Source organism: Pontibacter indicus, assembly GCF_900156345.1.
Lineage (GTDB): Bacteria > Bacteroidota > Bacteroidia > Cytophagales > Hymenobacteraceae > Pontibacter > Pontibacter indicus.
The window spans coordinates 57,672-114,926 of the sequence record NZ_FTPP01000005.1 but is presented as its reverse complement, the minus strand read 5'-3'; the positions used below and the strand labels follow the sequence as shown (position 1 = coordinate 114,926).

Below are 57,255 nucleotides of genomic sequence, written 5' to 3'. Positions count from 1 at the left end.
CCGGCACTGTGAAGGGACTCTGGGGGGAGAGACTCGAGGGAGCTTTTCTGGTGATCACACCGGGTAAAAATGGCGTTTTCTCTGATAAACAAGGGCGCTTTTCGGTGCTGTTAGAGCCGGGGGAATATGAAATTGCCTGTCAGTACATAGGGATGGCGCCTCTCCGCGAAACAGTGACCCTGGTGGGAGACAAGGAGATTGAACTAACACTGACACGGGCCAATTTCAAGCTGAAAGAGGTGGAGATCACGAGCAGGCCGGTGACAGATGTTAACAGCACCCAGATGGGGAGTTCTTTTCTGGACCAGAAGATGCTGACACGCATGCCAAAGCTACTGGGAGAGGCGGATGTGTTGCGGAGTGTGTCGGCATTGCCCGGCGTGGTGAATGCGGGTGAGGGTACATCGGGCTTTTTTGTGCGGGGTGGCAGTGCTGACCAGAACCTGGTGCTGATGGATGATGCCCCTGTCTTCAACACTAACCATTTGTTCGGCTTCTATTCCGTTTACAATCCGGATATCCTTAAAAGCTACGAGCTGCACCGCAGCGGTATATCTGCCAGGTATGGAGGCAGGATTTCGTCTATTCTCGATGTAAGCCTCCGGGACGGAAACGAGGAGAAAATGAAGTATGAGATCGGCCTGTCCCCCATCTCAGGAAAGTTCAGCGTAGACGGGCCGCTATCTGATAAACTTACGTTCCTGGCCGCTTTCAGGGGAGCGTATCCGGGCTACATCATGAAGCTTTTTCCCAACCGGAACATCAAAAACAGCTCGGGGCATTTCTACGATGGCAACCTCAAATTCAAGTATAAGCTAAACGCAAAGAACACGGTCAGCTTCTCTGGCTACCACAGTGGGGACGGCTTCAAGTTTCCGAACGACACGACCTACCAATGGAATAACACGCTGGGAACGCTCAAGTGGAGCCATCTTTTCAACAACAACTTTTCAGGTATAGCCACCCTGGTTAAGAGCCATTATACTAACAAAGTGGAGGGCATTGCCATCGGGGAAGAGTTTGCGCTCAACTCAGGTATAGACCTCAATCAACTGAAGCTAGACTTTGGGTATTTCGGGTTTGACAATCACCAACTAGACTTTGGGGCCGAAGCGTCCGCATACCTTATTCAGCCGGGAGAGTTGGTGCCGTACGGCAGCTCGAGCCTCAACCCACGCCAATTGGAGAGCGACAAAGGGTACGAAACGTCCATCTACCTGAACGATGACGTAACGCTCACAGGCAGGCTGTCGATGTCGGTGGGGCTTCGTTACTCCCGGTTTGACAAGATTGGGCCTACCGATACTTATGTCTATGCGGAGGGGCGGCCCCGGAGTGATGTGAACATTGTCGATACGCTTTCCTATGGCACGGGAGAGGTGGTGCAAACCTACTCCGGGCTGGAACCGCGTGCGTCTTTCAAATATTCTCTGACTGACAACACCTCTTTGAAAGTGGGCTATAGCAGAACGAGGCAGTACATTCAGCTCATCTCCAACACGGCCGCTATCACACCGGTGGATGTCTGGAAACTCTCCAATAAACACATAGAGCCCCAGATCGCTGACCAGGTGGCCCTGGGCTATTTCTACACAGGTTCCGAGAGCTGGTACGATTTCAGTTGGGAGATCTATTACAAAAAGCTCTACAACCAGGTTGATTACAAAGATGGAGCAACGCTTTTGTTGAATCCCACGCTCGAATCTGATCTGCTGTTCGGCGAGGGAGAAGCGTACGGCTCTGAGTGGATGCTGAAAAAGAACCAGGGACGCCTGACCGGGTGGGTGAGCCTGACTTACTCACGGTCTTTCAGAACGATAGCGGGCAAAACCGAAGCAGAAACTATTAACGGGGGCAAAGCCTATCCATCCAATTACGACAAACCGATCAACCTGAATATTTTTACCGATTATCACCTTTGGCCTAAATGGAAGCTGACGGCAAACTTTACCTACACCACTGGCAGGCCAGTAACGGCGGCGGACTCCTGGTATTGGTACCAGGGGCAGATCTTTGCCAACTACTCTGGCCGGAACCAGGAGCGGATGCCCGACTACCACCGCCTGGATGTGGCGCTGAATCGGGAGATCATCAAAAAGGGCAGGGCTGAATACAGCGGCAGCTTCTCCATTTATAACCTCTATGGCAGAAAGAACGCCTACTCCATGCTGTACCAGCACTATTATGGAGAGGCACCAACGGCGTATAAACTGGCCGTGATCGGCACTCCTATACCTTCCATTAATTTAAATGTTAAATTCTAATGCGTATGCTACGAAGGTTGCTGCCATTTTTCCTGCTCCTCCTCATGGGCTGCATCGACCCGGTCGATACGGACCTGAACACCCAGCGAAAGCATTTGGTCGTGGAAGGATACTTTACAAATGAGGCCAAGCTGAATTACGTGCGATTGAGTTATTCGCAGCCGCATTCCTCCCCCTATAATGAATTTGAAGAAGAGGCGATTGTCACGGTAACAAGCGAAGAAGGCGAATGGCACGTGTTTTCATATGACAAGGCAGGGTATTATTACCCGCCTGCCACCGGAGAGGCGGTAGGCGTACCCGGGCATACCTATACGCTCAATGTTACGGTAGGAGACCAGCTGTACCAATCGGAGCCGGTGGTTATGAAAGCCCCTATAGCGATAGACTCGGTGCAGTTTGAGGTGTCGGAGCAGACGTTTGCTTTCCCGGGGGACCGTGAGAAAGTATTGCTGCCCGGGTATAGCGTGCTGGTAGACTATTCCGATCCGGCAGCAGAAAAGAACTTTTTACGTTGGTCATTTGCGACCCAATACGAAGTCAGAACACAGCCCCAGGATTACATTGATCCTTTCACCGGGCTTCCCGCCCCGAAGGATTGCTGCGTGCAATGCTTTTTGGAGGAGAAGCTGGAGCAACTCAAAGTGATAGACGACCGCCTGACCAACGGCAAACAGGTACTTCGCCAGAATGTACTCTTTATGCCTTTTGAGAAATACCTGGGCGTGAAGAATAAACTGACGCTGTACCAACACTCCATTACCGAAGACGCTTACAATTTCTTCCGCATTCTGGAGCAGCAGAAAGTGGCGACAGGCACCGTGTTCGACCCGCCGCCTGCTGAAGTTAAAGGGAACATCAACAGCGTGAATAATGCCAATGAACAGGTGATCGGCTTCTTCGACGTATCGGGGGTGAGTACAAAGCAGGTAACCATTTTGCGAAGCGACATCGATTATCCTTTCGCCCCGTTCCGCTACCCCGATGATTGCCGGGTGATGAAAAATACGACCATGGTTATACCTGAAGGCTGGTAGATGCCAGTATGCAGGTATAGGTCAGCCAAAAGCAAGCTTTGGTGAAGCGCGCCTTCAGGTAGTTTACTTATAGATCAGAAACACCGCCGGCTGTTTGTGGATGTCCGGTAGCTTGCCTTTCCATTCGGCGATGGTTTTGGTCTGGATAAACTCATGCTCGGGCGAGGTGATGTTAGCCGCAATACAGAGGCGGGTACTTCCGCTCAAGGTCTGTACCAGGTCCTCAAGGAGTTTGTTGTTGCGGTAGGGCGTCTCCATGAAAATCTGTGTCTGGTCCCGCTGCAGCATTTCTTTCTCCAGGTTGCGCAGCGCCTGCAGGCGTAGTCCCTTCTCGATGGGCAGGTATCCATGGAAGGCGAAGCGCTGGCCATTGAAGCCGCTGGCCATCAGGCTGAGCAGAATGGCCGAAGGTCCGGCAAAAGGCACCACGCGTATACCTTTCTGATGCGCATACTTGGCCACCTCGGCACCGGGGTCAGCTATGCCTGGGCAACCTGCTTCCGAGATAATACCCGCGTCTATACCTTGCTCCAGCAGTGGTTTCAAAGAGGCCTGTACCTGGGCAGGTGTCGCGTCTTTATCTACCTGCACGAAATGCAGCTGCTCAATAACCAGTTCCGGGCAGATGCTTTTGACAAAGCGCCGGGCCGTGCGCAGGTTCTCCACGATAAAGTAGGTGAGGCGACGCACCGTGTCCTTCACCTGAGGCGATATCACCTGATCAGCGGTGTCCTCGGCAAGGATGGTAGGTATCAGGTATAGCGTGCCGGTCTTCTTCATATGGGGTAAATTGCTTAATTGCTTAATTGTTGAATGGTTAAATGGTGGTGGAGTATACCTGTTGCGGCGGCTATACCTTAGATGAAAGCCGCAGCTTTGGACTGCGGCTTTGGGGTATCAGTGCGATGGGTTGCCCATCATACTTCTGTAGCTAGCCCAAACACTCGCAGGAGCTGTGCACACTGCAAGGTCAGGCCGGTTTTGCCCATCATCTTATCTTGAAAATGGAAAAGACTTAGTCGGTTTCCAGGAACCTGGCTACCAGGTCGTATACCTGGTCAGGCGCCTCGGCGTGCACCCAGTGGCCTGCATCCGGTATCGTCTCTACCTGCACCAGCGTGAACAAATGCTCGATGGAAGAATAAACATCTTCCGGCAGGATATACCTGGATCTGCCTCCTTTGATGAAGAGCGTGCTTTTCTTGAAAGGAATGTCAGAGGTAATGGCGGCCGCCACGTTTTCGTAATTCTGCTCAATAGTGTCCAGGTTCATGCGCCAACCGAAGGTATTGTCCTCCTTACGGTAGAGGTTCTTCATCAGGAACAGGCGTACACTCTCCTCCTTTATAGATTTTGCTAACTGTGCGTCCACATCGCCTCGGCTGGTCACTGTGCTCAGGTCTACCGACTGCAGGGCGTCGATGATCTCATCGTGGTGCGGCGGGTAGGCCTTGGGCGCAATGTCTACCACAATCAGCTTGGTGAGGCGGGTCGGGTATTTCAGGGCATAGTTCATGGCTACTTTTCCGCCCATCGAGTGGCCCATGATGGCCGGGGTGGGAATCTGCAGCTCATCCACCAGGCGCAGCACGTCTTCGGCCATTACATCGTAGTCGTGCTGGTCGCTGTGCGGGGAGCGCCCGTGGTTGCGCAGGTCTACCAGAAATACATTATAGTGCTCAGCCAGTCTTTTGGCCAGGGTCTGCCAGTTATCCAATGTGCCGAAGAGGCCGTGCAGAATCAGCAGCGGCTGCCCATGGCCCATTTCCTTGTAGTGTAGTTTCATGTTTATCAGTGTACAGGGTCAGTTATTAATAAGTTAATGTAGGCTTACGGAAGTCAGCCGTAATGGGTCGCTATACCACCTGGATCAGCCTCTCTTCGCTGCCTCGTTCCTTTAGCACGCCCAGCGGTTGAAGTTGCAGGCCATACCTCTCAAATACCTGCATCACCTCTTCGCGTCCGGCCGGATCAACGGCTACGAGCAGACCGCCGCTGGTCTGCGGGTCGCAGAGCAGGTGCTTCTGGTCCGGGGTGAGTTCTGCTATTTTGTGACCGTAGCTGTCGAAGTTGCGGTGCGTGCCGCCAGGAATAGCTTTCTGTGCCAGGTATTCCAAGGCTTCCGGTATAACCGGCACCTTGTCGAAGTGCACCTCTGCGCTCAGGCCGCTGCCTTCGCACATTTCGGAAAGGTGACCGAGCAGACCAAAACCCGTTACGTCGGTCATGGCTTTTACCTGCGGCAGCTGGCCCAGCTCAGCGCCGATCTTGTTGAGTTGCATCATCTGCTGCGGTGCCAGGTGCGCGTGCTCTAGCTTCAGGATGGCTTTTTTCTGAGCAGTGGTGAGAATGCCTACGCCCAGCGGCTTGGTCAGGTATAGCTCGCAGCCGACCGTAGCCGTGTCGTTACGCTTCAGGTTCGGGATGTCAAGCATGCCCGTTACGGCCAGTCCGAAGATCGGCTCCGGGCTGTCGATGCTATGACCGCCTGCCAACGGTATGCCTGCTTCGTGGCAGATGCTGCGGCTGCCCTCAATCACGCGCTTGGCTACCTCAGGGGCCAGCTTGTCCACAGGCCAGCCCAGCACAGCAATGGCCATGGTAGGTATACCGCCCATGGCGTACACGTCTGAGATGGCGTTGGCCGAGGCGATGCGCCCAAAGTCGTAGGCATCGTCTACGATCGGCATGAAGAAGTCGGTAGTGCTGATGACGGCGCGGCCATGGCCGATGTCGTACACGGCGGCATCGTCGCGGGAGCTGTTGCCTACCAGCAGGTTCTTGTTTTCGGGGTAGCTCACCTCCGTATGCAGGATCGCGTCAAGCACTTTAGGCGAAATCTTACAGCCGCAGCCGGCACCATGACTGTATTGGGTAAGCTTTATGTCTTGTTGGGTAGTCTCTTCCATGATCAGATCAGTTGATGCTGTTTTGCGAATTCAATTACCTGCAGTGCGTTTTCTGCAGGATCTATACCTTGCAGTTGAAGGGGCAGCACCTGCTGCTTTTTAGCCAAGTCGTAGGTATAGGCTTTGTCGTAGTAGGTGAGGGCAATATCGACCATCTTCTCCATGTCGCCAGTAGCGATCGCCTCGAGCGCTTCCTTGGTGGACAAGCCACCCAATCGCTTTTTAATTTTAAGGATGGCTGCCTCCAACAGGGCTGGGTCAGTGCGGCAGTATTCCTCGGCGAGTTTCCGGATGCGTAGTTGCTTCGGCACCTCGAGCACAATAGTTGGGGCCTGCTGCATCCGGTCATACAAAGTCTTCGGCACTTGCACCTTACCGATGCTGAGACTCTCGTCCTCGAGCCACAGCGGCTGTTGGGTATTCAGTTTTAGCAGAGCCATACCCAGCAGGTTCTCGAAATGCTCTGTGCTCGGCTGCGGCGCCATGCCTATACTTCCGAAGGCAGAGCCCTTGTGACTGGCTATACCTTCCAAATCAATTACCTGTTGCCCGTGTTGCTGCAGGCAGGGAAGCAGGTCAGTTTTGCCGCTGCCGGTATGGCCGCTGAGCACAAGAAGCGGCCGTTCCCGCTCTATCAGTTCGTGCATGTACTGGCGGTAGGCTTTGTAACCACCCTGCAGCAGGTATACCCGAAAGCCCGAGAAGTCGAGCAGCCAGGCCATGGCCCCGCTGCGCATGCCTCCGCGCCAGCAGTGCACGAGCAGTTCTTTCTGTGGCGCCAGCTTTTCGGCCTCCCGCACAAACCCCGACATCTTCGGCCCGAACAGGTCCAAGCCGATCAGCACCGCCGGGTCGTGCCCCTGCTGTTTGTAGGCCGTGCCAACTTTGGCCCGCTCCTCGTCTGAGAAAATGGGGAAACTGTGTGCCTGCGGAATGTGACCGATGGCAAATTCTTTGGGTGCGCGAGCGTCCAGCATCGGTAGCTGCTTCGCTTTCTCCAAAAACTCCGCTATGGGGATGCTGTTGACCACCGTTATTTGAGTTGGCGCAGGTATAACTGAATCGTGTTTTCCAATCCCAGGTATAGCGCGTCACAAATCAGCGCATGGCCGATGCTCACTTCTAGAAGGCCCGGCAGTGTGTCTTTCAAATACTTAAGGTTATCCAGGTCCAGGTCATGGCCAGCGTTGAGTCCGATACCCAGTTCCTGTGCTTTTTGGGCTGCCACCAGGTATGAGCGAATGGCTTCCTCGGGGTTGGTAGGGTAGCCTTTGGCGTATGCCTCAGTATAGAGCTCCACCCGGTCGGTGCCAACAAAAGAAGCTCCTTCGATCATTCTTACATCCGGATCCACGAAAATAGAGGTGCGTATACCTAGTTCCTTCAACTCGCCGATCACATCCGTCAGAAAGTCCTTGTGCGTGAGCGTGTCCCAGCCGGCGTTGGAGGTGATGGCGTCCGGAGCATCCGGCACCAGGGTAGCCTGTGCAGGGCGTACGTCCTTCACTATTTTGAGGAAATCGGGGGTAGGGTTACCTTCGATGTTGAACTCTGTGGTCACGACTTCCTTCAGGTCATACACATCGCGGTAGCGGATGTGGCGCTCGTCGGGACGAGGATGCACGGTTATACCTTCGGCTCCAAATCGCTCGCAGTCTTTGGCCGCCTGCACCACGTTGGGTCTGTCGCCCCCGCGGGCGTTCCGAAGCGTGGCTATTTTGTTTATATTTACACTGAGTTTGGTCATGGGTATTATTTTAAGGCCGCTAAGCCGATTGACATTCTATATGTACGGAAGGACTAAATTAGTGGAATTTTGAATAAGATGATAACCTATACCTTTTGCCGTAGTAGTGTATAAAGTACGAGGCGGGGCATGCGCCGTGAGCCGATAACCATAAACAAAATAAAACCATGAGTTTAAAACAACGCATAGAAGCCGACATCAAGCAGGCGATGCTGGCAAAAGACAAAGCCCGCCTGCAAGCATTGCGTAGCATCAAGTCGCTCATCATGCTGGCCGAGACCGAGAAGGGCGGGACAGAGGGCCTGAGCCCGGACATGGAGATGAAGCTGCTGACAAGAGCCGCTAAACAGCGCCGCGAGTCTGCCGAAATATACGCCAAACAGCAGCGCGCCGACCTGGAACAGGTAGAATTGGCAGAGCTTGCCGTGATCGAAGAATACCTGCCCGGGCAACTCGACGAGGGCGACCTGCGCATTCGTCTGCTGGAGATCATTCAGCGTGTCGGGGCAAGCGGCCCGTCGGATCTGGGCAAAGTGATGGGCGTTGCCTCCCGCGAGCTGGCTGGGCAAGCCGATGGACGTGCCATTTCCAGAGCCGTAAGCGATTTGCTGAATAATACAGATTTCTAAGATCGGTTTTTTGCAGTGCGCAGACTAGCGTGAATGCAGCAATTGCACTATATTTGAAGGCAGAGGCGACAGGTGTTCGCTTCTGCCTTTAATTTTCTATCCTGTGAGTACCTTCGACATTTTCCTGGCTATACCTATCGCAGTAGGTGCCTTTCTGGGTTTCCGCAAAGGACTGCTGCTTGAGCTGATTTCGCTGTTTGCGCTGGTGCTGGGCATTTTGCTTGGCCTCAAACTGCTAGATTCCGGCCTGCCCATCATGAAAGAGTACATTGGCGATGCCGGTGGACTGCTGCCTTTCGTCACGTTCCTGGTCATTTTCGTAGCCATTATCCTGGGCGTGCGCGTACTGGGCATCCTGCTCAAAAAAGTGATCGATTTCACGCCGTTCGGTATGTTTGATAATATACTGGGTGGTTTGCTAGGCGCCCTGAAATGGACCCTGGCCCTGAGCCTGTTGCTCTACGTGTCAGAAATGGCAGGTATAGCCATCACCCCCGAAACGGCTGCGGCTTCCACTGTATACCCATTTGTAGTCAAAACCACCCCCTACGCGCTCAGCGTGTTGAGCTATGTGATGCCCTTTGTGAAGTCGATGCTGCTGTCGCTGAAAGAGCATTTTTAATGTGCTAATGGGTTAATTTTTTAAAGTGCTAATTGTGATTTGAAAATGTAAGGATTTGAAGCTTTGAAGATGATGGAGGTTTATAAGAAGCATGAAAAGCAGAATCTAATGCATCAAACAACCTTTTGGCGACAGTTGCATGATTTGGATGTTCATGCCTAAGAATAATAAGCGCTAGTGAGCAAGGTCGGTAATCATACCATCAGAAGTATCGATTCTTCTATTGAGATCAATGGTAAGCCTGAAATAATTTGGGATAATATTACCAATGTTAAAATCGAACAATTCTCTGACCCTTACATCTTCAAATTATTAGACATTCCTAAGCCGTTAAGAGCTGAAGTGCTTTCAGAAGGGAAAGGAGGAAAGCGTATTGCCTATTTTGATACAGGTAAAAGGTTTATACAAGAGATCACCGTCTGGCAGCCTTTCGAGGAGTACTCCTTTTTATTTAATCCAGAAAAGGGCTTTCGGGTTGGTTATTTTTTTGAGCTTTCTGAAGGAGTCTTTAGAATTTTATCAGGTGCTTACTTTTTAACCTATAGCGGTAGCAAAACTACATTGCGGCTTAAGACCGAATACAGTATCGATAACAGGTTTTACCTTTTGTTCAGTCTCCCTGTAAATATTATTTTAAAGGCCTTTCAAAGGTATTTATTAAATTCAATCAAAAAGAATTCTGAATAAATGGGCTCTGTGAAATTTTCACAATCAATTACTATAAAGGCGGCAGCAGAAAAAGTGTTTGATTACACACAGGACTATAATAAAAGACTTGTATGGGACACCTTCTTAAAAAGAGCAGAGTTAGTTGAAGGAGCTATAAAAGCAGACAAGGGAATTAAAGCATACTGCGTAGCTCACAATGGGATAGGTATGGAGACAGAATATGTTTCTTTTTACAGACCTAAAGTAACAGCAGTAAAAATGACAAAAGGGCCATTTATGTTTAGTTCTTTCCTGGGCTCATGGACGTTTAAAGAAATTAGTAAGCACGAAACAGAGGTAGTATTTTTATATTCATTCACTCTAAGGTTCCCTTTTACCATTATAGGAAAACTTATCAAAAGGAATCTTCAAAGCAATGTAAGGCAGCGGCTTGTTGATTTAAAGAACTACCTTGAAAAAGAGGGTGCTTAGGTATAACCATAACTTCTGGTCGTATTAAGTTCTTATCTCATTTTACAAACCCTGTAGCCGATTGCTTCATCTCCAAATCTCTACATTTTCAAATCTCCACATCCACACCAGCACATTTGCACATTAAAAAATCAGCACATTTAAAAATGCTTCTACTGCTCGACAATTTCGACTCCTTTACCTACAACCTGGTCGACTACTTTGGTCAGCTGGGGGTGGAGGTACACGTGGTGCGCAATGAGGTGGGGCTGGAGGAGATCATGGCGCTTCCGATTACAGGCATCGTGTTATCGCCCGGGCCGGGAGAGCCGCAAAAGGCAGGCGTGATGATGGATGTGATCCGGCATTACCACGACAAGGTGCCAATGCTGGGCATCTGCCTGGGGCATCAGGCGCTCGGTCAGTTTTTTGGTGCCCGCCTCGCTAAAGGTATAAAGCCCATGCACGGCAAAATATCCGAGATCATTTGTGAGCCTGATCCGCTGTTTGCCGGGCTGCCCTCGAAAATGCCCGTTGTGCGCTACCATTCGCTGGTTCTCAACCAATGGCCCGACAGCATCGTGCCGCTTGCGTATACTGCCGAAGGCGAACTCATGGCCTTCAGGCACAGCACCCTGCCGCTGTATGCGCTGCAGTTTCACCCAGAGGCCGCGCTCACGACTTATGGGCTCGACATGCTGAAAAACTGGCTTGATTTTGCTAATATTGCAGGTCGGTAACAGCCGGATTTTTACAACACATTACTTTTAGGATTAACAGGAATGAATCTACAGGTTAAACACGAAGGCGAATTTCAGTACATTGAAGAGGGAGAAGGAGAAGTATTGCTGTTGCTGCACGGCTTATTCGGAGCCCTGAGTAACTGGAACGGCGTTGTGGACCATTTCTCTAAAAGCTACCGTGTGGTCATTCCGCTGATGCCTATTTACGAGATGGCGCTTCACAAGGCAGGCGTGCCGGGGCTCGTTTCTTTTATAGAGGATTTTGTTAAATTTAAGAAACTGAACGACCTGACGCTGCTTGGCAACTCCTTGGGCGGGCACGTGGCGCTGGTCTATACCTTAAAAAACGCCGCCAAAGTAAAACGCCTTGTGCTGACAGGAAGCTCCGGCCTTTTCGAAGACTCCATGGGCGGCTCGTTCCCGAAGCGTGGCAATTACGAATATGTGAAGGAGCGCACGGCCTATACCTTCTACGATCCGGCCACTGCTACCAAAGAACTGGTGGACGAAGTGTTCGACATCACGAATAGCAACGCCAAGTGTCTGCGCATCATAGCCATCGCCAAATCGGCGCAGCGGCACAACCTGGGCAAAGACCTGGAGAACATTCAGGTGCCTACGCTGTTAATATGGGGACTGAACGATACGATTACGCCGCCGCTGGTAGCACACGAGTTCAACCGGTTAATCCATAATTCCGAACTTTATTTCATCGACAAGTGCGGACACGCGCCCATGATGGAACATCCGGAGAGATTTAACAGTATCTTAGATAAATTTTTGGCCAAAACAGAAGCAGGGGAAACAGCCACATGATTGCAGAAGAACTCATCAACCAAATGATACCGCCGCTCAAGCTTTACGACACTGTGGAGAAGGCTTTGCGATGGATGGATGAGTTCCGCGTAAACGAACTGCCCGTGTCCCGCAACCGCAAGTACATGGGCCTGGCCACCGAAACCAACCTGATCGAACTGCCGGACCGAAGCCAGACCCTGGACCAGGTTACGCTGGAGTTTCAGGATGTTTTTGTGATGCACCACCAGCACTTTTACGATGTGATGGAGGCTGCCATCAAAAACAAAATTCAAGTGGTGCCCGTGCTCGACGAGGAGCAGGACTACATGGGCATCATCACCATCAACGACACACTGGCCGCCTTCGGGCAGATGTCGGCGCTACAGGGGCAGGGTAGCATCCTGGTGCTCACCATGCCGGAGCGTGACTACTCCCTTGGCCAGATCAGCCGCTTGATTGAGGAGGACAATGTCAAGATACTGAGCGCCTATGTGTCGCCGGACGAGGTGGACCCTTACAACATCAAGCTCACGCTAAAACTAAACACGTCCGATCTTACCCGTATCATCGCTACGCTGGAGCGTTTCGAGTATCGGGTGACGGCGCAGTTCCAGGATGGGGCCAAGTACGACGTGGGCCGCGACCGCCTGGACATGCTTTTCAAATACCTGGACATATAGCCCCGTCCGTGATTCTGCGCACTTTCCTGCTGCTGTGCTTGAGTTTGTTCTGCCATACCTTGGCGGCGCAGTCCTGCCAAACCGCGTCAGTCGTTATCGATAGCATTGGCTTCGAAGGTAATGAGGTCAGCAAAAGCCGGATGCTCCTCTTTGAACTCAACATTGCCCCCGGCGACACGCTGCTGACGGCTGATCTGGAAGAGAAGCTGGAGGAAAACCGGCGAAGGCTCTTCAACCTGCGGCTTTTTCACGAAGTCGGCTATACCTATACCTGCCGGGAGGGGCTGGTAAGTGTGACCTACACCATGCAGGAGCGCTGGTACTTATACCCTATACCTATCTTTGATTTAGCCGACCGTAATTTCAACGCCTGGCTCGAGCGCCGCGACTGGGACCGGGTCGATTATGGCATCAACCTGATCAGGCGCAATTTCAGAGGACGCAATGAAGAAGTGCGCATCAGGCTGCAGCAGGGCTTTAACAAACGGCTGGAGTTTACCTACCGCGTGCCTTACGTAAGCCGTGCACACAAGCTGGGTATGGATTTCGGGATAGCGGACTACCGTAGCCGGGCCATCGACTATCGCACGCTCAATAACCGGCAGCGTTTCTTTGTGCAGGAGAGCGGCGTGCCCATTCAGCGCACCCTGCTCACGACCGGCCTCACCCACCGGCAAAGCGTTCAGCGGCAGGAGGGACTGCGACTAACGTATGTGCAGGAACAGGTGGCTGATACGGTGTTGGCGTTAAATCCGGAATATTATACTGCGGATAAACAGGACAGGCAGTACCTGCGACTGGAATTAGCGAAAGTAATAAACCTACGCAACTCCTTCGTATACCCGCTCACAGGCAGTTACTTTGAGGCAATCGTTGCCCAAACCTTCTTTTTGAATGGAAACGGGGCGCCCATCACCACTTTGCGCGCAAAGTATGTAGATTATCACCATCTATCAGGCAAATATTATTATTTTGTGGGTGGCGAAGCACAGGCCCGTTTCTCGAAACAGTATGCCTATGCTGATAACGTGGCGCTGGGCTTTCGGTCGCTGGTGCGGGGCTACGAACTGCAGGTAGTGGGTGGACAGCACTTCGGCTTGTTTAAGCAGGGGCTTACCCGGGAGCTTTTCCAGCATGAAGGAGTGCACCTGAAGTTTATCAAAAGCCCCAAGTTCAACAAAGTGCCGCTTGCCCTGTATGCCAATGTGTTTACCGATGCGGGCTATGTTATTGATGAGGAGTTTGAGAAAGGCAACCCACTGGCTAACCGGTTCTTGGCAGGCATAGGGGCGGGGCTGCACCTGGTCACTTTCTATGACTTTGTGTTCCGGGCCGAATATACCGTCAACCGCGAGAAGACGGGTGGCTTTTACCTGAGCGGCCGCTTCCCTTTTTAATGAAACAGAAGACATATGAAATTTGCTATACTAGGAAAGCCTTTTGAAGAAGAATACGGGCCTTTTATACAGAACCTGTTTGATGAACTGCTGCGCCGGAATGCCGAGGTGCGGGTGGTAGAGCACTTTGCCCTTTTTCTTCAGAATCGTATCAACTTACCGGAGGACGTCTCCACTTTCACCCGAGGCGACAGCCTGGCGGGAGTTGACTTTGTGCTGAGTCTGGGTGGGGACGGAACGCTGCTGGACACGGTGACGTATGTGGGTGGGCTTCAGATTCCGATCCTTGGGATCAATACTGGCCGGCTCGGCTTTTTGGCCACCATCGCGCACGACAGCATCAACCTGGCGTTGGATGCCCTTTTCAAAGGCCACTATACCTTCGACGACCGTGCTTTGATTCGGGTGGATTCTGATCTGGAGATATTTGACGGCATCAATTTTGGTCTCAACGAGTTTAGTTTGCTCAAGCGCGATTCCTCGTCCATGATAGTTGTGCATGCGTATATAGATGGGGAATATTTGAACACATACTGGGCCGATGGACTGGTGGTGGCTACCCCAACCGGATCGACAGGCTACTCGCTTAGCTGCGGCGGTCCGCTGGTGCTGCCTCAGACCAACAATTTCGTAATTTCACCCGTATGCCCTCACAACCTGAATGTGCGGCCCATGATCGTGTCAGACCGGAGTGTGATCTCGTTTGAGGTAGAAGGGCGCAGCAGTACGTACCTCGCCTCCCTCGACTCGAGGTCTGTGCCAGTGGACATGTCGGTTCAGATTGCGGTGCGGCGCGAGAACTTCGTAGCACGGCTAGTCAAACTGCATCATGTAAATTTCCTAACCACCCTGCGTGGCAAATTAAACTGGGGTCTTGATAAAAGAACAAATATTTTCAGGTAAATTATATTCAATATTTAATATACATATTTTTATACCAGAAAATTATTTCTATTTTTGTCACAAAGGTTTAATTTGGATGGATTATCGCCTTGCTGGAATACGCTTAAAAGAAATTGGTTCGCTATGAAGAAATTTACTACGCTGTTTTTATTATTTACTGTTGTGCTCGTTACGGTAGCCCTAGAGGCTGAAGCACAGCGTTTTACGAAGCGAAAGCAATATGCCACAGTGGGCATACAGCTGGGTGCTTCCAACTACTTTGGCGACCTGGTGCCTCAGCCTGACTTTACGAGTATGCGCCTAAAGTCAACTCGTCCGAGCATCGGCATCAACTATACAAAACGCCATTTTCCGCGTATCTCCTCACGTATCGCTTTCAACTGGAACCGGATCGCGGGTGATGACGCCAAAGCAGCCGGGCCCGATGAAGGGGAGAACTTAGGCCGTTACAGACGTAACCTGTCCTTCCGCAACGATATCAAGGAGCTGAGCGCCGTAGCCATCATAGACCTTTTCGAAAACCGCCACTACTACCGTCGTCGTCCTGACTTCGTACCTTATGGTTTCCTGGGTGTGGCAGTATTGCACCACAACCCAAAGGCGTATTATGAAAACGGTTCGCATCCAGGCCTGTCGCCTGACAAGGATATCCCTTCAGGCTGGTATGCACTGCAGCCGCTTGGCACAGAAGGTCAGTTTGTAGACCAACCGGGAACTGTGAGTGACCCTTACAGCCGCGTGCAGATTGCCATTCCGTTTGGCCTTGGCGTAAGATACAAGCTGGACCGTAACTGGGACTTCAGCTTCGAGGTAGGTTGGAGAGCCACTTTCACAGACTACCTGGATGACGTAAGTACTGCCCACGTAGACAAGGATGTACTGCTTAGCGAAGGTAACCGCGTAGGCAATCGCAATGCCTCTGTTATTTTCTCTGACAGAAGTGCTGAGTCAGGTTTCACAAACGACCTGATCACAGAGCCTAATGGATTTAGCCGACTGCGCCCATACGGTACAAGCAACAACCGCACGCGTGGTAACAGCTCCGACAACGACTGGTATATCCAAACCAGCTTGGGTGTTAACTATATCCTGAATCCACGTATAAGAAGACCTAAGTTCAGATAATATAACGGAGTGTAGCGCGTTGTTTTCCTAAACTCCGAAACAAGTTTACATGACTTTGAATACATTTAGACAGACGCTCCTTATTTGTGTACTACTGCAAATTGGGAGCGTCTTTTTATGCCATACAGCTAAGGCACAGCTGCAGCAGATCAAGCCAGTGACTACCAGCGAGATTGGTTTTGGTATTGGCGGCGCTAATTATGTTGGGGAACTATCGCCAAATTACCGTTTCCTAAACAACCAGCCGGCCATGACGATCTTCTATCGTCATGATATATCTGCTCCTATTACTTTGAAGGCTGCCTTCATGGGCAGTCACCGCATTTTCAACGACAAAGCTTTTAAGGACGGGTCGCAGAACCTGCCGCACCATGATTGGCGCGATGCGGAGCTGAAACTGAGTATGCTGGAGTTTTCGTTAGGTATAGAATACAACTTCCTAGATTACTATGCAGATATCCGTCAACCGCACCGGGTGTCGCCTTATTTCTTCCTAGGGGCGGCCCTGCTTAACTTTAACCATCAGCTTTCTCGTCAGGGCGACGTAATGGAGCCATTCGACAATAAGTTCACGGTTACAATTCCTTTTGGGGTAGGGGTGAAGTATGCTTTGAGTAAGCACTGGAACCTGGGTCTGGAATTTGGCCCACGCTTTATGCTTACCGACAATCTGGATTATCTACAGGAGAGTGGTTCCGGGCTGCTGGCCACTGACCTGGGAGCCAGTAATTCCAAGTCGTATGTTAATCCCTTTGATAAGGATATGTACTTCTACAACGGTATAAGCCTCTCTTACACGCTATACCGTCTCAATTGCCCACCTGTCTACAAGCGCAAAGCCGGAATACTAGATTAACCCGCTAAAATTTCATTAAATTATCTTGCTTTTTGTAACTTGCAAGGAAATTGTGGTTTAATGAATTTTAGGGAACAAGTAGATTTAGACAATTTGCCAAGACACATTGCCGTTATCATGGACGGAAATGGGCGTTGGGCAAAGAAACGGGGCGGCCTGCGAATTTTCGGTCATCAAAGTGCCATCACAGCTGTTCGCGAAACAGTAGAGGCTGCTGCGGAGATGGGTGTCGAATACCTTACCCTATACGCCTTCTCCACCGAAAACTGGTCGAGACCCGCAACCGAGGTTTCTGCGCTGATGCAGCTGCTGGTATCTACTATCAGAAAGGAAACCGCCACGCTGAACAAGAATAATATCCGCCTGCAAACGATCGGGAATACGGAAAGCCTGCCGAAGGCCTGCCAGAAAGAACTGTTCGAGGCAATCGAGATAACAAAGGGTAACACCCGCATGACGCTGGTGCTGGCGTTAAGCTACAGCGGCCGTTGGGATATAGCCCAGGCCATGCAACGTATTGCGGTTGAAGTGGGTCATGGTACTATAGCACCAGCTGATATCAGTGAGGCCACTATAGCGCAGCACCTTTCCACGGCAGGTATGCCAGATCCCGAACTGCTGATTCGCACAAGCGGAGAGCAGCGCATTAGTAACTTCCTGCTTTGGCAGCTGGCTTATACGGAGCTCTACATTACAGAGCTTCTCTGGCCCGATTTCCGAAAGGAGCACCTCTACGAAGCCATTTGTGCCTTCCAGAGAAGAGAACGCCGCTTTGGCAAGACAAGTGAACAACTAACAAAGTGAACATATTAATGACTAGATGCATCTGGGTGTTTGTGTTTTTGCTAATAGCAGGCACAGCTTCATCACAAGTTCTGAATAACCGGACACAGAGCAATACGATAGACTACGCCCAGCCCCAGCAGTACCGCATCGGCGGGATCGAGTTTACAGGTATCAAATTCCTTGACCCTACCGCACTAACTGGTATTATAGGCCTTAAGGTTGGTGACGAGATCACGGTACCGGGCGAGGACATCAGCCGTGCCATTCAGAAGCTGTGGGACCAGGGCCTTCTTGGAGACATCGAGGTATACGTAACCCGCATCGAAGGAAACCAGATCTTCCTGAACTTCGATTTGAAGGAACGCCCGCGTCTGTCTCGCTTTGAGTTCAACGGTATAAACAAATCGCAGCAGGATGCTCTGCGCGAAAAGATCAATCTCATCAGGGGTAGGACAGTAACAGATGCTGTGCTCAACCAAACGCGTAACGTTATCCGCAAATATTACGCTGAGAAGAGCTACCTCAACGCAAAGATCAATATTGTGCAGCGACCTGATTCGCTCATTCCGAACAGTGTGGTGCTGAACATTGACATTGACAGAGGTGATAAGGTAAAAATAGCCGAAATCAACTTTGAAGGCAATGAGGCTTTTACGGACAAAAAGCTGCGCCGCCAGTTGAAGAAGACAAAGGAGAAACGCCTTTACAAGTTATTCACTTCTTCGAAATTCCAGCGTTCGGAATACGAGAACGACAAGCAACTCCTGCTCGACTTTTACAATTCGGAAGGTTATCGTGATGCGATCATCGTGTCAGATAGTGTCTATAACGTAAGCCCTGACCGCTTGGGAATCCGCATTGTGGTGGATGAAGGCAACCGCTACTATTACCGCAACATCACTTGGAACGGGAACTACCTGTACGATGACGACTATCTGACGCGTTTGCTGGGCATCAACAAAGGCGATGTCTACAACAAGCAGGAACTGGACAAGCGCCTCAACTATAATCCGGGAAATATAGACGTGTCGGCCCTTTACCAGAATGACGGCTACCTGTTCTTCAACATCGACCCGGTTGAGATGACGGTAGAAGGCGACTCAATAGACATTGAGATGCGTGTATCGGAAGGTCCGCAGGCTACGATCAGCAAAGTGACGGTGACAGGCAACACCAAAACGAGTGACCATGTGGTACTCCGTGAGATCCGTACCTTGCCTGGTCAGAAGTACAGCCGCGACGACCTGATTCGCTCCCGAAACGAACTGGCGAACCTGGGTTACTTTGACCCGGAGACGATCGGGCTGAACCCAATGCCAAACCCGGAAGAAGGAACAGTAGACATTAACTATACCGTGACGGAGCGTCCGAATGACCAGATCAGCCTTTCAGGAGGTTGGGGTGGCCCGATTGGTGCCGTAGGAACGGTAGGCCTTGCCCTGAACAACTTCTCTACCCGTAAGCTCTTTAAGTTGTCGGAGTGGAGACCATTGCCAAGCGGCGACGGACAGCGTCTTTCGCTCAACGTGCAGGCAAACGGTCGCTATTACCAGTCTTACTCTTTCTCCTTTACAGAACCATGGTTGGGTGGCCGTAAGAGAAACGCCCTGACAGCAAGCGTGTTCAAGACTGTGCGTCGCGATCCTAGAGAGGAGCTTGACAGCCGACTGAATGTGGACGGTGCAGCACTGAGCCTAGGTCGCACTTTGAACTGGCCGGACAACTACTTCCAGTTGAGCCATAGCCTGAGCTATAACCGCTATACCTTGAGAAACTTCAACCTGTTTGGTGGTTTCAACAATGGTACTTCAAACAATATTTCTTTGAATACCACGCTGGCTCGTGTGAGCATTGATAACCCGACTTTCCCAAGAAGGGGCTCCAACCTCTCACTGTCACTGAACCTGACGCCTCCATACTCATTGTTCTCCGATAAGCGGAACAACTTCGAGTATATCGAATTCAATAAATGGATGCTTGACGCTTCCTTCTTTATGAATTTGGCAGGGAATTTGGTATTGAACACCCGAGCGCACTTCGGCTTCCTGAACAGCTACAGCTCCAAGACAGCCATAGGTCCTTTCGAGCGTTTTAGATTGGGCGGTAACGGCTTGATGGGAGGTGCCAACTTCTTTGTAGGAACTGAATACATTGGTCTTCGTGGTTATGATGACGAATCGGTTATCAACAACTCTGACCCGACTCTTATAAATACAGGAGGCATTGCCTATAACAAGTTTGTGTTGGAGGCAAGGCAGTTGATCTCTCCTAACCCGGGAGCTACCATTTATGGTCTGGCCTTCCTGGAAGCAGGAAATAGCTTTGGATCATATGACCGATACGATCCGTTTAAACTGTACCGCTCCGGTGGTGTGGGTGTGCGTATCTTCATGGCGGCCTTTGGTCTGCTGGGCTTCGACTACGGTTGGAGATTCGACGATGTGCCAGGACGCCCAGATATGAAGCGTGGCCAGTTCCACTTCATGATCGGACAGCAGATACGATAATGAATTAGTATGAAGAAGTTTTTGTTCATCTTTTTAGCTGGATTTTTGCTGACGACTGTTTCGCAGGCGCAGAAGTTTGGCTATATTGATTCTAACTTTATCCTGAGCAAGATGCCGGCCTACGCCAAGGCGCAGGTGGAGCTGGACAAGCAGAGTGCAGCCTGGCAGAAGGAGATAGAAGGAATGCACCAGGCGGTGGACAAGATGAAGGAAGACTACAAGGCCGAAGAAGTGCTTCTGACGGAAGAGATGAAGAAGAAGCGCCTGGCAGAAATTACCCGCAAAGAAAACGAGGTGCGGGAATACCAGCGCAAGGTCTTCGGTTTTGAAGGGATGATGTTCAAGCGTCGCCAGGACCTGATCAGACCGATTCAGGACGAGGTGTTTACGGCGGTAGAGAAAGTTGCGAAGGCGAAAGGCCTGCAAACGGTATTTGATAAGTCAGGAGACCTGATCATGATCTATACCAATCCGGTACACGACTACACGGAGTATGTGTTGGAAGAGTTGGGCCTTGCAACCGATAAGCAGAATGTGCCTGGCAAGCAGCCGGCAGACGCGTTAGTGGAAGATCCGGATAGTCTGCCTGAAACAGGTATACAGAACGAGGAGAGCCAAACACAGCAGCAGGAAAAGAAAAAAACACCTCCGACAAAAAAGAAGTCAAACAACTAAACAACAATAACAAATTAACCATCCAATCATGAACAAAATCAAATTTTTAGTAGTAGCGTTTTTCTTTATCAGCTTTGCCTCTTTTGCACAGACGAACGAGCAGGCGACTAAGATAGGATATGCGAACGTAGAAGAGATTCTGAGCAAGATGCCAGAAAGAGCCTCTATGCAGAAAGAGTTGGAAGTATATGGTCAGAAGCTGCAAGAGCAGTTCGCTTCAAAAGAAACAGAGTATAACACAAAGTTACAGGCATACCAGAAAGGCGCATCTACGATGGACAAAGTAGTGCGTGAAGACAAAGAGCGTGAACTGATGAACCTGGAGCAGTCTATCCAGAAGTTCCAGTACGATGCGCAGATGTCTATCCGTGAAAAAGAGCAGTCGCTGATTCAGCCTGTGCTGGTTAAAATCGAGAACGCCATTAAAGAAGTAGCCAAAGAGAACGGATACCTTTATATCCTGAGCGAGCAAGCTATTCTGGAAGGTCCTGAGAGCGGCAGCATCAACAACCTGGTGTTCAAGAAACTGGGTGTAGACCCTACCAAACAGCCAGCCGCAGCGCAGCAGGCTCAGCCACAGCAGCAGCAACCAGCCGCCGCTAAGCCAGCAACTACTACGCCAGCCAAAAAGAAAAAATAAGTAACACTCCTTTGTGAGTTCAGGAAAGCCGATGTTCTATACCTCGGCTTTCTTTTTGTTTATACCTAAAGCAAGTACCGTGATTGACTTTGAAGAAGAAGAGCAGGACAGTATAGAGGATTCGGACGAACTGTACGAACACCACCGCATTGTGGTGGACAAGGGGCAGGCACTGCTTCGGATCGATAAGTTTCTGATGGATCGGCTGCCTAACGTGACCCGCAACAAACTGCAAGGCGCTATACGCTCCGAATCGGTGCAGGTAAACCAGAAGCCGGTGAAGGTGAGCTATAAGGTGAAACCGCTCGATGTGATCACCATTACCCTCGCTACGCCGCCACGTGACACCGAAATTATTCCGGAGGATATACCGATCAACATTATCTATGAAGATGATGAGTTGCTGATCATTAACAAAGAGCCTGGTATGGTCGTGCACCCAGGGTATAACAACTGGACCGGCACACTGGTGAATGCACTTACCTACCACTTGCAACAGTTGCCTACCACCCGCAACGGAGAAGGGCGTCCAGGACTTGTGCACCGTATTGATAAAGATACCTCTGGGTTGCTTGTGATAGCGAAAACAGAGTATAGCATGGCTTTTTTGGCTAAGCAATTTTTTAAGCACACGATTGAGCGAACTTATTATGCTTTGGTGTGGGGCGTGCCAAAGGAGGACGCCGGCACGATTGTGGGCCACGTGGGCCGAAGTGCAAAAGACAGAAGGGTCATGACCGTATACCCGAACGGAGAATTCGGTAAACATGCCGTTACTCATTACAAGGTACTGCAGAAGTTTAAGTACGCTTCGCTGGTGCAGTGTAACCTGGAGACAGGCAGAACGCACCAAATCAGAGCACACATGAAATACTTGGGGCACCCGCTATTCTCGGACGCGACATACGGGGGGGATAAGATACTACAGGGTATGCCAACTGGTTCATATAAGACTTTCGTGGAGAATGCCTTTAAACTGATGCCGCGACAGGCACTACATGCCAAATCGCTCGGTTTCATCCACCCCACCACAAAAGAGTTTATCCAATTTAACTCTGAATTACCTGCAGATTTTCAGGCAGTACTGGAAAAATGGTCGCTTTATGAAAACCAGTAAAGTATAGGTGAACATTACTCGATTTAAGGTATAGCAGAACATATCGCATCTGTCCCGATAGGCTTTGGGGCAAAGCAGTTGCATTTAAATAGCTGCAGTATCTAGGATGCATGTTAGGTCGGTAGCGATCCATGCAGGTATAGAAACAAAAAGCCCGCTCCTGATGGAGCGGGCTTCTCTATGATCGAGCGGTCTAATTAAAATTAGCGCTTCTTTTTAGGAGTATTTGTCTTGTTGATCTCAGCCAGAGCTGTTTCAGCCTGCGTGTTAGTTGGGTCTAGAGTCTTCACTTCCGTCCAGTACTTCACGGCGTTGTCACGCTCGCCTTTCAGGTAGTAGTAGTAACCCAAGTAAGTGTTCGCTTCGATCAGCTCTTTCTTATACTTCTCTGTCTCACCGTTAGTCAGTTTGATGAACTCTTCGTAGTGAGGCTTTGCCAGACCTTTATCTGTTTCAGGGTCCAGGTTAGCCTGCGCACGGGCTCTCCAAATGTGAGCGTAAGCATAAGTAGGGTTAGCGTCCGTTATCTTCTTGTAAGTCTCGTCAGCCTTTTCAAACTGCTCCGCCATCATGTAGGCGTTACCCAGGTGGAAGTAGTCTGTATTAGACGCACCTAGTTTCTCCTGCTTTCTGTTGTAAACCTCTACAGCTTTGTCAAACTGCTTTTCGCGGGCGTACATGTTAGCCAGGTCATAGTAAAGCTCCGGCTTGGTTGGCTCCATCGCGATCGCCTTCTCCAGGTTCTCCACAGCTTTTGCTGGCTGGTTGTTTCTAGCCAGTATTCTACCATAGTACTCGTAGTCGCTTGCGATCAGGTTGTTCTGGTCAACCTTGCTCAGGTAGTTCTCCATGGCTTTAAGCGCTTCTTCAGGCTTGCCAAGTTCCAGGTATGAGTACGCCAACAGACGGTTCATCGTCTTGTTGTTAGGATCGGTTTTCAGAACTTCCTGTACCTCGCGTAGTGTTCCTTCGTAGTCTTTTGTCAAGAACAGGAAAGACGCATATTTTGCACGGGTTTCAGGCGTGTTCTCAGACATGTCTACAAACTGCTTGAACGTAGACAGTGCTCTGTCGTACTGGCCGGCAAAGTAGTAAAGCTCGCCTAGGTCGCTGTAGGCAGGAGCATAGTTCGGATCCAGTTCGATCGCTTTCTTATAAGCCTCTTCTGCCTCGTTGTAGTTACGTGAGCTGGTATACAGCTGTCCTCTTTTCAGGTGGGCTTTCGGTGACTTGTCGTTAATGCGGATGGCATTGTCGTAGCTTGTCATAGCCTGTCCACCGTTACCCAGTTTCAGATAGGCATCGCCCATCAGCAGGTAAGCCTCAGCGTTATTCTTATCACGATCAACAGCCTGCTTCAGGTATTCGATTGCTTTGTTGTAATCCTGCTCTGTTGCCTCAGGAGCCTTCAGATAGGCCTCACCAATACTTGCCAGTACGAAAGCATCTTTCTTACCACGCTTCATCGCGTCGGCAAAGTGCTTCTCAGCGCCAGCGCGGTTGCCTTTGGCCATCTCCACTTTACCCAAACCAACCATGTTGATGGCAGATTTTGAGTTCTTTGCCAAGCCCTGATTGAAGTAGTAGGCAGCTGAGTCCACGTTTTCAGAACGCAGGTATACATCACCCAGTCCAAAATATGCGTTATCAGCGTTTTTGTTGTTCAACTGAGATTTATAAATAGACTTAGCCTCCTGATAGCGTCCCAGTTCAGCCGCTCTGCGGCCCTGATCGCCAGACTGCGCGAATGCCGCTGCTGTCGGGAACATGGCAGCTACCAGCAAAGCATATTTCCAGTTATTTGTCATTGTTTGTTTAATTTAGGTTGTGTTATTACTGTTTGTTTTAATCTTGTTGAAATTTACTCGGTCTGTTGTTAAAGCCAACGATGCGCACAGGCATAGTGGCAGGCACAAGCCCAGACTTTAATATAATACGTTGGCCGCGATCGCTTGCTACGTAAGCTGCAAAACCTGTGCCAAGACCCGCACGGCCCTCAGTACTAATGATATACCAGAATCTTCTGAGCGGATATTCGCCTTGTGCGATGTAAGCCTGATACGGTTGAAAGTAACTGTCCGTTGTTATTGGGTTATCTTCTTTGCTGATTCCCACCACTTTTATTTTATTGAGGAAATTAACGGAAGTCGTGTCGTCCCGGTCACTTATCCAGTTCACTCCAATAACACCAATTGCGTTCTCGTTTTTGGCTACATAATCGATCAACGCCGGGTGAGAGTTACTGGCGGTGGCTGTTGGAGGCAGGGGCTGGCCTGCTATCAACGTGTCGCGCATGTACCTGGCCGTGCTGGAGTTATTGTTGTCAAACACAAGCGCAATATCCCGTAAGCTGCTCTCAGGGTTCAGTTGCTTCCAGGTGGTGATCTTTCCGGACAGGATGTCACGCAGTTGATTCATCGTCAGGAGCGTATCCTGATTTTTGTTATTCACAATAAGTGCAACGGCATCAATAGCGATTCTGGTATACCTGGGCGTTATTTTTCTCTGGTCAAAAACAGCTTTCTCCTGATCTGTCAGTTTACGCGACACGATCGCAATGCGGGTGCTGTCATCTAGTAAGTCATTAAATACTTTGCCTTCTGCCTTGTACTGCGCATTTAGCTTAGCATAGCGGTAGATACCTTCAAATGCATGTACCTGACTTTCAATAATTGGTTGGAGGGTTTCGTCTACGCTAATGCCGATGGTACCTGTCGTAGAGGTGTCGCGCTGTGTCTTGGGGTCGCCGCTGCAGCTAGCTAACACTGCCAGCCCGAGCCCCAGGATTAACACCTTGGCTGCTTTAATCATCTTGTCTGTCTCTCCTTGATTTGGAATTAACCTGATACGCTCTGATAAATCTTATGAGGCCATAAAGGATGAGTATCCCGCCAAAAATTGTTCGTGCCTGATCTGACATGTTTATGTTATACTTTTCCGTATCCATCAGCAGCAAAAACAACCCAGCCGCTACGTAAACCAATGTCATCAGCATGCCGAAATAGCGTGCGAATTTATTGAATGCATTAACGGACGTTCTCTCGTCTCCTCTCCGTGGTCGTAGCATGTTCAGGTTTGCCTATATATGTAGGCCTAAATTTAAGGTTTATACTTTAAAAATTAAAGCAGAAGCCATGCTATGTGTAGTTTAGCTTCTGCTTTATACTTTATATTCAAACTTATCGTTGCAAGTTGAATCGGATTGGTACGGTATAGCGTACTGCTACCGGTTTTCCGTTTTGCTTGCCAGGCGACCAATCGGGCAGACTTTGGATAACGCGCAGTGCTTCTTCATCTGTTCCGTAACCTAAGCCTTTCAAAACGGTAGCTTCCGTTACCTTGCCGTTTCTGTTCACCACAAAGCTCACTACAACAATACCTTCTATCTGCTCTGTTATCGCTTGTCTTGGGTAGCGGATCTTTTTGCTGATGTGTCGCATTAGTGCAGCTTCACCTCCCTCAAATGAGGGCATCTCCTCTACAAAGTCGAATACGCTATTGCTTTCACTCTCTCCTGTGCCAACGGAACCGGCGCTTCCATTACCGTCTATACCTGCCAGGTTCAAATTATTCGGCGCTACTCCCGCTATATTTTGGGTGCCGATAACAGCTCCTTCCATCTCCTGCTGGGTTGGTGGCGCTTCATCTGGTCCGGGGTGCGAGTCTGGCACTACCCTGGTTGTTATACTCTTTACCGTTTTGACCTGTTCTTCAGTGGCAGGAGGAGGTGCCTGTTGCGCTGGTTCAGGGTCGGCTGCAGGTGGCGGCTGTAAGATCAACTCCTCGATGACCACGCGGCCCTTGTCTTTGTCTGTTGTTTCTGGGTTGATGGAAGCTTTTTCCTGTACAGGCATGAGCAGAGGCCATCCCAGCCCTGTAGCGAAAAGGCTTATTGCAACAATTGCTGCTGCCATTATGTGCTTGCTGTACTCCTGCCTCAGCTCGTAGGCTCCATAGGCTTTATTTCGGGCGGCAAACACTACATTGTTGAAGGTCGTGTCGAATAAATAGCTCTCTTTCATGGCATGTGGGTTTTAGAGGTGGGGCAGTTATACCTGCTTTTTCTTATTAGATGCACCACTTGCCGTTATTCCACAAATTGGGTTAAATTTTTTAAGAGGCTTTAGAAAGACTGGTTAAATCGGATGCTTATGATTGGATAGCGGTTTTTTCGTTAAGTCTGAGTTATTGCAACCAGGTATGAGTTGTTAGTTACAGGTATAATACACTTTATCAGGTATAAATAAAAAAAGGCCCTCGTGAGAGGGCCTTTTTACTGGTATGGAATAAGACTTACTTGATAGCAAATCGAACCGGCAAGGTATAGCGAACTGGTACTGATCTACCGTTCTGCTTTCCTGGAGACCATTTCGGCATTGTTTTCACAACGCGAACGGCTTCTTCGTCAGTACCTGAGCCTAGGCTTTTTACAACCTCAATTTCTGAGATCTCGCCTGTTCGGCTGACTACGAACGAAAGAACTACCAGGCCTTCTACACCGGCACGCTGTGCGGCAGCTGGATAGCGGATGTTCTTGCCAAGATACTTCATCATTTCGCCTTCTCCGCCTGGGAATTCAGGCATCTGCTCCACGTAAGTATATGGCTTCTCTTCTACTACTTCAGCAACTACATCGCTGGTACCGTCGATATCGCCTAGATCAAGCGGGGCGCCTTTAACACCTTCTACCGTTTTGGTTCCGATGTCTACGTCTTCCAGTTCTGACTGATCTGGCACTTTTTCTTCTTCCTGTACCTCGTTGTCACGCTTCACTACCGGAGGCGTGAACTTTACCTGTGCACGTACTGGCGGCGGCGGCGGTGGAAGATCTGGTGGTGGCGGCGGCGGCGGCGGCGGCGTTGCTTCATCCAGTGGTGGTGGCGGAGCCAGGTCTACTTCTGTTACAATACGGTCAACCACTTGCTCTTCTTCCTGGTCTCCCTTGATCATTTTGGTGATCAAAGGAATGCTAAGGAAAAGGAAGAACAATGCAATTGCTACAGTTGCGGCAATTGTGATATGCTTATTGTAAATCTGGCGAAGTAGGTAGGCACCATATGCTCTGTTTCGTCCTTCAAAGACGATGTCATCGAGCGATGCTTTTTCTAACTTACTTACTTCCATATCTTAATTCCCAATTTGTTCTTGTACCAATTTTTTGTCCGACTCGGCTATTTCTACCATCGCAAACCTCTTGGTATCCGTTATTTTCAACTCGTCCAGGATATCCACCATGTTCTTGTAGCGTGAGTTCTCCATTGGCTTTACCATAACGGTCATCATGTCGTTCGATTTTACTCTAGACGATAACAGTACCTGGCGGATACCGTTGGCGGCGTAGCTCGACTCCACAATCTCCGGATTATCCTCTGCCAAACCAAAGTAGTAGTATAGATCGTCGTCAGGGCCAAGTATAATAGTCATGGCGTTACTGGCTTTCAATGCTATCTGCTCCTCTGGGTTGTCAACCTTCTTCGGCATGTTGATTTCCATCGTCTGCGGCTTGTTGAAGGTTGTGGTAAGCATGAAGAACGTAATCAGAAGGGCGGCAAGGTCTACCAGCGGTGTCATGTCAATTTTGGTCGACTGGCGTTTGGCGCGTTTTTTCCCGCCTTTGCCGCCAGAGTCGGCCTGTTGTTGCATTTCTGCCATTTTCTTATCTCCTTTCTAATTATTAGTTCGTAGGCTTCATCTCCATGTCCGTAATGAGGTTGAACCTGTCTACTTTCTTCTCTTGTAGAATGTCCATCACTCGCTTTACTGTCGGGTAGCTTACGTCCTGGTCACCCTTGATGGCAATTACCACTTGCGGGTTAGTAAGACGTGTCTGCAGAACCCAGTCGCCAAGTTCATTACGTGTTGAATCAATCGGAATCCCCGGCTGGTTTACCTCCTTACGATCATTTGACTCCATTGCCAGGTAACCTTTTAGTTGGTTAATTGGCACCCCGAAGTTGCTGAGAAGAGAGAATGTTTTTCGCTCCTCCTCGGTAAAGCCAATATTGTAGTTCTTAGCAATTCTGTCAAGCAATACTTCCTTTGTATGCTGCCCGTCTACCCCAAAGAACACACGGTCATTTTTATCAACCGTAATAGTAATTACGTTAGTGTCCGGGATCTTGATTTCTGAAGCAGATGAAGGAGTGTCTACTATAACAGCCTCGTCAGGACGGGCTGTTGCAGTCAGCATAAAGAAAGTAACCAGCAAGAAGAATAAGTCCACCATTGGCGTCATGTCCAATGAAGGGGCCGTTCTTTTTACTTTTACTTTAGGCATCTTATCTGGTTAAATACGGTTTAACTTATACAGTGTGTGGTCTTGCAGCTGGTGTTTCGTGCTGAGACGTGAAAGTAGACACCATGCTAAAGCCTGCTTCGTCGATGCCGTAAGTAAGCTCGTCGATTTTGCTTGTAAAGTAGTTGTAAGCGATGATCGCGATCGTAGAACCAGTAATACCAAGGGCTGTGTTGATAAGGGCCTCAGAGATACCGTTTGCAAGCGCTACAGAGTCAGGAGCACCTGAAGTTGCAAGAGCCGAGAAGGCCTTGATCATACCAAGTACTGTGCCGATCAGACCAACCAGTGTAGAGATAGAGGCGATAGTTGAGATAACTACCAGGTTTTTCTCTAGCATTGGCAGCTCAAGCGAAGTAGACTCTTCGATTTCCTTCTGGATAGCGGCTACTTTCTCTGCTTTCAACAGTTCCGGCTCGTTCTGCATTTCCTTGTACTTCAACAGACCAGCCTTTACTACGTTAGCAACAGATCCTTTCTGAGCGTCGCAGGCAGCGATAGCGCCGTTGATGTCGTTTTGCTTCAGTTTAGCAGAAATCGTGCGCACGAATTGAGCTACGCCGCCTTTTCCTTTTGCTTTGCTGATTGTAAGAGCACGCTCGATAGCGAAAATGAATACGAGTAGGTTAAGTGTTAACAACATAGGTACTACCCATCCACCTTTATAAACGATGCCAAGGTAGTTGCCTGGAAGTGGGTGGTTGTTCGGGTCGTTACCTTCGAAGTTGGCAGGATTGCCAAAAACGAACATATAGATAAGCACACATGCTATCAGCGCAAGTGGAATAACAATACTTGCAAACACGCCGCCAATTGGGCTAGGCTTTTTCTCTACATTAGCATCTTTGCTCACTACTGCAGTCTTTTTTTCCATTTTGTTTAAAAGTTTAAAGTTTAGCTGTTTGTGTTGTAATTAAAATCGATTGTGTAATATAAAAATGTAATTGTTTCGGATTTAGTTCTTCATTGGTTTTGCAATTTCTGCTTTTTCCGCAATTTTCAAACGATATACGGCTTTTAATTTTGAAAAAACAGGTCAAAATACCGCAAAGTCTGTCCAGAATAAGTATTTATTTGCTTTTGCTAAAGGCAAATATTGCGGCTTTACAAATGTATTTTATTTTAAAGTCTTATCCAAAGTTTAAACTCCGAACGTCTTATCAACTCCAGAACAACGCTATTGCGGTATCTTTTAACTAGTTACTTCATGCTCTCCCTCTCGGCAGCGAACTCTGCCGGTAAGTTGCATTAACATACGTAATTTTGAGATTCCTGTAATAGTAATAATTCAGGCCGGGTAATATTATGATAAGAAGAAGGTATTCAAACTAGCTGGTGACAAAAAATTAAACACGAATAAGTTTGTTTGAATCAGGTATGGGAACAGTTGAAGGCTTAAATATAGTGCATGTTTACTAAATTTGTATGCATGCCTATCTGTTTTTTGCCTGATTCCAGTAAATGTCCATTTCTTTTAAGGACAAGTCCTGAAGTCTTTTGCCGTCTTTAGCTGCTTCTTCCTCCATATACTGGAAGCGGTCTATAAATTTCAGGTTCGTCTTTTCAAGTGCTTCTTCCGGGTTTATGTCAATAAAACGGGCAAAGTTGATTAGCGAAAAGAGCAGGTCTCCAAATTCGCCGGTCGCTTTCTGCTGGTCAATAGATTGCCCCTCCGTGATGTTAAACTCTGACTCAAACTCGGTCAGCTCCTCCTGTACTTTCTTCCATACCTCTGACTTGTCGTCCCAGTCGAAGCCCGCGCCTCGGGCCTTCTCCTGTATGCGCATGGCCTTCACCAGCGCTGGGAGTGAGCTTGGTACGCCACCCAGCACCGACTTGTTGCCTTCCTTCAGTTTCAGACGCTCCCAGTTCTGCTTTACCTCTTCCTCCGTGTTAGCGGTAACATCCCCATAGATGTGCGGATGTCTGAAAATGAGCTTTTCGCAGAGCGAGTTAAGCACATCGGCTATGTCGAAAGCCTGCTGCTCGGAGGCGATCTTGGCATAAAACACCATGTGGAGCATGATGTCGCCGATTTCCTTCTTGACCTCCTGCATATCCTGTCGGATAATGGCATCAGATAGCTCATAGGTCTCTTCTATGGTCAGGTGCCGCAGGCTATCGATGGTCTGCTTTCTGTCCCAGGGGCATTTCTCGCGTAGGTCGTCCATCACATCCAGCAGGCGGTTAAAGGCCTGTAGCTGGCGCCCGCGTGGGCTGTCTTCAAATTTTTGCGTTTCATTCATGAACACAAAGATAATAAAATCATCCGGGGCGATGTTCTATTGCCATGCCGTGGCCATACCCACGCTCGGATGCATTTAAATATAAGATGCAGCAAGCAGCTAAATTCCATAAACTGCTAAACCTTAATTCTAAATTATTACTTTTGCAGCTGAAATAAATAATCTAGCAGTGGCTTTAATAAAATCAATTTCAGGAATCAGGGGTACGATTGGAGGGCAGGCCGGTGACGCGCTTACGCCGGTGGATGTGGTGAAGTTTGCCGCCGCTTTCGGTACCTGGGTATTGCAGACGACCGGCAACAATACCATTATCGTGGGACGCGACGCCCGCCTCTCTGGTGACATGGTGAACAAACTAGTGTGTGCCACCCTGCAGGGGCTAGGTATAAATGTGGTCGATCTGGGCCTGTCGACTACCCCTACCGTGGAGATGGCGGTGCCTGACTACAAGGCTGGTGGCGGTATCATCCTGACGGCAAGTCATAACCCCAAACAATGGAATGCACTCAAGCTTCTTAACCAGAAGGGAGAGTTTATTTCTGACGTTGAAGGCAAACTGGTGCTGGAGCTGGCGGACAAGGAGGCCTTTGAGTTTGCGCAGGTAAACGACTTAGGTAGCTACCAGCGCGACGACGAAGCCTTGCAGAAACACATCGATGCTATTCTGGCCCTGCCACTTGTGGATGTGAACACCATCAAAGAAAAAGATTTCAGCGTGGCTATCGACTGTGTGAACTCTTCCGGAGGTATAGCCATCCCTATGCTGCTAGAGGCGCTTGGCGTACACAAAGTGGAAAAACTGTTCTGCGAGCCGGACGGAAACTTCCCGCATAACCCCGAGCCGCTGCCCGAAAACCTGCGCGAGATTGCACGTGTGATCGAGAAAGGCAAGTTCGACTTAGGTATAGTAGTAGATCCGGACGTGGACCGCTTGGCCCTGATCAACGAAGACGGCAGTATGTTTGGCGAAGAGTATACCTTGGTAGCCGTAGCTGATTATGTGCTCAAAAACCAGGTAGGCAATACGGTGTCAAATCTGTCATCAACCAGAGCGCTGCGCGACGTGACCGAGAAGGCTGGTGGCAACTACTTTGCTGCTGCTGTAGGCGAGGTGAACGTGGTGAACATGATGAAGGCAGAGAATGCCATTATCGGTGGTGAAGGCAACGGCGGTATTATTTACCCTGAGCTGCATTACGGTCGCGATGCGCTGGTAGGTATAGCCCTGTTCCTGACGCACCTGGCCAAGTCAGGTATGAGCATGACGCGCCTGCGTGCCAGCTACCCGAATTACCATATCTCTAAAAATAAGATTGAGCTGACTCCGGATGTGGACGTGGACGATGTGCTGCAGCAAATGCAGGAGCGTTATGCCAAGCAGCCGATTAATACGATTGACGGCGTGAAGATCGAGTTTGACAAAGAGTGGGTACACCTGCGCAAGTCCAACACCGAGCCGATCATCCGCATTTATGCCGAGTCAGAGAGCAACGCTACGGCCGAGCACCTGGCCAATAAAATTATTGCTGACATCAAAGAGATTATCTCAGCCAAGGCATAATGTGTTGTTGCTGTAGCATATTTTTTAGCAAGTAACCAGAGGTTGCGTCACGGGAGAAACCATGTTTTTGTCCGGTGGCGCAACTTTTTTTTGTACTTTAGTAGTTCGTATAAGTAGAATTCAATCTTACAAATCATGCGTGTTTATTTAGATAATGCAGCTACCACTCCTCTGGACAAAGAGGTTTTTGAAGCGATGGCCCCCTTTATGCTGGAGCATTTCGGCAACCCTTCTTCCATCCATTCCCATGGGCGCGAGGTAAGGTCCGCCATCGAAAAAGCCCGTCGCACGGTAGCTACATTGCTGAACACGTCGCCTGCCGAAGTGTTTTTTACCTCCGGCGGCACAGAGGCTGATAATGCGGCCATTGTCTGTACCTGCCGATCGCTGGGTATAAAGCATGCCATTACGACCAAGCTGGAGCACCATGCCGTGCTGCACACCATGGAGATGCTGGAAAAGCAGGGTGCTGTGCAATTGAGCTACCTGCGTCACGATGAGCGCGGCAACCTGGACCTAGAGCACCTGGAGGAATTGCTGGCAAACCAACCCCGAACCATCGTTTCGATCATGCACGCCAATAATGAGATCGGCACGCTCAACGATATTGAGAAGATCGGTGAGATCTGCAGAAAGTACGATGCGATCTTCCATTCTGACACGGTGCAGACCATGGGGCACTACAAGCACGATGTACAGCAGATCGGTGCCAATTTCCTGGTAGGCTCAGCACATAAGTTCCACGGACCGAAAGGGGTGGGCTTTCTGTACTGCGATGCCGAGACGAAGATCCAGCCGCTGATTCAGGGAGGCTCGCAGGAGCGTAACATGCGTGGCGGCACCGAGAACGTGTATGGTATTATCGGTCTGGCCAAAGCGCTGGAAATCGCTTACCGCGACATGGCTGAGCACCAAAAGCACATGCAGGGCTTGAAAGACCGCATGATCTACAAACTGCGCGAGCAGATGGAGGATGTGAGTTTCAACGGTATGTCGGAGTTCGGAGACAAGAGCCTTTACACGGTACTCAACGTGAGCCTGCCAGCCTCAGACATCAACGAGATGCTGTTGTTTAGCCTGGATATCGCCAAAATCTCAGCTTCGGGCGGAAGCGCCTGCAGCAGCGGGGCCAATGCGGGATCGCATGTGCTGCGCGCGTTGGGCGTTGACCCAAGCCGTGGCTCGGTGCGCTTCTCTTTCAGCAAGTATAACACCGTAGAAGAAATTGACTACGTGGCTGAGACAGTTGCCAAAATGTATAAGAAAGAGCTGGCCTAGGTATAGGCGCAGTTTACTGTCAATACGGAAAGGCTTCAGCAGGAATGTTGGAGCCTTTCTTGATCAGGGAAAGACCAAAACAGAATAAATTTAATATATGAGAAGTATAGGCGTTTTTTGTGGAGCCAATACAGGTATAAACCCGGCGTATAGCGATGCCGCGGCGCGGCTAGGTGAGTTGATGGCCACACAAGGTATAAAGCTGGTGTATGGTGGAGGCAATGTGGGCTTGATGGGGGTGATTGCGGATGCCGTGTTGGCTGAAGGAGGTGTAGGTATAGGCGTTATCCCACAGAGCCTGGTAGACAGGGAGGTGGCACATAGAGGCTTGCAGGAACTGATCGTAGTGGAGACCATGCACGAGCGCAAGGCCATTATGGCAGCCCGATCCGATGCCTTTGTGGCCATGCCGGGCGGCTTTGGCACCTTCGACGAGATCTGCGAGATCATCACCTGGAACCAGCTGGGGATCATCAAAAAGCCAGTGGCCTTCTACAACATCAACGGCTACTGGGACAAGTTTTTCGAGATGATCGACCACACGGTAAGCGAGGGCTTCGTAAAGCTTGACCATCGTGAAAACCTGATTGTGGAAAGTGATCCGGGAGTGCTGCTTCAGAAAATCAGAGAATATTCAGATACCGCTTCCGATTATTGGGTCGACTTCAAGCGAATTTAGGTTTCAAATTTGGAGATTTGAAAATTTGAAGATGAATTTCTCGATCCAGGACCTAAGAGACTTAAGCCGCAGTCTAACCATTTATACCTGAGTCTACGATGATAATGCATTGAAAACGGAAGCGCCGCTGCAAAATTCTGCAGCGGCGCTTCCGTTTTATATTTTCCAAGGTGCTATACCTGACGAGGTGTTATGCCTGTAGAGACATCTTCAAATCTCCACATCTTCAAATTTTCAAATCGCACTAATTCTCCAGTACCATGTTTTTGAGGGCTTCTACCCAGGTGTCGCTGGAGTTGAGACTTTCGACAAGCACCCATTTCTCGCCACCAGCGTGCTCGAACATCTCCTTGAACTCTTCACCCACCTCAATAGTGGTCTCCAGGCAGTCGGCTACGAAGGCAGGGCTGAAGGCAAGTACTTTCTTGATGCCCTTAGCAGGCATGGTCTTCAGGATGTCGTCGGTGTAAGGTTGCAGCCAGGGATCGCTCAGTAGTCTCGACTGGAACGCGACGGTATACTGGTCTTCGCGCAGACCAAGTTGCTCAGCCAGCAAGCGGGAAGTAACAAAGCAGGAGGCGCGGTAGCAGTATTTGTTGCGCTTGTTGTAGCTGTTGCAACAGGAGCCCAGCTTGCAGTAACCGTGGTCGCTGCCCTTGAGCACCTGGCGCTCCGGCACCCCATGATAGCTGAATACGAAGTGATCGTATTCGTCTTCGGCCATGTACTTTTTGCCCAGCTCGGCAAAGGCGTTGATAAAGCCTGGATCATCGCAGTAAGAGGAAATGAAGTTGATGCTCGGGATGATCCACCAGTCCTTTACGATTTCCATGATTTTTTCCTGCACCGAACCTGTGGTCGCGGCGGCATATTGCGGGAACAGCGGCACCACCACGATACGGTCCACACTCTTCTCGCGCAGCTCTTCCAGAGCACTCTTAATACTCGGGCTCTGGTAACGCATTCCGAAAGCCACATGGTAGTCTTCGCCCAGAGCGGTCTGAAGCTTGGCCTGTAGGTCGAGTCCGTGAAACATGAGCGGGGAGCCGCGGTCGGTCCAGAGTTGCTGGTATACCTTGGCTGACTTAGGAGCCCGGAACGGAGCGATAATGCCGTTGACCAGGGCATAGCGGCCCACAGGGTTTATGTCCATCACACGCGGGTCCAGGAGGAACTCGCGAAGGTATTTTCTTACATCAGGAGTATTAGGCGTATCCGGCGTACCAAGGTTCACCAGCAGGACCCCGATCTTTCCGGTTGATTTCTTCTTCATCTAAACTGATAAAAGTGCTGTTGCTCTACAAAGATACGAAGTATAACGAGTTAGTTGTGATCGATAGTTTCTATGCCCTGATAGAGAAGGGCAGGGTATAAAGCCAAAAAGGGTCGGAAATGTTTGAAAATGCACTGCGCAAAGTATTCAGGAGTTCGCTGACCTCGCGGTGTCTTCAAACCCACAAGCGTCTAACAGATTGGCGGTGGATAAGCAGGTATAGGTATAGGTATAGGTATAGGTATAGGTATAGGTATAGGTATAGCCGGATATTTTGGTTAAGACATCAGCAGGAGCTGTACATGCTTTGAGGTCTTAGACATCCCCCAACAGGTATAGCAGTAGCAGGGAAAGGTCGTAACCAGTCCGAACCGTGCATGAACAACAATCAACAATTCACACAATCACTTAATCAAAAATCCTAAATCCACACATTTTCACCGTGTTTCGTAAAAAAAGAAGTAATTTTGCGTCCTTAAATTTTAGCGTATGTCCGAAACTCCGCACAAAGCCGGTTTTGTCAGTATAGTGGGTAAGCCAAACGTAGGCAAATCCACGCTCATGAACGCCCTGGTAGGGGAAAAGCTTTCTATTATCACGTCCAAAGCCCAGACTACCCGCCACCGCATCATGGGTATTCTGAACGGCGATGATTTCCAGATCGTGTACTCCGATACGCCGGGCATCATCAAGCCGCAGTATGCCTTGCACGAGTCGATGATGAGTTTTGTGCGCACCTCACTCGAGGATGCCGACATCATCCTGTTTGTGACGGACATCTACGAGAAGCACGACGAGGACGACGTGATCAAGCGTTTGCAGCACGCCAATGTGCCTATTCTGCTGCTCATCAACAAGATCGACCAGGCTACAGAAGAGGAAGTGAACGAGAAGGTGGCTTACTGGCAGGAGAAGATGAACCCGACTGAGATTCATCCGATTTCGGCATTGCACAACTTCGGTGTGGAGCAGTTGTTTGCCCGTTTGCTGGCGCTGCTGCCCGAGCACCCGGCTTTTTATCCGAAAGATGAACTGACTGACAAGCCGGAGCGTTTCTTCGTGTCGGAGATCATTCGCGAGAAGATCCTGCTCAACTACAAAAAAGAAATTCCCTACAGCTGCGAGGTGGTAGTGGAGGAGTTCAAAGAGGAAGAGGAGATCATCCGCATCCGGGCCGAGATCAGCGTGGAGCGCAAGAGCCAGAAGGGCATTGTGATCGGCCACAAAGGCGAGGCGCTGAAGAAAGTGGGCATGCAGGCCCGCGTGGACATGGAAGAGTTTTTCCAGAAAAAGATATTTCTTGATTTATACGTGCGCGTGAACGAGAACTGGCGAACTGACCAGAAGCTGCTACGCCGATTCGGCTACAGCGAGTAGCGCACCATTAAAGCTTCGGGGCACGGTGCTCCGGGGGCACTTTAACCATTTTATTTTTATTCGATGTCAACCAACATCATTGCTATCGTAGGCCGCCCGAACGTGGGCAAGTCTACTCTTTTTAACCGCCTTGTAGGGCGTCGCCAGGCCATCATGGACAACGAGAGCGGCGTGACCCGCGACCGCAGCTACGGCCACGGCGACTGGACCGGCAGGTACTTCACCGTGATCGACACAGGCGGCTACGTGCACGGCTCCGACGACATTTTTGAAGGAGAGATCAACAAGCAGGTCGAGCTGGCCATCAAAGAGGCCGACGTGATCCTGTTCATGGTAGACGTCGAGGCAGGCGTGACCAGCCTCGACGAGGAGTTTGCCAATGTGCTCCGCCGCACCGACAAGCCTATTTACATAGTAGCCAACAAAGCCGACACCAACGCCCGTGCCCATCAGATGGGCGAGTTCTATGCGCTAGGTATAGGTTTAGACATCTTTCCGATTTCGTCGCAGAGCGGTTCCGGTACAGGTGAATTGTTGGACGAGGTGGTGAAGCACTTCAAGACAGAAGGTACAGAAGACCCGGACGCAGGTATACCTCGTCTTGCCGTGTTGGGCCGCCCGAACGTGGGTAAGTCTTCTTTCGTGAACCTGCTGCTGGGCGTGGAGCGCAACATCGTAACCGACATTGCCGGCACCACCCGCGACGCCATCGACTCGCGCTACAATGCCTTTGGAAAAGAGTTTATTATTGTGGATACGGCCGGTCTGCGCCGCAAGAGCAAAGTGAGCGAAGACATTGAGTTCTACTCGGTGATGCGCTCTGTGCGTGCCCTGGAAGATTCCGATGTGTGCATTGTTATTCTGGATGCTACGCGCGGTATAGAGTCGCAAGACGTGAACATTATCTCCCTGGCTGAGAAGAACCGCAAAGGCATGGTGATTCTGGTGAACAAGTGGGACCTGGTAGAGAAGGATACGCACACCACCAAAGAGTTTGAGGAGAAGATACTAGAAGCGATTGCGCCAATTAAGTATGTGCCGATCATTTTCACCTCCGTGGTGACGAAGCAGCGTGTGCACAAGGCCATCGAAACGGCCATGCAGGTATACGAGAACAAAACGCAGAAAATCGCTACTTCCAAGCTGAACGATAAGATACTGCCGGAGATTGAGCGCTACCCGCCACCATCCATGAAAGGCAAGTTCATCAAGATCAAGTACGTGACGCAGCTGCCGACGCACAACCCGACTTTTGCGTTTTTCTGCAACCTCCCGCAGTACATCAAGGAGCCGTATACCCGCTACCTCGAAAACGCGATCCGGAAGCATTTCGGCTTCGAAGGGGTGCCGATCAAAGTGTTGTTCAAGAAAAAATAAAGACTTCTGTATCAATATATTCAGATGTTCTGTTATATTTGAAGCTTCATCTTTAACCAATCACAAAACATTATGAAAAAAGTATTCGGTTTACTATTCGTTGCAGGCCTGTTCACTTTTGCATCTTGCAATAACACAGAAGAAACTGCAACTGAAGTTGAAGCTACTGAGACAGAAACTGTAGAGACAGTTGAAGTTGAGACAGACGTAGAGGCAGACACTACTGCTACTATGGAAGACACAACTGCTGTTCAGTAATCACGGGTACCAGTACTACCTGGCGCAAGTCGGGGAAAAGAAAAAAGCACTCCTAGGAGTGCTTTTTTTATATATATACCTGAACTAATATGTGCAGATGCCGTATTGCCTTGGAAGCTATGATGCGGGAGGTGCCGCACCTGGCTATAACCAACCATTTTAAACCATCACCTAAAACCAAATAACATGAAAAAGTCATTTTACCTTTTCCTGGCCGCAGGCCTTTTCGCATTCGCTTCATGCGACTCACCAGCTGACGAAAGAGCTGACCAAGTAGAAGATGCTGCCGAAGAGCGCGCTGATCAAATTGAAGAAGCCGGTGAGCAGGAAGCTGATCGCATCGAGGACGGAGACACTACTGCTGTTATTCAGTAATCTCAGTCAGAATTATAAAACAAACGAGCGGGTCCCTCACAGGCCCGCTCGTTTGTTTTAAGCACCCAGCCGTTTCTGGATCATGCTGTTCACCAGGGCAAAGAGCCGTTTAGGGGTATAGGTGCGCCAATGCAGCTCATCGAGCGTGCCGCCTGAGTTAATGTATGAGTCAAGGTTGTAGCTGCGCATCTCGCTAAGCACAAAATCCCGGAAGCTGATGGCCGCTATCCAGCCTTCCTCCACATCCTCAAACCATTCTTCGTAGTAGTCGTCTTCGGAGCCGTGGAAGTTGAAGACGTTCTCCCCGATCAGGATAAAATGTTTCACACCTTCCTTTAAGAGCGGGTCAATGATGTTGCGCTTCAGCTTCATGATGTCGTTGTTCAGCGCATCGTTCCACTCTCCGATAAACTCGATGACAGCGAATCCCAGGTCGTAGTCGGCATAAAGGATTTTCAGGAAGAGCGTCTCAGAGTCGATGTCGTCCCACTGCGGGTGTATGTAGTACCCGTAGATGGTATGGGTATAGTAGGTGAGGCTGTTTTCGGCGCCATAGAGCGGCGAGCGCGGGTCCTCTGTGGCAGAGTACAGCTCCAGCCAGTTATAAAAGGGCTCAATGTCATGCATAGGTCAATGTGTTCTGTGTCCGTGAAGGCGGCTGGCATTTGTCAGTCTACTTAAAGCATATGGACAAAGTTGGCTATATTTAAAGAAGAAATCACCTGTTTCGGTCAACTCCTGTGTGCTGATACAGGTATAAGCAGGAACAAAATGGCAGTCAGGTATGCTAAGGCTGTTCCGAGCACGTTATAACATCGCACGTTCCAACTGAAAACACCACCCATTTCCTATGCAGTTCACATTCAGCCCTACTATTTTAAGACAAACGGTCGCTGTATTTTTCCTACTGGCCCTGCTGAGTTATAGCAGCCAGGCCTGGGCAAAGGCAGATTACACCAAAGCATACCACCCGCTCATCAACAAAGCCGAACGACTGATTATGGCCAAAGACCACGAAGGTGCGCTGCAGGTATACCAGCAGGCGTTTTCGGAGGTGCCCCATGGCTTTGCCCGCGACTACTACAATGCAGCCGTGTGCGCCGCGCTCACTGGCCACGAGAAACAAGGTATAAACTACCTGGAGAAGCTGGTGGCAAAAGGCGTGTCCCTGGAATACCTGGAGCAGCAGGAGGCACTCGACACCCTGAGGGCTCACAAAAGCTGGAAGAAGTTTGTCAGGAAATACCCGAAGCGCCGAAAGGCTTTCCGGGAGAACACGAACATAGACCTGCGCGCCGACCTGGACGAGCTCTGGGCACGTGACCAGTATTTTCGGCAGGCGAAGGGCGGGCTGCGCGTGCATGCCGATACGATCCGGAAAATAGAGGCCGACAACGTGAAGAAGCTCCTGGCCTGGATCAGCAAACACGGTTACCCGGGAGAGGAACTGATCGGGGTGCCCGACACGCTGGAACAACTGCCACGCTTCAGCATCGTGATTCAGCGCCAGACCACCGCCCGCAATGGCTTCGATTTTAAAACTGTGCTCACCCAGGCCGTACAGGAAGGCAAACTCGACCCGCACGCAGCAGCCTACCTGATGGATCAGCAGCAAGGCAAAAACCTGTACCGCTCCAAAGTGCTGGCCCGCGTCATCTGTAACAAACCCGAGGACTGCAAAGACGACGAGGAATTCGGAGACCTTTCGAGCCGCTACCTCATACAACGCGTGAGTGAAGAGGAGGAGGCGAAGGCAAACGAGCTTCGGCAGGAACTGGGATTGGAGCCCGTGGCCGATTACCGGGAAAAAATGCGGTACGCCATGAAAGATGATCGCTTTAAGCTAGGATATGACTGGGCTGTGACCAATTACAAAGTACCCAGCAAAGAAGCCGCAAAAGTGCTGGTGGAAAGCATGGCTATTCTGGACTAGCCCCATCCCAAACATTATAAAACAGCCCGGCCTGCCAGTGTATGTGAACGCTGGCAGGCCGGGCTGCTTTTGTCAGGTATAGGCTGGGCTAGGAAAGGCTGCTGCCGTTGCGATAAGCTTCGATGGCGGCCCGTACGCTGCCAAACTTCTTAAGCAAAGCGGCGGCCTCGGGTTTAGCCAGTTGCAGTTCCTCCATCAGCATGCGGATACCGCGTTCTACCAGCTTGGTATTTGATAGCTGCATATCCACCATCTTGTTGCCCTTCACATGGCCGAGTTGTATCATGGTCGCCGTGGTAAGCATATTGAGCACCAGCTTTTGGGCAGTGCCGGCTTTCATGCGCGTGCTGCCTGTCACAAACTCAGGACCTGTGATGACTTCCACAGGATAGTCAGCGACGGCGGCCACAGGGCTGTTGGCATTGCACACGATGCAGCCGGTAGCTATACCTTGGCGGCGACAGGCTTCCAGGCCGCCTACCACATAAGGTGTCCCGCCGGAGGCGGCTATACCTACCACGATGTCTTTATCTGTGATCTTATGCTCCTGCAGGTCTTTCCACGCTTGTTTGGTATCATCCTCGGCAAACTCCACCGCTTTCCGGATAGCACTATCGCCGCCCGCTATAATGCCGATGACCATGCCATGCGGCACACCGTAAGTAGGAGGGCACTCCGATGCGTCCACTATACCTAGCCGGCCGCTGGTGCCTGCCCCAATGTAAAAGAGTCTGCCGCCCTCGCGTAGGCGCTCCACCGTGGCGTTCACCAGGGTTTCGATCTGCGGAATAACACGCTCAACAGCCAGGGGCACGCTCTTGTCTTCCTGATTGATGCAGGTAAGCAGCTCGTGCACGGGCATTTGCTCCAGTCTATTGTAAAGAGAATCGGATTCGGTAGTAGACACGGTGTCGATCGGTCAGATTTTTAAACTAAAAAAAGAGTAAAGGTGCCTTTAGGCATTCTGCATTTTAAGCAGCTCCTGATGGTATTTGATCAGGCCTTCGCTCGGGCTGGAGATGATGACCCCAATGTGGCAGCCATACTTCTTCGCCACCAGCTTAAGCGTATCCGCAAAATGAAACGCGATGGACCCCACAAAGTTTACGGGCAGCTCACCAAAGCCCTCATACTTGCTGACATGGCGTTCGAAGAACTCCTCAAAGTTCTCGTAAATCATTTCCTTGATCACCGGATTCTTGCGCTTCTCGTGCATGAACTTGGCAAAAGTCGCCAGGTACTGGCTCGGTATGTCGGAGCCGTACACCGCGTCCAGGATGCCGTTCTTGGTGAGGTTATACCTGTTTGTGAGGGAAGTGGCCAACTCTTCAGGCAGCTCGCGGTACATGTAGGCTTTGATCAGCAGCTTGCCCAGGTAGGCGCCACTGCCTTCGTCCCCCATCAGGAAACCCAGCGAGGTCACGTTGTCGATGATGTTTTTGCCGTCGTAAAGGCAGGAGTTGGAGCCCGTGCCCAGAATACAGGCTATACCTGGTTTGTGGCCGCACAGCGCACGCGCAGCTGCCAGCAGGTCGTGGTCCACATAGTTGGGCACACCCGGGAAGGCACGGCTCAGGGCGTCTTCCACGCGCCTGTTACGATCCGGGGAGCTGCAGCCGGCACCATAGTAGTAAATAGCGCTGATGTTTCGCTCTTTCAGATGGGGCAGCAGCTCGGTCTCAAAAATGCTGTAGATCTTCTCAGTATCCAGGTACTGCGGGTTGATGCCAGTGGTGGTTACCTGCTCATACTGGTTGTCGGCATCAATGGTGCGCCAATCTGTTTTGGTAGAGCCGCTGTCAGCTATCAGAATCATAGTATTGGGTATTTTTATAGTTAATCAGGAGCCTGCCCGCTAAGCTGACCTACTCCCGCTGCTTTATTTTCGGTATACTGAGTTTTTGACTAGTCCGATCACCTCAAATTTGTCAAACACATATTCGGTGTGGGGGGCGTCCTTTAGCTCTTCGGTCAGGTCCTGCCCGGCCCAGTGCTCGTAGTGGTTGCCGCTCCGCCACAGCCTCGATTTCCTCACGTCGTAGATCAGCCCTTTGTAGGCCACCCATACCTCGTCGCGGTCCTGTCCGTTGCGCAGGGCGAGTTGTTGCAGGGTGTACTCCGGGAGGTTTTCTTCCATTTCGTGGCGGGCCACACAGAGCCCGTGTTGCAAATATAATAATACTGCCCTAGTGATTGGGGCAAACGGAACATAATCGGGTTTGTTTCTTTGCTGGTCTAGCCAATGCGAGCCTGCGTCAGGATCCAGCGATTGGGTACCTCGCCTTTGATGGCCTGCAGGTAGTCTTCGTAACTGCAAGGAACGATGCGCGGGCTCTTCTCGTCTGACAGGGGCTCTACTTCCATCCACCACTTTTCACTCACCTTGCTCTTAAAAAAAGTCATGCGGTCGGGGTTGTCGTTAAAGGCCACGGCGTATTTGGTAAACTTGCTGGAGCTGAACTCTGTTTCGTGCTTGCGGTGGTAGAAGCCCTCGATGAAATACCAGACCATGGTGGCAATCGTCATGGCTGTCAGTTCCTGCTTGTCCTGCTCCGGGTCATATTCATAGATGCCGAGCGACGTCATTTGGTCGCTCAAGCCTGCATACCAGCAAAGTTGGCAGGCCTCCTCGCCGCTGAGCCCAAAAGGGTTGGCGGGGGTATAGCCGGGTGCATCCTGATGGCGGATGGCGGAGATGTCGAAGGTGAGCAGGTCGGCGTGGCGCACGACAGGCTCCATTTCCTGCACGCTGCGGTGTACTTCCCCCACACGATAGGCCTCAAAGTGGAGCTTCTCGAACGTAGCCATCACCTCCGGGTCCACCAGGTACGACTGAAAGCCAATCTGGCCAAGGCTGAAGAGGTAGTTCGGCTCGTGCATCAGGATCTGGTGCAGCTGTTTTTTGTTGGCAGGCATTTCCTGATCTTCGCTCATATCCACGCTGCTATCCACCGTAACCATGTTCACAGCACGCTCCAGGTGTTCGTAGCCCATGTACTGCCCGTACTCCAGGTCATGCGAGCCACCGATGATGACAGGTATGGTCTTGTGCGAGATGAGGATCTCCACGATCTCCTTCAGGCGCAGGTAGGTGTCGTCGAGTGTTATACCTGGGCGCAGGTTGCCCAAATCCACGATGTTGCAGCGGCCGGTTCCCTTGTGCAGGCTGTACAGTTTTTTGCGCACCGCGCGAGCCGGAAATGTTTCTGATCCAGTCTCTTCTCCCCGCCCGCGCGTTTCGTTCACGCCAATCAGGGCAATGTCGGCCGAGCGCCAGTCGGGGAACTTACCTGTGAAGCGGCCGATGTAGGCACCGAGCGTGCGCGGCTTGTCGAGCAGCGCGAAGATGTCCTCGTTCAGAGGTTCGAAGAAGATGGAAAGATTCATAAAACGGTATGAGGAAAGTCAAATATAGTGAAAATGCAGCTTTTGCGAGCGGCTTTTAGTTAAGTCTAACTTTTTAATGTAAAAAGTACTATCAATATAAGAATTGACAAATATTTGTATAGGCAGGTATAGAAATTTCAGAAAAAAATAATTAAAATGCACTAACGAATGCAGGCTCAGCCCTGCCATTCTGTTTAACACACGCTTTACAACAAGACTGACACTAACCTAAGCAATCACCATGAACGTAACCCGTACGCTTGATTTGCTGCCTTTCCAGCTGCAGAACTTAGCCCAACCAGACTGTCTGGCCACTAAAATAAACGGACAGTGGGTAAAATACAGCACGCAGGACGTGCAGGACATGGCCAACCAGGTGAGCCTCGGCCTGCTGAAACTAGGTATAGGAAAAGGCGACAAAGTGGCCATTATCTCCCTCAACCGTCCGGAGTGGGTGTTCGCTGACTTTGGTATACAGCAGATAGGCGCCATCAGCGTGCCCATGTACCCGACCATCACGGTAGACGATTACCGCTATATTTTCAACGATGCGGAGGTAAAGGCGGTGTTTGTGTCTGACGCTGAGCTTTACAACAAAGTCGTGGCCGCTACCCAGGGCATGGAGAGCATCAAAGAGATCTATACCTTCGATGAGATACACGGCGCCAAGCACTGGAAAGAAGTGATTAAAATGGCCCAGGGAGAAGACGTGGCCCAGCTTGAACCCATGAAGGCCGCTGTTGCCCCTGACGATATCCTGACCATTATCTATACCTCCGGCACGACCGGTAACCCGAAAGGGGTGATGCTCACGCACAACAACATCATCAGCAACGTGAAGGGCACACTGCCTTACGTGCCGGTGAACAAAGACCACCGCGCCCTCAGCTTCCTGCCGCTCTGCCATATTTTCGAGCGCATGCTCCTATACCTATACATGCGTATCGGGGTGTCGATCTACTATGCCGAAAGCATCGAAAAGGTAGCCGACAACCTGAAAGAGGTGCAGCCGCACGTGTTTACCACCGTTCCGCGCCTGCTCGAAAAAGTATATGACAAGATCGTGGCTAAGGGCATGGAACTCACCGGCGTGAAGCGCAAGCTGTTCTTCTGGGCGCTGGAGCTCGGCCTGGAGTACGATACCCGCGAAGACAAAGGCTGGTGGTACAACAAACAGCTGGGGCTGGCCAACAAACTTATTTTCAGCAAGTGGCGCGAGGCGCTGGGTGGTAATGTGATCGCGATCGTGTCGGGTGGTGCGGCCCTGCAGCCGCGTTTGGCCCGCGTGTTCTGGTCGGCTAACATCCGCGTAATGGAAGGCTATGGTCTGACAGAGACTTCGCCAGTTATCACCGTGAACCGCTTCGAACCGGAAAACAACGCCATTGGTACCGTTGGTCTGCCGATCGACGGTGTGGAGGTTAAGATTGCCGAAGACGGGGAGATCCTGACCCGCGGACCGCACGTGATGAAAGGCTACTACAAAAAGCCTGACCTGACCGACGAGGTGATCGACGCGGAGGGTTGGTTCCATACCGGCGACATCGGCGAATTGGTAGACGGCAAGTATGTGAAGATCACCGACCGCAAAAAGGAGATGTTCAAGACGAGTGGTGGCAAGTACGTGGCCCCTCAGCCGATCGAGAACAAGCTGAAAGAGTCGGTGGTAATTGAGCAGGCCATGGTAGTAGGCGCCGGACAGAAGTATGCCGCTGCCCTGATCGTGCCATCGTTCCTGGGCTTGCAGGACTGGTGCGCACACAAAGGCATCCCGTATACCTCTGACGCGGAAATGATTAAGAAACCGGAAATTCTGGAAAAGTATAAGCGCGAGATAGACAAGGCAAACGAAGGCCTGGCGCAGTACGAAACCATCAAGAAGTTCAAGCTGATCCCGAACATGTGGACGGTGGAAAGCGGCGAGCTGACGCCAACCCTGAAGGTGAAGCGCAAGAACATCATGACCAACTACCAGAAAGAAATTGATGCCATGTACTAGCCAACTCTGAGTACAGGCCGATTATCCTTTGGCATAAAGAAAACCCTTTCCTGACCGGAAAGGGTTTTTTGTTTGTAACCATTCTACGGATTATACATAAACTATAGCAAAAGGTACTATGGCATGTAATCCGCTTTTGCTGACGATGACGGAGGTGGATTAATTTTTCTTTTAAAATAGTATGCTTGCATAACATTATTTTATATATTTGGTATAAACACCCTAAGCATGAAGCCTGAAGAAACCGTAGATTATAATGTAAAGGTATGTTGGCATGCCATCTCGCGCATGTATAATGTGGAGGCGGCCAAGAATGATATTACCACCTCCATTGGATTTGTACTGCTCAACATCAACCAAGAAACCGGCACCCCTGCCACCAAGATTGCGCCGCTGCTGGGGCTGGAGGCGCGCAGCCTGACCCGCATCCTGAAAAGCATGGAAGAGAAGGGCCTTATCTACAAGGTGTCTGACGACAAGGACAAGCGGCTGGTACGGATTTTCCTGACTGAGAAGGGACTGGAGAAGAAAGAGGTGTCGCGGCGGACGGTGCTTCGTTTCAACCATAAGCTGCAGGAGTCCATCCCGAGGGAAGAGTTGAACACCTTCTTCCGGGTATCAGAGCGCATCATCAACATGATCGAGAATAAAGAGATTTTCTAACCATAGTAGACCATCAAGCTTTTTCTATGAAAAGAATTATTAAGAAAGTAGCCGTGCTGGGTTCCGGTGTCATGGGCTCCCGCATTGCCTGCCACTTTGCCAACATTGGCGTGCAGGTGCTGTTGCTCGACATCGTGCCGCGCGAGCTTACGCCCGACGAAGAGAAAAAAGGGCTGACGCTGGAAAGCAAGCAGGTCCGCAACCGCATCGTGAACAGCGCGCTGGAGGCTGCCCTGAAATCCAACCCCTCGCCGATTTACCGCAAAAGCGATGCCCGCCTGATTCAGACCGGCAACTTCGAGGACAACATGAAGGAGATCGCCACGGCCGACTGGACCATTGAGGTGGTGGTGGAGAACCTAAAGATCAAGAAATCAGTGTTTGACCAAGTAGAGCAGTACCGCAAGCCGGGCACCCTGATCACGTCCAACACCTCTGGTATACCTATTCACTTGATGCTGGAAGGCCGTTCCGACGACTTCCGCAAGCACTTCTGCGGTACGCACTTCTTCAACCCGCCGCGCTACCTCAAGCTGCTCGAGATCATCCCGACGCCGGAAACCGATCCGGCTGTGGTGGATTTTCTGATGCATTACGGCGACCTATACCTGGGCAAGACTACCGTACTCGCTAAAGACACACCTGCCTTTATCGCCAACCGTGTGGGCATTTACGCCATCATGCAGGGCCTGCAGGTGATGAACAAGCTCGGCCTGAACGTGGACGAAGTGGACCGCATTTCTGGCCCAATAATCGGCCGTCCGAAATCCGCCACTTTCCGCACACTGGACGTGGTTGGTTTGGATACGTTGGCGAACGTAGCCAACGGCTTGTACCAGACCGGCGAAAAAGACGAATCGCGCGAACTGTTCCAGTTGCCAGGCTACCTCCAGAAAATGGTAGAGAACAAATGGCTGGGCGATAAGACCGGCCAGGGCTTCTACAAAAAAACAAAAGATGCACAGGGCAAAACCGAGATCCTGACGCTGGACCTGAACACGCTGGAGTACGGACCGAAACAGCGCGCCAAGTTCCAGAGTCTGGAAGTACTAAAACCGATCGAGGACCTGAAGAAGCGTGTAAAGACTTTCTCGAAGCAAAACGACAAGGCTGCTCAATTCTTCAACGAGTCACTCTACGGCCTGTTCCAGTATGTGAGCAACCGCATACCTGAGATCTCTGACGAACTCTACCGCATCGATGATGCCATGCGTGCCGGCTTTGGCTGGGAGCTGGGTCCGTTCGAATACTGGGACGTGATCGGTGCTCGCGAAGGGGTGCAGCGTATGATCGAAGCCGGTTACCAGCCTGCCCGTTGGGTAGAGGAAATGCTGGAGCGCGGCAAGGAATCCTTCTACATTGTAGACAACGGCAACCGCCGCTACTACGACATCCAGAGCAAAGAATACAAGGCTATACCTGGCGCCGAGAACTTCATCATTCTGAATAACCTGCGCGAGAACAAAGTTGTCTGGAAAAACACCGGAGCGACTATAACTGACATTGGTGACGGCATCCTGAACGTGGAGTTCCATACTAAGATGAACACCATGGGCGGCGACGTGATCATGGCGCTGAATAAAGGCATCGAGTTCGCCGAGAAAGACTTCCGTGGCATGGTGGTAGGTAACCAGGGTGCCAATTTCTCTGCCGGTGCCAACGTGGGCCTGATCTACATGTATGCGCTCGATCAGGATTACGACGAGCTGAACATGATCATCCGCCAGTTTCAGAACACGATGATGCGCATGCGCTACTCGGCTATACCTGTGGTAGGCGCACCGCATGGCCTCACGCTGGGCGGTGGCTGCGAGCTGAACCTGCACGTGGACCACATCCAAGCGGCTGCCGAGACTTACATGGGTCTGGTGGAATTTGGCGTAGGCCTTATACCTGGCGGTGGCGGCACCAAAGAAATGACGCTGCGCGCAGCCGACATGTACGCAGACGGCGACATCGAGCTGAACGACCTGAAGAACGTGTTCCTCAACATCGGTATGGCCAAGGTTTCTACTTCGGCCAAAGAGGCGATTGACCTGGGCTTCATGCGTAAGTCAGATGGTATCTCTATCAACAGCAACCGCCAGATAGCTGATGCCAAGGCACAGGCTATCCGACTGGCGGAGGCGGGCTATACCAAGCCGGTGCAACGCACCAACATCAAGGTGCAGGGCAAGGGCGGTCTGGGTATGTTCCTGACGGGAGCCAACGCCATGTTCACGGGGCGTTACATGTCGGAGCACGACCTGAAGATCTCGCAAAAGCTTGCTTATGTGATGTGCGGTGGCGATCTGTCTGCCCCAACCGACGTGAGCGAGCAGTACCTGCTGGACCTGGAGCGCGAAGCCTTCCTGTCACTAACCGGTGAGCGCAAGACGCTGGAGCGTATCCAGAGCATCCTGACCACAGGCAAGCCGCTGAGAAATTAATGTGATGTTATGCAGCATTGGCTGCTTGTTCTTTGTCATTCTGAAAGAAACTTGGTAGAAGGGAGGTTAAGCCCCAGCTATGAAAAGCCACAATTACTTTGTCTACATCACGACCAATCCAAGCAAAACGGTGCTTTATGTGGGAGTTACAAATGACTTAGTGTACAGGCTTGAACAGCATAAGGACAACCGAGGCAAACCTGAAACTTTTGCAGGCCGCTACTTCTGTTACAAGCTACTCTACTATGAACGCTATACTTATGTACAGCATGCAATCGATAGAGAGAAAGAGTTGAAGGAGTGGAGTCGTGAGAAGAAGATGGAGCTAATCAAAAGAGAGAATCCATACTTACGATTTCTGAAGGCAGATCCGTAGATAAAAGCTTCATCTCCCAGCAACCAAGATCCTTACAGGATGACAAAATAAAAATGAAATACAGCTGATAGTATAAACTATAAAGAGCATCAATATGAACAATGCCTATATCGTAGCCGGATTTCGCAGCGCCGTTGGTAAAGCCAACCGCGGAGGTTTCCGGTTCACCAGACCCGATGACCTGGCCGCTGATGTTATCAAGCACCTGATGGCCTCTGTGCCGGCTCTTGACCCGGAGCGCGTAGATGACCTGATCGTAGGAAACGCCGTGCCGGAAGCAGAGCAGGGCCTCCAGATCGGCCGTATGATTTCACTGCTAGCCTTACCAATGTCCGTTTCAGGTATGACCGTGAACCGCTACTGCGGGTCGGGTGTAGAGACCATTGCCATTGCCTGCAATCGTATTCAGGCAGGTATGGCCGACTGTATCGTAGCCGGTGGTACCGAGTCGATGTCGTTGGTGCCGACCGTTGGCTGGAAGACGGTGCCCAACTACAACATCGCCAAAAAGAACCCGGACTGGTACCTGAGCATGGGCCTTACGGCAGAGGCAGTAGCCCAGGACTACAAGGTTACACGTGAAGACCAGGACGAGTTCGCCTATAACTCCCATCAGAAGGCGATCAACGCGATCAAGAACGGCTACTTCAAAGACCAGATCGTGCCGATCACAGTGGAGGAAACTTATGTAGATGAGAACGGCAAGAAAAAGACCCGCTCTTATGTGGTAGACACCGACGAAGGTCCGCGTGCCGATACTTCGATGGAGGCATTGGCCAGGCTAAAGCCCGTGTTTGCGAACGGCGGTACGGTAACAGCCGGTAACTCTTCGCAAACTTCGGATGGTGCTGCCTTTGTGATCGTGATGAGCGAGCGCATGGTAAAAGAGCTGAACCTGGAGCCGATTGCCCGCCTGGTAAGCTACGGCACTGGCGGTGTGGACCCACGCATCATGGGGATGGGCCCAATAGCCGCTGTGCCGAAAGCCCTGAAACAAGCCGGTATGACTCTCAACGACATCGACCTGATCGAGATGAACGAGGCCTTCGCGGCTCAGTCTATTGCCGTGATGCGTCACCTGGAGTTTGACCCGGCGAAACTGAACATCAACGGAGGTGCCATTGCGCTAGGTCACCCGCTGGGATGCTCTGGTGCCAAACTGAGCGTGCAGCTCTTCAGCGACCTGCGCCGCACCGGTGGCAAGCACGGCATCGTAACGGCATGCGTGGGCGGCGGTCAAGGCGTAGCCGGCATATTCGAACTTCTGAAGTAGTAATTAATCTGTACCTAAAACACTAATCATAATCTGCCATGGAAAATGTAACAGATAAAAATAAAGCTACCCTCCGCGGTGGTGAATTCCTGATCAAAGAAACCGATCCGCAGGAGGTGTTTATACCTGCTGAGTTCAGTGAGGAGCAGCGCATGATGGCGCAGACCTGTCTGGACTTTGTGCGCGAAGAAGTGAACCCGCTGCTCGACCGCCTCGACAACCACGAAGAAGGGCTGATGGAAGGCCTGATGAAAAAGGCAGGTGAACTTGGTCTGTTTGCGGTATCAATGCCGGAGCAGTACGGTGGCCTGAACATGGACTTTAACACTTCACTGCTCGTGACAGAGTCAGTGGGTGGAGGACACTCATTTCCGGTGGCCTTTGCTGCCCACACAGGTATAGGCATGCTGCCGATCCTGTACTTTGGTACGGAGGAGCAGAAACAGAAGTACCTGCCGAAACTGACTTCAGGTGAGTGGGCGGCTGCCTACTGCCTCACAGAGCCGGGCTCCGGTTCCGATGCCCTGGCAGCCAAGACCAAAGCCGTATTGAATGGTGCGGGCACGCACTACATCCTCAACGGCCAGAAAATGTGGATCACGAACGCCGGCTTTGCCGATGTGTTCATCGTGTTCGCGCAGGTGGATGGCGACAAGTTCACGGGCTTCATTGTAGAAAAAGGCTACCCAGGTTTGAGCCTAGGCAACGAGGAGCACAAAATGGGTATCAAAGGTTCTTCAACACGCCAGGTATTCCTCTCCGACTGCGAAGTGCCAAAGGAAAACGTGCTGGGCGAGATCGGCAAAGGACACCTGATCGCCTTCAATATCCTCAACATTGGCCGTATCAAGCTTTGCGCAGCTACGTTGGGTGCCTCTAAAAAAGTAGTCGACCTGTCGGTGAAGTATGCCAACGAGCGTCAGCAGTTCAAACTGCCGATCTCTAAATTCGGTGCCATCCGCCACAAACTGGCCGAGCAAGCCATCCGCATTTATGCTGTAGAGTCGGCGCTATACCGTTGCGGTATGGATATCTACCGCAAGGAGCAGGAGTTGCTGGCAGCTGGTAAGGGCGAGAATGAGGCCATGCTGGGTGCTGCCCGCGAGTTTGCTGTGGAGTGCGCCATGCTGAAAGTAGAAGGCTCCGAAGTGCTCGACTACGTGGTAGACGAAGGCGTGCAGATTTACGGTGGTTACGGCTTCTCAGCCGACTACCCAATGGACCGCGCCTACCGCGACTCCCGCATCAACCGCATTTTTGAGGGCACGAACGAGATCAACCGTATGCTCACTGTGGACATGATCCTCAAGAAAGCCATGAACGGCGAACTCGACCTGATGGGCCCTGCCCAAGCCGTGCAAAGCGAGCTGATGGCTATACCTGATTTCGGTGCGGAAGAGGAAGGTTTGTTCGCTGCAGAGCACAAGGCCATCCGCAACCTCAAGAAGGCGATCCTAATGGTAGCGGGTACGGCGGTGCAGAAATACATGAACTCGCTGGCTAAAGAGCAGGAGATCCTGATGAACATCGCCGACATGGCCATCAAAACCTACGTGGCGGAATCGACGCTGCTTCGTGTGGAGAAACTGGTGGGCATGAAAGGCGAGGAGGCTGTGGCCAACCAGATCGACATCATGCAGGTAACGGTGAACGATGCCGTGGATACGGCTTACATGGCGGGCAAAGATGCCATTGCCTCGATGGTGGAAGGCGACGAGCAGCGCCTGTTGTTCATGGGCCTGAAGCGCTTCACCAAAAAAGACCTCTACAACACCAAAGAGGCACGCCGCCGCATAGCCGCCGCGATGATCGAGGCAAACGAATTCGTGTACTAGATTCTGACAGATCTATAGTTTAGGAAAGGCTGCTTCCGTAGGGGGCGGCCTTTTTGTTTTATTGGGTTACCACCAGGCGACTTATTGATTAAACGTGCGTAAACATATCAGACAAAGTATAATTAAACCAGAGCGTATGGGTGTAACATGCCTGATTCCATGCTATAACGAACAGGATCGGATTGCAGCAGTGCTGGATGTGGTAACCACAGTAGAAGGTATACAGCAGGTCATTTGCATCGACGACGGGTCATCAGACAATACGGCTACCATGGTTAGCCGGCAATGGCCCTCTGTGCAGGTCATCCGCCTGAGTCAGAACCGTGGGAAAGCCGCTGCCATCCAGTACGGTCTGCAGTTTGTGGAGCACGAGTTAATTCTGCTTATGGACGCCGACCTGCAGGAGATCGATGGAGCAGAACTCGAAAAGGCCATTTCCGCGTTTCAGCACACTGCAAAAGTCGACATGCTCATACTGAGGCGCATCCGCTCTCCCTGGTTTGTGCGCTGGTACCGCAGTGATATTCTACTATCCGGCGAGCGGCTCCTGCGGCGAAGCGACTTGGAGGAAGTGCTCTCTCAGCCTGTAGCACGCTACCAGTTGGAGGTGGCCATTAACCGCTACATGATCAAGCGACATAAGCGGGTACGCTGGATGCCCTGGTCCGCCATGAACACCTACAAGGTCGACAAGCTCGGGGTGCTCGAGGGATCCCGACGGGAGTTCAAAATGTATGTCGAGATTGTGGACTATGTGGGCTTTGTGCACATGCTGGTGCAGCTGAGCTCCTTTACCCGAAAGCTCAAAAAGCAAAAAAGCGCAACCAACGAGTGGTCGCGCTTTCTGTCAGGTATACGGATGTCCTGATTACTTGATCTGCAAGCGGCGCAGCTGCAGGCTGTTTGCTTTTTTGGATGGGCGCACCACCGTTACCAGGTCGCGGTCTGTGAGCCAGGCCGTGAAATCCTTCACATAGGAGATATCCTTATCGTCAGCCACATTCAGGCCGGCTGCCTTTGGAGCCTCAGCCTTGCCTGTGTTGGTGTCGATGCGGCGCAGGTATAGATCGTGTTTGCCGTCCAGTTCTTCGAGCGTAAGCAGGTTTAGCGTGTTGCCCGACAGGTGATAGCGGTAGGATATACCTGTAAAAGCTTCGTCAGCAGGTGCTTTCTGACTCTTCATCAGCACAGAGCTCCAAGCTGTGCCCATAAACTGATCGTAGGCAAACAGGTGCATCTCCTTGGCATAGTAAGGCGAGTTCTCACCACCCTCCATATATTTTTTCTCAGCCAGTACGATCAGCTTTTCTTCCGGTGTCAGGATCAGGTCGGTCAGGTAAATGTCTTCCAGGCGACTGGCTTTTGCACCGCTCTTGTCCAGTTTGTTGACACTGGCCAGGTACTCGGGCGTGAACCGGAATTCCTCGGCAAATACCATGTCCTCGTTTTCGAAGTCGAACTTCACGGCTTTCAGACTGTAGTAATCGCCCGTTTTCTCATCGGCGGTGAGCACTACGCCATACAGGTTGCCATTGGGCTGCAGGGCGTATTTGCTGTCCATGATATATACCTTCTTGCCGTCGAACATGCCGCCTACCAGCACCGACATTCCCTTGGCCTCCGGCGACTTGAGCGTATACTGGCGCACGGTCAGGCGCTCCATGTTTTCGGAAATCAGGCTGATGAACTGGTCGCCGGCATCGTTCACAATCACTTCGGCCGACACAATGCCGCGCAGGTCGCTCAGGTTGTACTTGGTGTCCTTTAGTTTCTGCAGTTTGCCATCATACAGGCTGCCGCTTATACCTTGCACCACCTGGCTGCCTCCAACGTGGAAGCGGTAGGCCAGGAGTTTGGTACCGTCCGGCGATAAGGCTACACCTGCTTTGCGAATATCAGCGGGGGCTTCGAGCAACAGCACCGGCTTGTCTTTCTGGCCGTTCTGCAAATTAACCCGGTGTGCATAGAGCACCTGGTTGCCCTTTTCATCGTGGCGATGCGTAACCACCAGCGCCGCCTCCTCATTCCGGGTAAAAGCCTCCAGCGTTTCTTCTGCAGCCAGTGGTATAGCTGTTGACCAGGCTTTCTTGAGAGCGGCATTGTAGCGCTCTATGGCATACTCGCCAGGTTTGTTTCGGCTGAGGATCACAAACCCATCGGCTCCCAAGGGCAGCGTCTTGCTCGTGATGCTTTGGTTGTACTGGTCTTCGTTGTTGTCAGGGAGATAAGTGAAAGGTATAGCGGCTTTTCGGCCTTGGGCGGCGGCAGTTGTGGCAGACAAAAGCACCAGCAACAATAGAAGCGGCAAAAATGAACGTGTTTTCAAGGTATAGGTATTAGATTTTTATTGAGTCGAATGAAGTGTGTCAGGTATAGACAAGCCGAATATAGGATAAAATTGTTTCTCGTGGAACTGGCGCAAACAAAACCTTAAACGCAAATTGTCGGGAAGCAGGTATCGCCTTGTATTAATGTAGCTGTTCTGTTTCCAACACGGAGACAGGTTGTTTCTTGTCATCGATGGCTACAAATGTAAAGCTGCCATGGATAGCCTTCAAGCGCACATCCGAATACATTTCTTCGATAAAAATTTCTACTTCCACTTTCAGGCTGGTATTGCCTACCCGTTTTACTTGTCCGATCAACTCTATAATAGTGCCTGCAGGTATAGGTTGGGTGAAATCAATTTTGTCGGACGATACGGTGACAACCCTTTTGCGGCAGAAGCGGGTGGCGGTGATAAAAGCTACTTCATCCATTAACTGCATGGCCGTGCCGCCAAAAAGCGTGTCGTAGTGGTTAGTAGTGTTTGGGAAAACAGCTTTGAAAATGCGCGTTTCTGAATCGGCAATACGTTTCTGTAAATTCATGATGTATGAGGTTGATTTTGCTGAGATACAGGTATACCGCCTCGCATAGCTGATGCTGTTGTTATATACAGGAGAAGCATGTGATCGATGAGCGGCATACACAGGTAATTTAGGCATGCCGGCGTAGGTACATGTGGAGAGGGAGTAGACGCGCGTGCGTAAGTCGCAGAGGGCTACTATGCTACCACAGGCCTCAAACGCGAAAGCATGCGTGGATACAGTTAGGGCAAGTCTCCTGGCTTATAACATTGCAGCCGTCCTTCTCATCCGTTTTCCAGACAATGGACATCTGTTTGGCAGCAATTGATCGTTACTTACAGTTGCGCGTCAGCCCGCGATTTGCACACGGTTCCTTTTTAAACCCCAGCCTATTCCTGACTGAGGTACCTCCAACGCTGTAAAGATAGAGATTTTTAGCTGATCCGGCTCCAGTTAACGGTATTTACGCTAAGCGATTTGATGTGCCGCACGATGTTTTGGTTCTGGGCTTGCTCCAATTGAGGATCCTCGTTCAGCAGGCGTTGCGCTGCCGCACGTGCCTCCTGCAAGATGGGAGCATCCTTGGCCAGGTCGGCGATGAGCAGATCGAGCACCCCGCTTTGTTGCGTACCCATCAGGTCGCCAGGACCGCGTAGCTTCAGGTCTATGTCGGCAATCTCGAAGCCGTTGTTGGTGCGCACCATTGTTTCCAGTCGGGTCTTGCTGTCTTTGCTCAGTTTATAGCCCGTCATCAGAATACAATAGCTCTGCTCCGCACCACGGCCCACGCGGCCGCGCAACTGGTGCAACTGCGACAGCCCAAAGCGCTCGGCACTCTCGATGATCATCACCGAGGCATTAGGTACGTTCACGCCTACTTCGATTACAGTCGTCGCCACCATAATCTGGGTCTCGTTTTTGACGAAGCGCTGCATTTCGTAATCTTTGTCCTGCGCCTTTAGTTTGCCGTGCACCATGCTCACCTGGTATTCCGGAAAAGCCCGGCGCACGCTCTCATAGCCATCCATCAGGTCCTTATAGTCCATACCTTCCGACTCCTCGATGAGCGGGTACACGATGTATACCTGGCGTCCCAGCTTGATCTGGTCGCGCACAAACTGAAACACCTTCAGGCGGTGGGAGTCGAAGCGGTGCACCGTCACTATTTCTTTACGACCGGCCGGCATCTCGTCAATCACCGACACATCCAGGTCGCCGTAGAGCGTCATGGCCAGGGT

The 57,255-nt window shown here is 50.8% G+C and carries 55 protein-coding genes and 1 riboswitch (2 of these 56 running past the window's edge); of the genes, 33 read left to right on the top strand and 22 right to left on the bottom strand.

Annotated features, from left to right (window positions below):
* Together B0B12_RS19435 and B0B12_RS19430 are read left to right on the top strand one after the other, a co-directional pair.
* Positions 1-2,264, top strand: the 3' portion of a protein-coding gene (locus B0B12_RS19435; protein WP_244554782.1) for a TonB-dependent receptor. It extends 58 nt beyond the left edge of the window; the window shows 2,264 of its 2,322 coding nt (coding positions 59-2,322); the start codon falls outside the window, past its left edge; the stop codon is at positions 2,262-2,264.
* A 5-nt stretch (positions 2,265-2,269) separates the two neighbouring features.
* The gene (locus tag B0B12_RS19430; RefSeq protein WP_244554781.1) at positions 2,270-3,301 is read left to right on the top strand and encodes a DUF4249 domain-containing protein; all 1,032 of its coding nucleotides are present in this window, start codon (positions 2,270-2,272) and stop codon (positions 3,299-3,301) included.
* A 63-nt stretch (positions 3,302-3,364) separates the two neighbouring features.
* Here the strand turns inward: B0B12_RS19430 and B0B12_RS19425 are convergent, their stop codons facing one another.
* The 5 genes from B0B12_RS19425 to B0B12_RS19405 all read right to left on the bottom strand — a co-directional run bounded on the left by B0B12_RS19425 (position 3,365) and on the right by B0B12_RS19405 (position 7,957).
* Positions 3,365-4,081, bottom strand: a complete 717-nt coding sequence (locus B0B12_RS19425; RefSeq protein WP_076672371.1) for an SAM-dependent methyltransferase — start codon at positions 4,079-4,081, stop codon at positions 3,365-3,367.
* Between the two features lie 235 nt (positions 4,082-4,316).
* Complete coding sequence (locus B0B12_RS19420; protein WP_076672370.1) at positions 4,317-5,087, bottom strand: alpha/beta fold hydrolase; 771 nt, start codon at positions 5,085-5,087, stop codon at positions 4,317-4,319.
* Between the two features lie 70 nt (positions 5,088-5,157).
* Positions 5,158-6,210 carry a selenide, water dikinase SelD gene (selD, locus tag B0B12_RS19415; RefSeq protein WP_076672369.1) on the bottom strand — a complete coding sequence of 351 codons (1,053 nt, stop codon included), beginning with the start codon at positions 6,208-6,210 and terminating at the stop codon, positions 5,158-5,160.
* Between the two features lie 2 nt (positions 6,211-6,212).
* A complete protein-coding gene (gene mnmH / locus B0B12_RS19410) occupies positions 6,213-7,241 on the bottom strand; it encodes a tRNA 2-selenouridine(34) synthase MnmH (RefSeq protein ID WP_076672368.1) in 1,029 nt (342 codons plus the stop codon).
* A 2-nt stretch (positions 7,242-7,243) separates the two neighbouring features.
* Positions 7,244-7,957 (bottom strand): pyridoxine 5'-phosphate synthase, encoded by a 714-nt coding sequence (locus B0B12_RS19405; RefSeq protein WP_076672367.1) that lies wholly within the window; start codon positions 7,955-7,957, stop codon positions 7,244-7,246.
* Positions 7,958-8,124: 167 nt separating this feature from the next.
* On the opposite strand from B0B12_RS19405, the gene B0B12_RS19400 reads away from it, so the two are divergent.
* From B0B12_RS19400 to B0B12_RS19325, 16 genes are all read left to right on the top strand, one after another.
* On the top strand, positions 8,125-8,586 hold the full coding sequence (locus B0B12_RS19400; RefSeq protein ID WP_076672366.1) for a GatB/YqeY domain-containing protein: 462 nt from the start codon (positions 8,125-8,127) through the stop codon (positions 8,584-8,586).
* A 103-nt stretch (positions 8,587-8,689) separates the two neighbouring features.
* Positions 8,690-9,208, top strand: a complete 519-nt coding sequence (locus tag B0B12_RS19395) for a CvpA family protein (protein WP_076672365.1) — start codon at positions 8,690-8,692, stop codon at positions 9,206-9,208.
* Positions 9,209-9,385: 177 nt separating this feature from the next.
* On the top strand, positions 9,386-9,895 hold the full coding sequence (locus tag B0B12_RS19390; RefSeq protein WP_076672363.1) for a hypothetical protein: 510 nt from the start codon (positions 9,386-9,388) through the stop codon (positions 9,893-9,895).
* Positions 9,896-10,348: a type II toxin-antitoxin system RatA family toxin gene (locus tag B0B12_RS19385; protein WP_076672362.1), complete on the top strand. Its 453-nt coding sequence runs from the start codon at positions 9,896-9,898 to the stop codon at positions 10,346-10,348.
* A 146-nt stretch (positions 10,349-10,494) separates the two neighbouring features.
* Complete coding sequence (locus B0B12_RS19380; protein WP_076672360.1) at positions 10,495-11,067, top strand: anthranilate synthase component II; 573 nt, start codon at positions 10,495-10,497, stop codon at positions 11,065-11,067.
* Positions 11,068-11,109: 42 nt separating this feature from the next.
* Positions 11,110-11,886, top strand: a complete 777-nt coding sequence (locus B0B12_RS19375) for an alpha/beta fold hydrolase (protein WP_076672358.1) — start codon at positions 11,110-11,112, stop codon at positions 11,884-11,886.
* Positions 11,883-12,548 (top strand): CBS domain-containing protein, encoded by a 666-nt coding sequence (locus tag B0B12_RS19370; RefSeq protein ID WP_076672356.1) that lies wholly within the window; start codon positions 11,883-11,885, stop codon positions 12,546-12,548. The genes B0B12_RS19375 and B0B12_RS19370 overlap by 4 nt, the downstream gene beginning before the upstream one ends.
* An 8-nt stretch (positions 12,549-12,556) precedes the next feature.
* Positions 12,557-13,945 carry a BamA/TamA family outer membrane protein gene (locus B0B12_RS19365; protein ID WP_139337845.1) on the top strand — a complete coding sequence of 463 codons (1,389 nt, stop codon included), beginning with the start codon at positions 12,557-12,559 and terminating at the stop codon, positions 13,943-13,945.
* 15 nt (positions 13,946-13,960) lie between these two features.
* Positions 13,961-14,848 carry an NAD kinase gene (locus B0B12_RS19360; RefSeq protein WP_076672354.1) on the top strand — a complete coding sequence of 296 codons (888 nt, stop codon included), beginning with the start codon at positions 13,961-13,963 and terminating at the stop codon, positions 14,846-14,848.
* Between the two features lie 123 nt (positions 14,849-14,971).
* Positions 14,972-15,973, top strand: a complete 1,002-nt coding sequence (locus B0B12_RS19355; protein ID WP_076672353.1) for a DUF6089 family protein — start codon at positions 14,972-14,974, stop codon at positions 15,971-15,973.
* Positions 15,974-16,022: 49 nt separating this feature from the next.
* Positions 16,023-16,829: a type IX secretion system protein PorG gene (gene porG / locus B0B12_RS19350; RefSeq protein WP_076672352.1), complete on the top strand. Its 807-nt coding sequence runs from the start codon at positions 16,023-16,025 to the stop codon at positions 16,827-16,829.
* A gap of 60 nt (positions 16,830-16,889) precedes the next feature.
* Positions 16,890-17,633: an undecaprenyl pyrophosphate synthase gene (locus B0B12_RS19345; protein ID WP_076672351.1), complete on the top strand. Its 744-nt coding sequence runs from the start codon at positions 16,890-16,892 to the stop codon at positions 17,631-17,633.
* A gap of 8 nt (positions 17,634-17,641) precedes the next feature.
* On the top strand, positions 17,642-20,122 hold the full coding sequence (bamA, locus tag B0B12_RS19340) for an outer membrane protein assembly factor BamA (protein WP_076672350.1): 2,481 nt from the start codon (positions 17,642-17,644) through the stop codon (positions 20,120-20,122).
* 9 nt (positions 20,123-20,131) lie between these two features.
* On the top strand, positions 20,132-20,797 hold the full coding sequence (locus tag B0B12_RS19335; protein ID WP_076672349.1) for an OmpH/Skp family outer membrane protein: 666 nt from the start codon (positions 20,132-20,134) through the stop codon (positions 20,795-20,797).
* Positions 20,798-20,825: 28 nt separating this feature from the next.
* The gene (locus B0B12_RS19330; protein WP_076672348.1) at positions 20,826-21,437 is read left to right on the top strand and encodes an OmpH/Skp family outer membrane protein; all 612 of its coding nucleotides are present in this window, start codon (positions 20,826-20,828) and stop codon (positions 21,435-21,437) included.
* 31 nt (positions 21,438-21,468) lie between these two features.
* Positions 21,469-22,554, top strand: a complete 1,086-nt coding sequence (locus tag B0B12_RS19325) for an RluA family pseudouridine synthase (protein ID WP_083704323.1) — start codon at positions 21,469-21,471, stop codon at positions 22,552-22,554.
* Between the two features lie 203 nt (positions 22,555-22,757).
* Here the strand turns inward: B0B12_RS19325 and B0B12_RS19320 are convergent, their stop codons facing one another.
* The 8 genes from B0B12_RS19320 to mazG form a co-directional block, all read right to left on the bottom strand.
* The gene (locus tag B0B12_RS19320) at positions 22,758-24,362 is read right to left on the bottom strand and encodes a tetratricopeptide repeat protein (RefSeq protein ID WP_076672347.1); all 1,605 of its coding nucleotides are present in this window, start codon (positions 24,360-24,362) and stop codon (positions 22,758-22,760) included.
* 37 nt (positions 24,363-24,399) lie between these two features.
* Complete coding sequence (locus B0B12_RS19315) at positions 24,400-25,365, bottom strand: PstS family phosphate ABC transporter substrate-binding protein (RefSeq protein WP_076672346.1); 966 nt, start codon at positions 25,363-25,365, stop codon at positions 24,400-24,402.
* Between the two features lie 368 nt (positions 25,366-25,733).
* Positions 25,734-26,576, bottom strand: a complete 843-nt coding sequence (locus B0B12_RS19305) for an energy transducer TonB (RefSeq protein ID WP_076672343.1) — start codon at positions 26,574-26,576, stop codon at positions 25,734-25,736.
* A 271-nt stretch (positions 26,577-26,847) separates the two neighbouring features.
* Positions 26,848-27,504 carry an energy transducer TonB gene (locus tag B0B12_RS19300; protein ID WP_244554780.1) on the bottom strand — a complete coding sequence of 219 codons (657 nt, stop codon included), beginning with the start codon at positions 27,502-27,504 and terminating at the stop codon, positions 26,848-26,850.
* 177 nt (positions 27,505-27,681) lie between these two features.
* A complete protein-coding gene (locus tag B0B12_RS19295; RefSeq protein WP_076672339.1) occupies positions 27,682-28,206 on the bottom strand; it encodes an ExbD/TolR family protein in 525 nt (174 codons plus the stop codon).
* A 22-nt stretch (positions 28,207-28,228) separates the two neighbouring features.
* Positions 28,229-28,831 carry an ExbD/TolR family protein gene (locus tag B0B12_RS19290; protein WP_076672337.1) on the bottom strand — a complete coding sequence of 201 codons (603 nt, stop codon included), beginning with the start codon at positions 28,829-28,831 and terminating at the stop codon, positions 28,229-28,231.
* Between the two features lie 25 nt (positions 28,832-28,856).
* Positions 28,857-29,723, bottom strand: coding sequence for a MotA/TolQ/ExbB proton channel family protein (locus tag B0B12_RS19285; RefSeq protein WP_076672335.1), 867 nt, complete (start codon positions 29,721-29,723; stop codon positions 28,857-28,859).
* A 559-nt stretch (positions 29,724-30,282) separates the two neighbouring features.
* Positions 30,283-31,095, bottom strand: coding sequence for a nucleoside triphosphate pyrophosphohydrolase (gene mazG, locus B0B12_RS19275; protein WP_076672431.1), 813 nt, complete (start codon positions 31,093-31,095; stop codon positions 30,283-30,285).
* A 169-nt stretch (positions 31,096-31,264) separates the two neighbouring features.
* Between mazG and glmM the strand changes: the two genes are divergently transcribed.
* From glmM to B0B12_RS19260, 3 genes are all read left to right on the top strand, one after another.
* Positions 31,265-32,656: a phosphoglucosamine mutase gene (gene glmM / locus B0B12_RS19270; protein ID WP_076672331.1), complete on the top strand. Its 1,392-nt coding sequence runs from the start codon at positions 31,265-31,267 to the stop codon at positions 32,654-32,656.
* Positions 32,657-32,791: 135 nt separating this feature from the next.
* The gene (locus tag B0B12_RS19265; RefSeq protein ID WP_076672329.1) at positions 32,792-33,934 is read left to right on the top strand and encodes a cysteine desulfurase family protein; all 1,143 of its coding nucleotides are present in this window, start codon (positions 32,792-32,794) and stop codon (positions 33,932-33,934) included.
* Positions 33,935-34,031: 97 nt separating this feature from the next.
* The gene (locus B0B12_RS19260) at positions 34,032-34,613 is read left to right on the top strand and encodes an LOG family protein (RefSeq protein ID WP_076672327.1); all 582 of its coding nucleotides are present in this window, start codon (positions 34,032-34,034) and stop codon (positions 34,611-34,613) included.
* A gap of 244 nt (positions 34,614-34,857) precedes the next feature.
* Here B0B12_RS19260 and hemH read toward each other — a convergent pair whose 3' ends face one another.
* Positions 34,858-35,886, bottom strand: a complete 1,029-nt coding sequence (gene hemH / locus B0B12_RS19255) for a ferrochelatase (RefSeq protein ID WP_076672325.1) — start codon at positions 35,884-35,886, stop codon at positions 34,858-34,860.
* A 489-nt stretch (positions 35,887-36,375) separates the two neighbouring features.
* On the opposite strand from hemH, the gene era reads away from it, so the two are divergent.
* The 4 genes from era to B0B12_RS19235 all read left to right on the top strand — a co-directional run bounded on the left by era (position 36,376) and on the right by B0B12_RS19235 (position 39,273).
* Positions 36,376-37,263, top strand: a complete 888-nt coding sequence (era, locus tag B0B12_RS19250) for a GTPase Era (protein WP_076672323.1) — start codon at positions 36,376-36,378, stop codon at positions 37,261-37,263.
* Between the two features lie 63 nt (positions 37,264-37,326).
* Positions 37,327-38,640, top strand: coding sequence for a ribosome biogenesis GTPase Der (der, locus tag B0B12_RS19245; protein WP_076672321.1), 1,314 nt, complete (start codon positions 37,327-37,329; stop codon positions 38,638-38,640).
* Between the two features lie 72 nt (positions 38,641-38,712).
* Positions 38,713-38,898, top strand: coding sequence for a hypothetical protein (locus B0B12_RS19240; RefSeq protein ID WP_076672319.1), 186 nt, complete (start codon positions 38,713-38,715; stop codon positions 38,896-38,898).
* A gap of 186 nt (positions 38,899-39,084) precedes the next feature.
* Positions 39,085-39,273 carry a hypothetical protein gene (locus B0B12_RS19235; RefSeq protein ID WP_076672317.1) on the top strand — a complete coding sequence of 63 codons (189 nt, stop codon included), beginning with the start codon at positions 39,085-39,087 and terminating at the stop codon, positions 39,271-39,273.
* A 57-nt stretch (positions 39,274-39,330) separates the two neighbouring features.
* Here B0B12_RS19235 and B0B12_RS19230 read toward each other — a convergent pair whose 3' ends face one another.
* Complete coding sequence (locus B0B12_RS19230) at positions 39,331-39,900, bottom strand: hypothetical protein (RefSeq protein ID WP_076672315.1); 570 nt, start codon at positions 39,898-39,900, stop codon at positions 39,331-39,333.
* 223 nt (positions 39,901-40,123) lie between these two features.
* Here B0B12_RS19230 and B0B12_RS19225 point away from each other — a divergent pair, with 223 nt between their 5' ends.
* Positions 40,124-41,206 (top strand): hypothetical protein, encoded by a 1,083-nt coding sequence (locus B0B12_RS19225; protein WP_076672313.1) that lies wholly within the window; start codon positions 40,124-40,126, stop codon positions 41,204-41,206.
* Between the two features lie 88 nt (positions 41,207-41,294).
* Here B0B12_RS19225 and murQ read toward each other — a convergent pair whose 3' ends face one another.
* From murQ to B0B12_RS19205, 4 genes are all read right to left on the bottom strand, one after another.
* Positions 41,295-42,113, bottom strand: coding sequence for an N-acetylmuramic acid 6-phosphate etherase (murQ, locus tag B0B12_RS19220; protein ID WP_212564624.1), 819 nt, complete (start codon positions 42,111-42,113; stop codon positions 41,295-41,297).
* Between the two features lie 48 nt (positions 42,114-42,161).
* Positions 42,162-43,022 carry a hypothetical protein gene (locus B0B12_RS19215; RefSeq protein ID WP_076672308.1) on the bottom strand — a complete coding sequence of 287 codons (861 nt, stop codon included), beginning with the start codon at positions 43,020-43,022 and terminating at the stop codon, positions 42,162-42,164.
* 63 nt (positions 43,023-43,085) lie between these two features.
* Positions 43,086-43,343, bottom strand: a complete 258-nt coding sequence (locus B0B12_RS19210; RefSeq protein WP_076672306.1) for a cytochrome b5 domain-containing protein — start codon at positions 43,341-43,343, stop codon at positions 43,086-43,088.
* 98 nt (positions 43,344-43,441) lie between these two features.
* Positions 43,442-44,593: a formimidoylglutamase gene (locus tag B0B12_RS19205; RefSeq protein ID WP_076672304.1), complete on the bottom strand. Its 1,152-nt coding sequence runs from the start codon at positions 44,591-44,593 to the stop codon at positions 43,442-43,444.
* Between the two features lie 241 nt (positions 44,594-44,834).
* On the opposite strand from B0B12_RS19205, the gene B0B12_RS19200 reads away from it, so the two are divergent.
* The 7 genes from B0B12_RS19200 to B0B12_RS19170 all read left to right on the top strand — a co-directional run bounded on the left by B0B12_RS19200 (position 44,835) and on the right by B0B12_RS19170 (position 54,036).
* Positions 44,835-46,592 (top strand): AMP-dependent synthetase/ligase, encoded by a 1,758-nt coding sequence (locus B0B12_RS19200; RefSeq protein WP_076672302.1) that lies wholly within the window; start codon positions 44,835-44,837, stop codon positions 46,590-46,592.
* Between the two features lie 228 nt (positions 46,593-46,820).
* Complete coding sequence (locus B0B12_RS19195) at positions 46,821-47,255, top strand: MarR family winged helix-turn-helix transcriptional regulator (RefSeq protein WP_076672300.1); 435 nt, start codon at positions 46,821-46,823, stop codon at positions 47,253-47,255.
* A 26-nt stretch (positions 47,256-47,281) separates the two neighbouring features.
* Positions 47,282-49,684, top strand: coding sequence for a 3-hydroxyacyl-CoA dehydrogenase/enoyl-CoA hydratase family protein (locus B0B12_RS19190; protein WP_076672297.1), 2,403 nt, complete (start codon positions 47,282-47,284; stop codon positions 49,682-49,684).
* Between the two features lie 79 nt (positions 49,685-49,763).
* Positions 49,764-50,060: a GIY-YIG nuclease family protein gene (locus B0B12_RS19185; RefSeq protein ID WP_076672295.1), complete on the top strand. Its 297-nt coding sequence runs from the start codon at positions 49,764-49,766 to the stop codon at positions 50,058-50,060.
* A gap of 94 nt (positions 50,061-50,154) precedes the next feature.
* Positions 50,155-51,333 (top strand): thiolase family protein, encoded by a 1,179-nt coding sequence (locus B0B12_RS19180; RefSeq protein ID WP_076672293.1) that lies wholly within the window; start codon positions 50,155-50,157, stop codon positions 51,331-51,333.
* Positions 51,334-51,371: 38 nt separating this feature from the next.
* On the top strand, positions 51,372-53,168 hold the full coding sequence (locus B0B12_RS19175; RefSeq protein ID WP_076672291.1) for an acyl-CoA dehydrogenase family protein: 1,797 nt from the start codon (positions 51,372-51,374) through the stop codon (positions 53,166-53,168).
* A 136-nt stretch (positions 53,169-53,304) separates the two neighbouring features.
* Entirely contained in the window at positions 53,305-54,036 is a 732-nt protein-coding gene (locus B0B12_RS19170) for a glycosyltransferase family 2 protein (protein ID WP_076672289.1), read from the top strand.
* Here the strand turns inward: B0B12_RS19170 and B0B12_RS19165 are convergent, their stop codons facing one another.
* From B0B12_RS19165 to recG, 3 genes are all read right to left on the bottom strand, one after another.
* Complete coding sequence (locus B0B12_RS19165) at positions 54,037-55,494, bottom strand: hypothetical protein (RefSeq protein ID WP_139337844.1); 1,458 nt, start codon at positions 55,492-55,494, stop codon at positions 54,037-54,039. It lies immediately after the preceding gene.
* Between the two features lie 142 nt (positions 55,495-55,636).
* Positions 55,637-56,038, bottom strand: a complete 402-nt coding sequence (locus tag B0B12_RS19160) for an acyl-CoA thioesterase (RefSeq protein WP_076672285.1) — start codon at positions 56,036-56,038, stop codon at positions 55,637-55,639.
* Between the two features lie 208 nt (positions 56,039-56,246).
* A riboswitch (cobalamin riboswitch) is annotated at positions 56,247-56,445 on the bottom strand.
* A 6-nt stretch (positions 56,446-56,451) separates the two neighbouring features.
* A protein-coding gene (gene recG, locus B0B12_RS19155; RefSeq protein ID WP_076672283.1) for an ATP-dependent DNA helicase RecG crosses the window boundary here: on the bottom strand, positions 56,452-57,255 show its final stretch. It continues 1,293 nt past the right edge of the window; 804 of the gene's 2,097 nt are visible here — the last part of the coding sequence; its start codon lies beyond the right edge, outside the window; the stop codon is at positions 56,452-56,454.

What these genes read in the sequence shown, in the direction of transcription:
- B0B12_RS19430 (WP_244554781.1), top strand. Translation starts at nt 2,270, where the DNA reads ATGCTACGAAGGTTGCTGCCATTTTTCCTGCTCCTCCTCATGGGCTGC.
- B0B12_RS19425 (WP_076672371.1), bottom strand. Translation starts at nt 4,081, where the DNA reads ATGAAGAAGACCGGCACGCTATACCTGATACCTACCATCCTTGCCGAG.
- B0B12_RS19420 (WP_076672370.1), bottom strand. Translation starts at nt 5,087, where the DNA reads ATGAAACTACACTACAAGGAAATGGGCCATGGGCAGCCGCTGCTGATT.
- selD (WP_076672369.1), bottom strand. Translation starts at nt 6,210, where the DNA reads ATGGAAGAGACTACCCAACAAGACATAAAGCTTACCCAATACAGTCAT.
- B0B12_RS19405 (WP_076672367.1), bottom strand. Translation starts at nt 7,957, where the DNA reads ATGACCAAACTCAGTGTAAATATAAACAAAATAGCCACGCTTCGGAAC.
- B0B12_RS19400 (WP_076672366.1), top strand. Translation starts at nt 8,125, where the DNA reads ATGAGTTTAAAACAACGCATAGAAGCCGACATCAAGCAGGCGATGCTG.
- B0B12_RS19385 (WP_076672362.1), top strand. Translation starts at nt 9,896, where the DNA reads ATGGGCTCTGTGAAATTTTCACAATCAATTACTATAAAGGCGGCAGCA.
- B0B12_RS19380 (WP_076672360.1), top strand. Translation starts at nt 10,495, where the DNA reads ATGCTTCTACTGCTCGACAATTTCGACTCCTTTACCTACAACCTGGTC.
- B0B12_RS19375 (WP_076672358.1), top strand. Translation starts at nt 11,110, where the DNA reads ATGAATCTACAGGTTAAACACGAAGGCGAATTTCAGTACATTGAAGAG.
- B0B12_RS19370 (WP_076672356.1), top strand. Translation starts at nt 11,883, where the DNA reads ATGATTGCAGAAGAACTCATCAACCAAATGATACCGCCGCTCAAGCTT.
- B0B12_RS19360 (WP_076672354.1), top strand. Translation starts at nt 13,961, where the DNA reads ATGAAATTTGCTATACTAGGAAAGCCTTTTGAAGAAGAATACGGGCCT.
- B0B12_RS19355 (WP_076672353.1), top strand. Translation starts at nt 14,972, where the DNA reads ATGAAGAAATTTACTACGCTGTTTTTATTATTTACTGTTGTGCTCGTT.
- porG (WP_076672352.1), top strand. Translation starts at nt 16,023, where the DNA reads ATGACTTTGAATACATTTAGACAGACGCTCCTTATTTGTGTACTACTG.
- B0B12_RS19345 (WP_076672351.1), top strand. Translation starts at nt 16,890, where the DNA reads ATGAATTTTAGGGAACAAGTAGATTTAGACAATTTGCCAAGACACATT.
- bamA (WP_076672350.1), top strand. Translation starts at nt 17,642, where the DNA reads ATGACTAGATGCATCTGGGTGTTTGTGTTTTTGCTAATAGCAGGCACA.
- B0B12_RS19335 (WP_076672349.1), top strand. Translation starts at nt 20,132, where the DNA reads ATGAAGAAGTTTTTGTTCATCTTTTTAGCTGGATTTTTGCTGACGACT.
- B0B12_RS19330 (WP_076672348.1), top strand. Translation starts at nt 20,826, where the DNA reads ATGAACAAAATCAAATTTTTAGTAGTAGCGTTTTTCTTTATCAGCTTT.
- B0B12_RS19325 (WP_083704323.1), top strand. Translation starts at nt 21,469, where the DNA reads ATGTTCTATACCTCGGCTTTCTTTTTGTTTATACCTAAAGCAAGTACC.
- B0B12_RS19320 (WP_076672347.1), bottom strand. Translation starts at nt 24,362, where the DNA reads ATGACAAATAACTGGAAATATGCTTTGCTGGTAGCTGCCATGTTCCCG.
- B0B12_RS19315 (WP_076672346.1), bottom strand. Translation starts at nt 25,365, where the DNA reads ATGATTAAAGCAGCCAAGGTGTTAATCCTGGGGCTCGGGCTGGCAGTG.
- B0B12_RS19305 (WP_076672343.1), bottom strand. Translation starts at nt 26,576, where the DNA reads ATGAAAGAGAGCTATTTATTCGACACGACCTTCAACAATGTAGTGTTT.
- B0B12_RS19300 (WP_244554780.1), bottom strand. Translation starts at nt 27,504, where the DNA reads ATGATCAAGGGAGACCAGGAAGAAGAGCAAGTGGTTGACCGTATTGTA.
- B0B12_RS19295 (WP_076672339.1), bottom strand. Translation starts at nt 28,206, where the DNA reads ATGGCAGAAATGCAACAACAGGCCGACTCTGGCGGCAAAGGCGGGAAA.
- B0B12_RS19290 (WP_076672337.1), bottom strand. Translation starts at nt 28,831, where the DNA reads ATGCCTAAAGTAAAAGTAAAAAGAACGGCCCCTTCATTGGACATGACG.
- B0B12_RS19285 (WP_076672335.1), bottom strand. Translation starts at nt 29,723, where the DNA reads ATGGAAAAAAAGACTGCAGTAGTGAGCAAAGATGCTAATGTAGAGAAA.
- mazG (WP_076672431.1), bottom strand. Translation starts at nt 31,095, where the DNA reads ATGAATGAAACGCAAAAATTTGAAGACAGCCCACGCGGGCGCCAGCTA.
- B0B12_RS19265 (WP_076672329.1), top strand. Translation starts at nt 32,792, where the DNA reads ATGCGTGTTTATTTAGATAATGCAGCTACCACTCCTCTGGACAAAGAG.
- B0B12_RS19260 (WP_076672327.1), top strand. Translation starts at nt 34,032, where the DNA reads ATGAGAAGTATAGGCGTTTTTTGTGGAGCCAATACAGGTATAAACCCG.
- hemH (WP_076672325.1), bottom strand. Translation starts at nt 35,886, where the DNA reads ATGAAGAAGAAATCAACCGGAAAGATCGGGGTCCTGCTGGTGAACCTT.
- era (WP_076672323.1), top strand. Translation starts at nt 36,376, where the DNA reads ATGTCCGAAACTCCGCACAAAGCCGGTTTTGTCAGTATAGTGGGTAAG.
- der (WP_076672321.1), top strand. Translation starts at nt 37,327, where the DNA reads ATGTCAACCAACATCATTGCTATCGTAGGCCGCCCGAACGTGGGCAAG.
- B0B12_RS19240 (WP_076672319.1), top strand. Translation starts at nt 38,713, where the DNA reads ATGAAAAAAGTATTCGGTTTACTATTCGTTGCAGGCCTGTTCACTTTT.
- B0B12_RS19235 (WP_076672317.1), top strand. Translation starts at nt 39,085, where the DNA reads ATGAAAAAGTCATTTTACCTTTTCCTGGCCGCAGGCCTTTTCGCATTC.
- B0B12_RS19230 (WP_076672315.1), bottom strand. Translation starts at nt 39,900, where the DNA reads ATGCATGACATTGAGCCCTTTTATAACTGGCTGGAGCTGTACTCTGCC.
- B0B12_RS19225 (WP_076672313.1), top strand. Translation starts at nt 40,124, where the DNA reads ATGCAGTTCACATTCAGCCCTACTATTTTAAGACAAACGGTCGCTGTA.
- B0B12_RS19215 (WP_076672308.1), bottom strand. Translation starts at nt 43,022, where the DNA reads ATGATTCTGATAGCTGACAGCGGCTCTACCAAAACAGATTGGCGCACC.
- B0B12_RS19210 (WP_076672306.1), bottom strand. Translation starts at nt 43,343, where the DNA reads ATGGAAGAAAACCTCCCGGAGTACACCCTGCAACAACTCGCCCTGCGC.
- B0B12_RS19205 (WP_076672304.1), bottom strand. Translation starts at nt 44,593, where the DNA reads ATGAATCTTTCCATCTTCTTCGAACCTCTGAACGAGGACATCTTCGCG.
- B0B12_RS19200 (WP_076672302.1), top strand. Translation starts at nt 44,835, where the DNA reads ATGAACGTAACCCGTACGCTTGATTTGCTGCCTTTCCAGCTGCAGAAC.
- B0B12_RS19195 (WP_076672300.1), top strand. Translation starts at nt 46,821, where the DNA reads ATGAAGCCTGAAGAAACCGTAGATTATAATGTAAAGGTATGTTGGCAT.
- B0B12_RS19190 (WP_076672297.1), top strand. Translation starts at nt 47,282, where the DNA reads ATGAAAAGAATTATTAAGAAAGTAGCCGTGCTGGGTTCCGGTGTCATG.
- B0B12_RS19185 (WP_076672295.1), top strand. Translation starts at nt 49,764, where the DNA reads ATGAAAAGCCACAATTACTTTGTCTACATCACGACCAATCCAAGCAAA.
- B0B12_RS19180 (WP_076672293.1), top strand. Translation starts at nt 50,155, where the DNA reads ATGAACAATGCCTATATCGTAGCCGGATTTCGCAGCGCCGTTGGTAAA.
- B0B12_RS19175 (WP_076672291.1), top strand. Translation starts at nt 51,372, where the DNA reads ATGGAAAATGTAACAGATAAAAATAAAGCTACCCTCCGCGGTGGTGAA.
- B0B12_RS19170 (WP_076672289.1), top strand. Translation starts at nt 53,305, where the DNA reads ATGGGTGTAACATGCCTGATTCCATGCTATAACGAACAGGATCGGATT.
- B0B12_RS19160 (WP_076672285.1), bottom strand. Translation starts at nt 56,038, where the DNA reads ATGAATTTACAGAAACGTATTGCCGATTCAGAAACGCGCATTTTCAAA.